This is a genomic window from Kitasatospora sp. NPDC056731 (genome assembly GCF_040687675.1).
GTDB lineage: Bacteria > Actinomycetota > Actinomycetes > Streptomycetales > Streptomycetaceae > Kitasatospora.
Window position 1 is genome coordinate 112,727 of the sequence record NZ_JBFBNR010000003.1, and the last position, 57,671, is coordinate 170,397.

The 57,671-nt window shown below is 72.3% G+C and carries 49 protein-coding genes and 3 tRNA genes (1 of these 52 cut by a window edge); 20 read left to right on the plus strand and 32 right to left on the minus strand.

Annotated elements, in window-relative coordinates; translation table 11 throughout:
* Window positions 1–47 precede the first annotated feature (47 nt).
* The 3 genes from AB0R04_RS04640 to AB0R04_RS04650 form a co-directional block, all read right to left on the minus strand.
* Window positions 48–707 carry a DUF5819 family protein gene (locus AB0R04_RS04640; protein ID WP_363368186.1) on the minus strand — a complete coding sequence of 220 codons (660 nt, stop codon included), beginning with the start codon at window positions 705–707 and terminating at the stop codon, window positions 48–50.
* 147 nt (window positions 708–854) lie between these two features.
* Window positions 855–1,181, minus strand: coding sequence for a rhodanese-like domain-containing protein (locus tag AB0R04_RS04645; protein ID WP_167745891.1), 327 nt, complete (start codon window positions 1,179–1,181; stop codon window positions 855–857).
* Between the two features lie 237 nt (window positions 1,182–1,418).
* Window positions 1,419–2,210 carry a hypothetical protein gene (locus AB0R04_RS04650; RefSeq protein ID WP_363368188.1) on the minus strand — a complete coding sequence of 264 codons (792 nt, stop codon included), beginning with the start codon at window positions 2,208–2,210 and terminating at the stop codon, window positions 1,419–1,421.
* Between the two features lie 355 nt (window positions 2,211–2,565).
* Here AB0R04_RS04650 and AB0R04_RS04655 point away from each other — a divergent pair, with 355 nt between their 5' ends.
* Window positions 2,566–5,409, plus strand: coding sequence for a SpoIIE family protein phosphatase (locus tag AB0R04_RS04655; protein ID WP_363368190.1), 2,844 nt, complete (start codon window positions 2,566–2,568; stop codon window positions 5,407–5,409).
* Between the two features lie 37 nt (window positions 5,410–5,446).
* Here AB0R04_RS04655 and AB0R04_RS04660 read toward each other — a convergent pair whose 3' ends face one another.
* Together AB0R04_RS04660 and AB0R04_RS04665 are read right to left on the minus strand one after the other, a co-directional pair.
* Entirely contained in the window at window positions 5,447–6,244 is a 798-nt protein-coding gene (locus AB0R04_RS04660; protein ID WP_363368192.1) for a hypothetical protein, read from the minus strand.
* Window positions 6,245–6,416: 172 nt separating this feature from the next.
* Window positions 6,417–8,186: a phosphatidylglycerol lysyltransferase domain-containing protein gene (locus AB0R04_RS04665; protein ID WP_363368378.1), complete on the minus strand. Its 1,770-nt coding sequence runs from the start codon at window positions 8,184–8,186 to the stop codon at window positions 6,417–6,419.
* A 401-nt stretch (window positions 8,187–8,587) separates the two neighbouring features.
* On the opposite strand from AB0R04_RS04665, the gene AB0R04_RS04670 reads away from it, so the two are divergent.
* Together AB0R04_RS04670 and AB0R04_RS04675 are read left to right on the plus strand one after the other, a co-directional pair.
* On the plus strand, window positions 8,588–9,238 hold the full coding sequence (locus AB0R04_RS04670) for a response regulator transcription factor (protein WP_244293637.1): 651 nt from the start codon (window positions 8,588–8,590) through the stop codon (window positions 9,236–9,238).
* Entirely contained in the window at window positions 9,235–10,383 is a 1,149-nt protein-coding gene (locus AB0R04_RS04675) for a histidine kinase (protein WP_363368194.1), read from the plus strand. The genes AB0R04_RS04670 and AB0R04_RS04675 overlap by 4 nt, the downstream gene beginning before the upstream one ends.
* Window positions 10,384–10,434: 51 nt before the next feature.
* Here AB0R04_RS04675 and AB0R04_RS04680 read toward each other — a convergent pair.
* Window positions 10,435–10,518: transfer RNA gene (locus AB0R04_RS04680), tRNA-Leu, on the minus strand.
* A gap of 418 nt (window positions 10,519–10,936) precedes the next feature.
* Here AB0R04_RS04680 and AB0R04_RS04685 point away from each other — a divergent pair.
* The 6 genes from AB0R04_RS04685 (at window position 10,937) to pknB (ending at window position 19,467) form a co-directional block, all read left to right on the plus strand.
* Window positions 10,937–11,809, plus strand: coding sequence for a DUF3662 and FHA domain-containing protein (locus AB0R04_RS04685; RefSeq protein ID WP_363368196.1), 873 nt, complete (start codon window positions 10,937–10,939; stop codon window positions 11,807–11,809).
* 46 nt (window positions 11,810–11,855) lie between these two features.
* Window positions 11,856–12,398 carry an FHA domain-containing protein gene (locus AB0R04_RS04690; RefSeq protein WP_063348444.1) on the plus strand — a complete coding sequence of 181 codons (543 nt, stop codon included), beginning with the start codon at window positions 11,856–11,858 and terminating at the stop codon, window positions 12,396–12,398.
* A gap of 53 nt (window positions 12,399–12,451) precedes the next feature.
* Window positions 12,452–14,077 carry a protein phosphatase 2C domain-containing protein gene (locus AB0R04_RS04695; protein WP_063348445.1) on the plus strand — a complete coding sequence of 542 codons (1,626 nt, stop codon included), beginning with the start codon at window positions 12,452–12,454 and terminating at the stop codon, window positions 14,075–14,077.
* 160 nt (window positions 14,078–14,237) lie between these two features.
* The gene (locus tag AB0R04_RS04700) at window positions 14,238–15,614 is read left to right on the plus strand and encodes an FtsW/RodA/SpoVE family cell cycle protein (RefSeq protein WP_063351252.1); all 1,377 of its coding nucleotides are present in this window, start codon (window positions 14,238–14,240) and stop codon (window positions 15,612–15,614) included.
* The gene (locus tag AB0R04_RS04705) at window positions 15,611–17,068 is read left to right on the plus strand and encodes a penicillin-binding transpeptidase domain-containing protein (protein WP_363368199.1); all 1,458 of its coding nucleotides are present in this window, start codon (window positions 15,611–15,613) and stop codon (window positions 17,066–17,068) included. The genes AB0R04_RS04700 and AB0R04_RS04705 overlap by 4 nt, the downstream gene beginning before the upstream one ends.
* Before the next feature lie 260 nt (window positions 17,069–17,328).
* The gene (pknB, locus tag AB0R04_RS04710) at window positions 17,329–19,467 is read left to right on the plus strand and encodes a Stk1 family PASTA domain-containing Ser/Thr kinase (RefSeq protein WP_363368201.1); all 2,139 of its coding nucleotides are present in this window, start codon (window positions 17,329–17,331) and stop codon (window positions 19,465–19,467) included.
* 156 nt (window positions 19,468–19,623) lie between these two features.
* On the opposite strand, the gene AB0R04_RS04715 is transcribed toward pknB, so the two are convergent.
* From AB0R04_RS04715 to AB0R04_RS04735, 5 genes are all read right to left on the minus strand, one after another.
* Window positions 19,624–20,427, minus strand: a complete 804-nt coding sequence (locus AB0R04_RS04715; RefSeq protein WP_363368203.1) for a class E sortase — start codon at window positions 20,425–20,427, stop codon at window positions 19,624–19,626.
* Between the two features lie 37 nt (window positions 20,428–20,464).
* On the minus strand, window positions 20,465–21,610 hold the full coding sequence (locus AB0R04_RS04720) for a class E sortase (RefSeq protein ID WP_363368380.1): 1,146 nt from the start codon (window positions 21,608–21,610) through the stop codon (window positions 20,465–20,467).
* A complete protein-coding gene (locus AB0R04_RS04725; RefSeq protein WP_063348449.1) occupies window positions 21,607–22,278 on the minus strand; it encodes an aminodeoxychorismate/anthranilate synthase component II in 672 nt (223 codons plus the stop codon). Before AB0R04_RS04725 ends, AB0R04_RS04720 begins: the two co-directional genes overlap by 4 nt.
* 63 nt (window positions 22,279–22,341) lie before the next feature.
* A complete protein-coding gene (locus tag AB0R04_RS04730) occupies window positions 22,342–22,521 on the minus strand; it encodes a hypothetical protein (protein WP_363368205.1) in 180 nt (59 codons plus the stop codon).
* A gap of 69 nt (window positions 22,522–22,590) precedes the next feature.
* Window positions 22,591–23,349 carry a DUF881 domain-containing protein gene (locus tag AB0R04_RS04735; protein WP_363368382.1) on the minus strand — a complete coding sequence of 253 codons (759 nt, stop codon included), beginning with the start codon at window positions 23,347–23,349 and terminating at the stop codon, window positions 22,591–22,593.
* A gap of 175 nt (window positions 23,350–23,524) precedes the next feature.
* Between AB0R04_RS04735 and crgA the strand changes: the two genes are divergently transcribed.
* Window positions 23,525–23,773: a cell division protein CrgA gene (gene crgA / locus AB0R04_RS04740; RefSeq protein WP_063348451.1), complete on the plus strand. Its 249-nt coding sequence runs from the start codon at window positions 23,525–23,527 to the stop codon at window positions 23,771–23,773.
* Window positions 23,774–24,107: 334 nt separating this feature from the next.
* Here crgA and AB0R04_RS04745 read toward each other — a convergent pair whose 3' ends face one another.
* The gene (locus tag AB0R04_RS04745; protein WP_063348452.1) at window positions 24,108–24,953 is read right to left on the minus strand and encodes a rhomboid family intramembrane serine protease; all 846 of its coding nucleotides are present in this window, start codon (window positions 24,951–24,953) and stop codon (window positions 24,108–24,110) included.
* Between the two features lie 194 nt (window positions 24,954–25,147).
* Here AB0R04_RS04745 and AB0R04_RS04750 point away from each other — a divergent pair, with 194 nt between their 5' ends.
* A complete protein-coding gene (locus AB0R04_RS04750; RefSeq protein ID WP_363368207.1) occupies window positions 25,148–25,906 on the plus strand; it encodes a DUF5324 family protein in 759 nt (252 codons plus the stop codon).
* 111 nt (window positions 25,907–26,017) lie between these two features.
* On the opposite strand, the gene AB0R04_RS04755 is transcribed toward AB0R04_RS04750, so the two are convergent.
* The 13 genes from AB0R04_RS04755 to dnaA all read right to left on the minus strand — a co-directional run bounded on the left by AB0R04_RS04755 (window position 26,018) and on the right by dnaA (window position 41,605).
* Window positions 26,018–26,090 (minus strand) — tRNA-Ala (locus AB0R04_RS04755).
* A gap of 210 nt (window positions 26,091–26,300) precedes the next feature.
* Entirely contained in the window at window positions 26,301–26,429 is a 129-nt protein-coding gene (locus AB0R04_RS04760; protein WP_014137031.1) for a DLW-39 family protein, read from the minus strand.
* A 246-nt stretch (window positions 26,430–26,675) separates the two neighbouring features.
* On the minus strand, window positions 26,676–27,041 hold the full coding sequence (locus AB0R04_RS04765) for a DUF6191 domain-containing protein (protein ID WP_363368209.1): 366 nt from the start codon (window positions 27,039–27,041) through the stop codon (window positions 26,676–26,678).
* A gap of 121 nt (window positions 27,042–27,162) precedes the next feature.
* Window positions 27,163–27,239: transfer RNA gene (locus tag AB0R04_RS04770), tRNA-Ile, on the minus strand.
* 16 nt (window positions 27,240–27,255) lie between these two features.
* Entirely contained in the window at window positions 27,256–28,650 is a 1,395-nt protein-coding gene (locus tag AB0R04_RS04775) for a cyclopropane-fatty-acyl-phospholipid synthase family protein (protein WP_363368211.1), read from the minus strand.
* Between the two features lie 260 nt (window positions 28,651–28,910).
* On the minus strand, window positions 28,911–29,654 hold the full coding sequence (locus AB0R04_RS04780) for a DUF3566 domain-containing protein (RefSeq protein WP_363368213.1): 744 nt from the start codon (window positions 29,652–29,654) through the stop codon (window positions 28,911–28,913).
* A gap of 151 nt (window positions 29,655–29,805) precedes the next feature.
* Window positions 29,806–32,418 (minus strand): DNA gyrase subunit A, encoded by a 2,613-nt coding sequence (gene gyrA / locus AB0R04_RS04785; protein ID WP_063348457.1) that lies wholly within the window; start codon window positions 32,416–32,418, stop codon window positions 29,806–29,808.
* A 59-nt stretch (window positions 32,419–32,477) separates the two neighbouring features.
* Window positions 32,478–34,493 carry a DNA topoisomerase (ATP-hydrolyzing) subunit B gene (gene gyrB, locus AB0R04_RS04790; RefSeq protein WP_363368215.1) on the minus strand — a complete coding sequence of 672 codons (2,016 nt, stop codon included), beginning with the start codon at window positions 34,491–34,493 and terminating at the stop codon, window positions 32,478–32,480.
* A 268-nt stretch (window positions 34,494–34,761) separates the two neighbouring features.
* A complete protein-coding gene (locus AB0R04_RS04795) occupies window positions 34,762–35,301 on the minus strand; it encodes a DciA family protein (RefSeq protein ID WP_063348459.1) in 540 nt (179 codons plus the stop codon).
* 106 nt (window positions 35,302–35,407) lie between these two features.
* Window positions 35,408–36,541 (minus strand): DNA replication/repair protein RecF, encoded by a 1,134-nt coding sequence (gene recF, locus AB0R04_RS04800; RefSeq protein WP_363368217.1) that lies wholly within the window; start codon window positions 36,539–36,541, stop codon window positions 35,408–35,410.
* Window positions 36,542–36,578: 37 nt separating this feature from the next.
* The gene (gnd, locus tag AB0R04_RS04805; protein ID WP_363368219.1) at window positions 36,579–37,454 is read right to left on the minus strand and encodes a phosphogluconate dehydrogenase (NAD(+)-dependent, decarboxylating); all 876 of its coding nucleotides are present in this window, start codon (window positions 37,452–37,454) and stop codon (window positions 36,579–36,581) included.
* Window positions 37,455–37,636: 182 nt separating this feature from the next.
* Window positions 37,637–38,767: a DNA polymerase III subunit beta gene (gene dnaN, locus AB0R04_RS04810; protein ID WP_063348462.1), complete on the minus strand. Its 1,131-nt coding sequence runs from the start codon at window positions 38,765–38,767 to the stop codon at window positions 37,637–37,639.
* A 963-nt stretch (window positions 38,768–39,730) separates the two neighbouring features.
* Window positions 39,731–41,605 (minus strand): chromosomal replication initiator protein DnaA, encoded by a 1,875-nt coding sequence (gene dnaA, locus AB0R04_RS04815; RefSeq protein WP_363368221.1) that lies wholly within the window; start codon window positions 41,603–41,605, stop codon window positions 39,731–39,733.
* A gap of 470 nt (window positions 41,606–42,075) precedes the next feature.
* On the opposite strand from dnaA, the gene rpmH reads away from it, so the two are divergent.
* From rpmH to AB0R04_RS04860, 9 genes are all read left to right on the plus strand, one after another.
* Window positions 42,076–42,213: a 50S ribosomal protein L34 gene (gene rpmH, locus AB0R04_RS04820; RefSeq protein ID WP_030392420.1), complete on the plus strand. Its 138-nt coding sequence runs from the start codon at window positions 42,076–42,078 to the stop codon at window positions 42,211–42,213.
* 20 nt (window positions 42,214–42,233) lie between these two features.
* On the plus strand, window positions 42,234–42,662 hold the full coding sequence (gene rnpA, locus AB0R04_RS04825) for a ribonuclease P protein component (RefSeq protein ID WP_063348464.1): 429 nt from the start codon (window positions 42,234–42,236) through the stop codon (window positions 42,660–42,662).
* The gene (gene yidD / locus AB0R04_RS04830; RefSeq protein ID WP_063348465.1) at window positions 42,659–43,030 is read left to right on the plus strand and encodes a membrane protein insertion efficiency factor YidD; all 372 of its coding nucleotides are present in this window, start codon (window positions 42,659–42,661) and stop codon (window positions 43,028–43,030) included. Before rnpA ends, yidD begins: the two co-directional genes overlap by 4 nt.
* Window positions 43,027–44,199, plus strand: coding sequence for a membrane protein insertase YidC (gene yidC / locus AB0R04_RS04835; RefSeq protein ID WP_363368224.1), 1,173 nt, complete (start codon window positions 43,027–43,029; stop codon window positions 44,197–44,199). Before yidD ends, yidC begins: the two co-directional genes overlap by 4 nt.
* A gap of 82 nt (window positions 44,200–44,281) precedes the next feature.
* The gene (locus AB0R04_RS04840; protein WP_063348467.1) at window positions 44,282–44,812 is read left to right on the plus strand and encodes a R3H domain-containing nucleic acid-binding protein; all 531 of its coding nucleotides are present in this window, start codon (window positions 44,282–44,284) and stop codon (window positions 44,810–44,812) included.
* A 178-nt stretch (window positions 44,813–44,990) separates the two neighbouring features.
* Window positions 44,991–45,815, plus strand: coding sequence for a 16S rRNA (guanine(527)-N(7))-methyltransferase RsmG (gene rsmG, locus AB0R04_RS04845; RefSeq protein WP_363368226.1), 825 nt, complete (start codon window positions 44,991–44,993; stop codon window positions 45,813–45,815).
* Window positions 45,816–46,098: 283 nt separating this feature from the next.
* The gene (locus tag AB0R04_RS04850) at window positions 46,099–47,052 is read left to right on the plus strand and encodes a ParA family protein (RefSeq protein ID WP_363368384.1); all 954 of its coding nucleotides are present in this window, start codon (window positions 46,099–46,101) and stop codon (window positions 47,050–47,052) included.
* Window positions 47,049–48,113 carry a ParB/RepB/Spo0J family partition protein gene (locus AB0R04_RS04855; RefSeq protein WP_063348468.1) on the plus strand — a complete coding sequence of 355 codons (1,065 nt, stop codon included), beginning with the start codon at window positions 47,049–47,051 and terminating at the stop codon, window positions 48,111–48,113. Before AB0R04_RS04850 ends, AB0R04_RS04855 begins: the two co-directional genes overlap by 4 nt.
* A 119-nt stretch (window positions 48,114–48,232) precedes the next feature.
* On the plus strand, window positions 48,233–48,850 hold the full coding sequence (locus AB0R04_RS04860; RefSeq protein ID WP_063348469.1) for a GNAT family N-acetyltransferase: 618 nt from the start codon (window positions 48,233–48,235) through the stop codon (window positions 48,848–48,850).
* 92 nt (window positions 48,851–48,942) lie between these two features.
* Here the strand turns inward: AB0R04_RS04860 and trxA are convergent, their stop codons facing one another.
* The 7 genes from trxA to AB0R04_RS04895 form a co-directional block, all read right to left on the minus strand.
* The gene (trxA, locus tag AB0R04_RS04865; protein WP_363368229.1) at window positions 48,943–49,269 is read right to left on the minus strand and encodes a thioredoxin; all 327 of its coding nucleotides are present in this window, start codon (window positions 49,267–49,269) and stop codon (window positions 48,943–48,945) included.
* Between the two features lie 143 nt (window positions 49,270–49,412).
* Complete coding sequence (gene trxB / locus AB0R04_RS04870; protein ID WP_363368230.1) at window positions 49,413–50,381, minus strand: thioredoxin-disulfide reductase; 969 nt, start codon at window positions 50,379–50,381, stop codon at window positions 49,413–49,415.
* A 202-nt stretch (window positions 50,382–50,583) separates the two neighbouring features.
* The gene (locus AB0R04_RS04875; RefSeq protein WP_363368232.1) at window positions 50,584–51,549 is read right to left on the minus strand and encodes a hypothetical protein; all 966 of its coding nucleotides are present in this window, start codon (window positions 51,547–51,549) and stop codon (window positions 50,584–50,586) included.
* Entirely contained in the window at window positions 51,546–52,268 is a 723-nt protein-coding gene (gene sigM / locus AB0R04_RS04880) for an RNA polymerase sigma factor SigM (protein ID WP_363368234.1), read from the minus strand. Before sigM ends, AB0R04_RS04875 begins: the two co-directional genes overlap by 4 nt.
* A 57-nt stretch (window positions 52,269–52,325) precedes the next feature.
* Window positions 52,326–54,326 (minus strand): serine/threonine protein kinase, encoded by a 2,001-nt coding sequence (locus AB0R04_RS04885; protein WP_363368236.1) that lies wholly within the window; start codon window positions 54,324–54,326, stop codon window positions 52,326–52,328.
* Between the two features lie 307 nt (window positions 54,327–54,633).
* A complete protein-coding gene (gene murJ / locus AB0R04_RS04890; RefSeq protein ID WP_363368237.1) occupies window positions 54,634–57,135 on the minus strand; it encodes a murein biosynthesis integral membrane protein MurJ in 2,502 nt (833 codons plus the stop codon).
* Between the two features lie 57 nt (window positions 57,136–57,192).
* On the minus strand, window positions 57,193–57,671 hold the 3' portion of the coding sequence (locus AB0R04_RS04895; protein WP_363368239.1) for a DUF6049 family protein. Its footprint extends 2,101 nt past the window's final position; only the last 479 of its 2,580 coding nucleotides appear in the window; its start codon lies beyond the right edge, outside the window; its stop codon occupies window positions 57,193–57,195.

A 57,671-nucleotide genomic window follows, 5' to 3' on the forward strand; every position in this document is an offset into this window, starting at 1 on the left:
CGAGAACTCGGACGCCACGTCGGGCGAGAGTTCGGGCGACACCTCGCTCACCCGAGCTCCCGGTAGTCCTCGTCGTCCACCGGCCACCAGGGCAGCTCCCGCACCTTCGGCGCCGGTGGCGCGGCCTCGCCGCTCCAGGACGGCGGCGGGACGGTCACCGCGGTGGCCCGGAACTCGATCTCCAGGATCCGCTCGCCGTCCACCTCCCGTCCGATCCGTTGCAGCGCGATCCGCTTGAGGTACTGCTCGGCGAGCCTGCCACGGGTGTTGGTCAGCGCCTCGTCCTGCGGGTTGTGCGAGCCGTCGTAGAAGTCCCAGGCCCGGCGCAGCACGTTCTGGTCGACGTGGCTGGGGGCGGGGTTGTGCCGGATCGCGGCGAGGTCCTGCGCGGTCAGCCCGGTCCAGTCGCGGGTGCGGGTGGTGCCGTCGGCGGCGGCCGTGCGCACCCGGGCGTCCAGGCTGACGTTCTGCTGCAGCGGATTCGGCGCGAACAGCCGCCAGTTCTGCTCGAACTCCGGGTACACCAGGCCGTCGACCTCGTCCCGGTACTGCCGGGACAGCGAGTTGGCCGGCGCGACGTGCAGGAACACCGCCGCGAGGAAGAGCCCGGTGCCGACCACCAGCACCGCCGCGGTCAGGCCGAGCACGAGCTGCGCGGGCGTCGACCAGACCCGTCCGGCGGCCGGGCGGTCCGTCGTCTCCGTCATGGCCTCCCCGGCCCGGTCGGCGCGCCGCCCGGGTCCCGTCCCGGCGCGGTCGCGCGCCCATCCTGCCCTACCGGGCGAACACGACGGTGCCGGACGGGGCCACCGGACCACCGGGCCACGGGGCTACGAGGCCACAGACCTGCAGACCTACAGGACGAAGGCGTCCTGGTCGGTGCTGCTCACCATCGGACGGCCCGCGCCCTCCCAGGCGTACATGCCGCCGTCCACGTTCACCGCGTCCCGGCCCTGCTGCACCAGGTACTGGACGACCTGCGCGGAGCGGCCGCCGACCCGGCAGAGCACGTACAGCTTCCCGTCCGGCAGTTCGCCGATCCGGGCGATGACCTCGCCGAGCGGGATGTGCAGCGCGCCGTCCACGTGGCCGGCGTCCCACTCGTCCTGCTCGCGCACGTCCAGCAGGGCTGCGTCGGCGGGCACTGCGGCGGCGGTGGTGGAGGGGATCTGCGCGAACATCGTGTGGCTCTCCTGGGGCTGGGTCGGGTCGGTACCATTGTCGCCCACCGGCTGCCGGTGGCCGTCGCCCGCCGCGGCCGGGGCGCCTAGGGCGTGTTTCATCATTCGCGGCGGATCAGCGCGCGGCGGTGGGCGCCCGGCTGGGCGTGCCGGCGAAGCGTCCTCGTACTGGGCCGTACTTGGACGTTTCGCCGGTGCGGTCAGGCGGGATGCCCGGCGTCGCGCGCCCGGCGAGAATTATGAAACACGCCCTAGCAGCCGCTCCAGTTCGGCCTGCTGGGCGGCGGCCTTGGCGAGCAGTTCCTCGGCGAGCTGTTCCAGCAGCCGGTCCGGGTCCTGCGGGGCCAGCGCGAGCAGCTGACCCATCGGGGTCTGTTCCAGCCGGACCTGCTCGGTGGCGGTCTCGGTGATCTTGCCGGTCAGCCACTCCAGCCGGCGGCGCAGCCACTCCAGCCGGTCGGGGGAGTCGGCGCCGGGCGCGGCCTCGGGCGCGGTGGACCACTCCGCGGACAGGCCCTCCAGCGCGGCGGCGTCGCCGACCGCGTAGGCCTCGTTCACCCGGGCCAGGAACGCGGCCCGGCGCTGCTGCTCGGCCGGGTCGGTGCTGAGGTCGGGGTGGGCCCGGCGGACCAGCTCGCGGTAGATCCGCTGGGCGTCCCGCCCGGGGCGCACCCGGGCCGGCGCGGCGGGCGGCGGCGGGGCCGCCTCCTGCTCCCGGACGGAGTCGAACAGCGCGTCGAGGTCGGGCAGTTCGTCGACCTGCCGGCGGGCCTCGGCGGCCCGGCGGAGGTCCTCGGGGTGCCCGGTCCTGGCCGCGACCGCCTCGGCGACCAGCGCCTCCAGCTCGTCCAGCCGGGCGTAGAGCGGGCCCAGCAGCTGATGGTGGATCAGCGCGAAGTTGTCGATCTCGACCCGCAGCGTCTGCACGTCGACGTCCATGCTGAGCCAGGCGAGTTCGGCGGCGGCGACCCGCTCCTCCAACTCCTGCTGCTGCGGGTCCGTCCAGCGGACGGGGCTCTGCGCGGTCACTTCTCGCCTCTGTCTCGTCCGGCCGGCTGCGTCCTGCGGAGCCGCCTCGCGGGGTGGCCCGGCCTGCCACCCTACCCTCGCGCGCGAAAGCCCCGTCCGGGTGAACGGGGAGTGCGAACCGGCGCGCGCCGCACGGCACGCAACCGATCCTGAGGAATCTCCCCGTTTCGCTATCACGCCCGGGCCGGTCCGTGCTTCGCTAGGGCGTGTCTGATGATTCGCGTCGGATCAGCGCGCGGCGTCGGGCACCCGGCGGACTCGTTCAGACACGCCCTCAAGCCCGGCACGATCCACAGGACACGCCCCGGGTTTCCGCACAGCGTGCCTTCCTCCGGAGAGACGGCCGCCTCCAGGCGTGGCGGCCAGGCGGGAGCAGACCGAATCCATGGTGGCCGAGTCCAACTCCACACCGCGTCCGGCGGACGCCGAGGCCGTACCGGGTGACCACCCGACCGGCGTGGCCGCCCTGGTCCGGCTCGCCCTCGTCCTGGTCGACCGGGCCGGACGGATCGCCCAGTGGAGCCGGGCCGCCGAGGAACTGTTCGGGCACCGCGCCGAGGTCGCCCACGACCGGCCGGCCAGCGGACTGCTGCCCGCCGTGGAGCCGCTCGCCGCCCCCGGCCAGACCGCCGGGTCCGCCGTGCGCCGCCGCTGCGACGCCCTGGACACCCTGGCCGCGCTGACCGCCGACGGGCGCCCCTGGGCCGGCCAGCTGGCCGTCATCGACCGCGAGGAGCACCTGCGCGACGTGCTCTGGTGGGCCTGGCCGCTGCCCGACCCGTTCGGCGGCCTGCTCGCCCTCGCCGCCGACGCCCGACCGCTGCGCACCGCCGGCCCCCGGCTCGCACTCGGCGAGCGGCTGCTGCCGTTCGCCGCCGCCCCGCCCGCCCGGGGCGGCTTCCACCGGCTGGGCGCGGCCCTGACCCCGCCCGGTCGGCTGCGCGCCGGTCTGCTGTCGGCTGACCGGCTGGCCGGGCTGCTGCCGGCCGGTTCGGCCGCCCGCCGGGCGCTGCTGCTCAACGTGCTGGACCAGGCCGGTCTGCCCGCCCTGCGGCTGGACCCGGCCACCGTGCTGCCGGTCCTGCCCGCCGACCCGCAGACCGCCGCCGCGCACGCCGCCGCCGGACTCGGCCGGCGCTACCCGACCGCCCAGCAGCGCGCCGCCCGGGTCGGCCCGCCGCCGCAGCCCGAGCAGTCCGCGCCCCCGGCCCGGACGGTCCGGGGGCGGACGCCCGGCCCGCTGCCGGCCCAGCGCGAGACCGCCGAGCGGTCCGCGGCCGCCCAGCCGTCCGGCGCCGTCGGCGCCCCGGCAGGCGTCCCACCGACCACCCCAGCCCCGACCACCCCGACGACGACCACCCCGGCCCCGGCGGTCCCGCCCCCGACCGCCCCGTCCCCGACCGGAGGAGGAGCCGCCATCGAGCCGGCCGCCGCCGAACCGCCCGCCAACGGCCGTCCGCCCCGCCGCAGCGACCAGACCCCCACCGGCGCCGAGGGCGCCCCGTCCGGGCGGCTGAGCCCGTTCCTGACCAACGGGCAGGCCGGCGAGCAGCTGGCACTGCTGAACGAGGTCGGCGGCAAGGTCGGCACCACCCTGGACCTCGGCTTCACCGCGCACGAGCTCTGCCAGGTGCTGGTCCCCCGGGTCGCCGACTTCGCCTGCGTGGACCTGGTGGACGGGCTGATCTCCGACTCCGAGCTGCCGGCCGCCCGCCCGGACGACGACACCATGCTCCGCCGGGTCGCCCTGGTCTACAACGAGACCGGCGGCGCCTGGGACCACGTGCTGTCCGAGGGCTCGCTGGTCAGCATGCCGCGCCGCACCCCGCCGGGGATGGCCCTGCAGCTGAACCAGCCGGTCCTGGTCCCGGTGATCAGCGCGGACGTCGCGGTCGACTACGCGATCGCGCTCGGCGGGGCCCGGCTGGCCCAGGTGGTCTCCGGCCGCTCGATGCTGGTGGTGCCGCTGTCCGCCCGGGGCACCGTGCTGGGCATCCTCAAGCTGCTCCGGCTGCCGGACCGCGCACCCTTCGACGAGAGCGACGCCGCCACCCTCAAGGAGCTGGCCGTCCGCGCCGCGCTCTCCCTGGACAACGCCCGGCTGCACCGCGCCGAGGCCAGGGTGGCCACCACCCTCCAGCGCTCGATGATCCCGACCCGCCCGCCGCAGATCCCCGGCGTCCAGATCGCCCACCGCTACCTGCCGGGCGACCCGAAGGCCGAGGTCGGCGGCGACTGGTTCGACGCGATCCAGCTGCCCGGCAGCCGGGTCGCCCTGGTGGTCGGCGACGTGATGGGCCACGGCCTGCACTCGGCGGCCGCGATGGGCCGCTTCCGGACGGCCATGCAGACCCTCGCCGCGCTCGACCTGCCGCCCGGCCAGCTGCTGCGGCACCTGGACAACCTGGCCCACAAGCTCGGCGACGACCACCTCGCCACCTGCCTGTACGCGGTCTACGACCCGATCAACCGGACCTGCGAGCTGGCCAGCGCCGGCCACGTCCCGCCGGTGCTGGTGCACCCGGACGGCTCCGGTGAGCTGCTGGAGATCCCGGCCGGCGCTCCGATCGGGGTCGGCGGGGTGCCGTTCGTCGCCAAGACCATCGACGTCTCGGACGGCTCGATGCTGGTGCTGTGCACCGACGGTCTGGTCGAAGTCCGGGGCGGCGACATAGGAGCGGGCCTGGCCGCGCTCTGCGGCAATCTGATCGACCCGCGGCAGAGCCCCGAGCAGGCCTGCGACGTGGTGCTCAAGCGGCTGCACTCGGACGACCGGAAGGACGACGTCGCCCTGCTGGTGGCCCGCTTCGACGGGGTCGCCCCGTCCGAGGTGGCCACCTGGGACCTCAGGGTGGACCACCGCGAGGTGCGCCGGGCCCGCTCGCTGGTCCGCGAGCAGCTGGCCGGCTGGCACCTGGAGGCGCTCAGCGACATCACCGAGCTGCTGGTCAGCGAGCTGGTCACGAACGCCGTCCGGGTGGCCCGGGACCGCGTCCGGCTCCAGCTGATCCGGGTGGACAAGCTGCTGGTCGAGGTCAGCGACGACAACCACAACCTGCCGTCGCTGGAGCCGGCCGAGCAGTTGGGCGAGACCGGCCGCGGCCTCACCCTGGTGACCAAGCTCGCCGAGCGCTGGGGCACCGCCCGCAAGGCGGTCGGCAAGGTGGTCTGGTTCGAACTCCCCCTGCCGCACGCCTGACGGCCGGCTGCCCGACGGCCGTCAGACGGCGGGTGGGTCAGGGGACGAGCGCGCCCGCCGGGCGCCGCCGGGCCTCCACCGCGACCTCCCGCGACGCGGTCGCGGCCACCGAGGTGGCGGCCCCGACCCCGGCCAGCACCCGCGGCCAGAAGTCCCCGAACACCTCGACCGAGACGGCGAGCAGCAGCGCGGTGATCACCGCGACCACGTGCTCCAGACCGGCCAGGTTCGGCAGCACGACCGCCTCGCCGACCATCATGACCACCACCAGGCCGGCGGTGAACCAGGCCCGGCAGCGGAACGCGATGCAGATCGCCAGCGCCACCACCGCGGCCGACGGCCCGGTGTCCCGCACGTAGGCGACCCACTTCGGGAAGCCGAACACGTGATCCGGACCGAGGGCCACGCCGATCCGGGCGAACAGCGTGCCCGCCAGGGTGCAGGTGTAGGCCACCACCAGGGTCATCCGCCGGCCGAGCACGATCTCGGCGACGCCGAAGACCACGAACACCTGGGCCAGCGCGCCCCAGACCGGCAGGTCCAGCGCCGGCACGTACAGCGAGAGCGGGGTCCGCAGCAGCGAGACGTCCAGCGGCAGCGCCGCCTTCACCACCCCGATGCGGTTGACGAAGTGCTCACCGCCCGGCAGGTGCTGGGTGATGCTGAACAGGAGGATCAGAAACGTCGCCGCCGTGGCCATCGGAACGGCGGCGAACTTCTTGCGCACCACCGCGTCCCGCACCGTCGCGTACAACGTCCCCCACTCGGCGGCAGCAGCCGATCTGGCCAGCGCCAGCGACCCCTCCCGCACGCCCCCCGCGTGGGTCCTGTCCATCACAACCGTTACTCCCGAATCCCCGAACTTTCTGAGCTACTCCAACATTAGAAGCCTCTTAACAAATCCACATCGGCATAGATGCGGATCAGGGTCATCCTCTGGGGGGAGGGATATCCCTGACGTCACCCCCTATCCGACCGCCCGGTCCCCTCCGCCCCCCGGCGGAGGGCTACCCCTTCCCGTCCCGCGCCGCGACCGGGAGCCGGGGCGCCACCACGGCGGCCCCGGAGTGCCGGCGGCGGAACAGGGCGGGCAGGCTCGGCGCGACGATGAAGCCCTCGGCCCGCGCGCTGGCGATGCCGATCCGCGGGATCTCGCTGCTCTTCTCGAACAGCAGGTAGCGGGGCTCCCAGATCGGCCGGTACTTGGCGTTCGCGCGGTACAGCGACTCGATCTGCCACCAGCGCGAGAAGAAGCCCAGGACGGAACGCCACAACCGCAGCACCGGGCCGGCGCCGAGCCGCGAACCGCGCTCGAAGACCGAACGGAACATCGCGAAGTTCAGCGACACCCGCTTCAGCCCGACCTCCTCGGCACGCTGCAGCAACTCGATGACCATGAACTCCATCAGGCCGTTCTCGGTGTCCCGGGCCCGGCGCATCAGGTCCAGCGAGAGCCCGTCCGGGCCCCACGGGACGAAGCTCAGCAGCGCCTTGAGCTCGCCGTCGCCGTCGTGGCACTCCAGCATCACGCAGCGGCCGTCGCCCGGGTCGCCGAGCCGTCCGAGCGCCATCGAGAAGCCGCGCTCGGTCGCCCCGTCGCGCCACTGGTCGGCCTTGGCCACCAGTTCGGCCATCTCGCACTCGGGGATGTCCTCGTGCCGGCGGATCCGCGTCGTGTACCCGGCCCGCTTGACCCGGTTGTACGCCTGGCGGACCACCCGCATCGCCCGGCCGTCCAGCGAGAACTCGTCCAGCTCGACGATCGCCTCGTCGCCCAGCTCCAGCGCGTCCAGCCCGTGCCGGGCGTAGATCACCCCGGCCTCCTCGGAGGCGCCCATCACGGCCGGCGCCCAGGCGTGCTCGCGGGCCTCGGCCAGCCAGGTGTCGATCGCGCCCGGCCAGGCCTCCGGGTCGCCGATCGGGTCGCCCGAGGCCAGCGAGACCCCGCCGATCACCCGGTAGGTCACCGCCGCCTTGCCGCTGGGGGAGAAGATCACCGCCTTGTCCCGGCGCAGCGCGAAGTAGCCGAGCGAGTCCCGCTCGCCCTGCTTGTCCAGCAGCGAGCGCAGCTTCGCCTCGTCCTCGGGGTTCAGCAGCTCCTTGCCGCGCGGGCTGCGGAAGGCCACGTAGAGCACCAGCAGGAAGAGCACCGCGCCCATCGCGTTGATCGCCGCGTTGACCCAGGTCGGCGAGGAGATCACCGAGCGCAGGTGCTCCGAGGGGTTGATCGTGATCATCCGGCCGACGGAGTAGCGGAAGAGGTCCCAGAAGCCCGCGCCGCCGAGCCCGTTGGTCGCCCAGACCAGCAGCGCGCCGACGACCCCGCCGAACAGCAGCCCGCCGACGAAGGTGGCCGCCGCCGTCTTCGGGTTGGAGCGGTCGCCCTTGGACGTGAAGTCCTTCCGCCCGATGACCAGCGCCAGGACGAACAGGCAGGTCAGCACGGTGGAGATGTAGTTGAGCGGGTGGGCCTTGAACCGCTCGCCGGGCATCACCATGGCCAGCAGGTACAGCACCGCGAACATGCTGGCCAGGGCCGCGTTGAAGATCCAGGCGGCCCGCTTGCGCCGCCGCATCGCGATGGCCAGGAAGACCGCCAGCACCGCGCTGGCCAGACCCGAGGTCATCAGGTACGGGGTGAAGTACTCACCCTCGTTGTGCTCGTTGACCTGGTTCCCCCACGGCACCAGCAGCACCGTCGCCACGTTCAGCAGCGCCAGCAGCCGGAGGTACCACACGGAGACGGCGGCGGCCCGCGGGCGCCAGCGGTCGAGCACGCCGACGGGCCGGGGCCCGGTGGACGTGGCGGAAGGCTCCGACTTCACAGTGGACGACACAGCTCAATTCCAAACGATCAGATGGTGGGGCGCATCCGCACACGGCCCGGCGACGGGTGCCCGCAGGGGCCCGACGGACTGACCGGCGGCCCTCACCTCGACCGGGCGCCCACTGAATGGAGCAGGCCGACAAAGGGCAGCCAACTCCATGGTTCCCCACCCGGCCTGAGAATTGCGTGAACCGGGTAGCGGATTCCCACCCCCGCCATGTGGCGGGGGTAAGGACCGCCATCCGTTCGGCGCCCCACCCCGGCTACCCCTACCCTCGAAACGACCCGCGCGGACCGCCCGACCCCGGCCGCCAGAACCGAGGAGGCACCATCACCGACACCCGCGTGCTGATCGTGGACGACGAGATCCTGGTCCGCTCCGGCCTGGGCCTCATCGTCGGCTCCGCCCCCGACCTGGAGGTCGTCGGCGACTGCTCCGGCGGCCAGGCCGAGGAGCACGTCCAGCGCCTGCGCCCGCACGTGGTGCTCCTCGACATCCGGATGCCGGACCTCGACGGCATCTCGGTGCTGCGCCGGCTGCGCGCCCTGCCGGACCCGCCCGCCGTGGCGATGCTCACCACCTTCGACAGCGACGAGTACATCGGCACCGCGCTGCGGGCCGGCGCCTCCGGCTTCCTGCTCAAGGACACCGCCCCCGAGCAGCTGGTCCACGCCGTCCGGGTGCTCGCGGCCGGCGGCAACATCCTGTCCCCGACCGTCACCCGCACCGTGATCGGCGGCTACGTGGACGGCGGCGGCCCGGACGCCGAGGCCACCTCGCTCGCCCGCACCCTCACCGGCCGGGAGCTCGACGTGCTGGCCCTGCTCGGCGAGGGACTGTCCAACGCCGAGATCGCCGACCGGCTCTTCCTCGGCACCGGCACCGTCAAGGACCACATCAGCGCGATCCTCGGCAAGCTCGGCGCGGCCAACCGGGTCCAGGCGGCGGTGCTCGCCCACCGGGCCGGGCTGGTCCGGCCGAAACCCGGCGACGGGGCATGACGGCCACCGAACAGCTGCCGTCCAGACGGCTCCCGGCCTGGTGCACCGCCCCCTGGCTGATGCTGCTGCTGCCCGCCCTCTACTCCCTCCTGGACGCCGCCCTGGTGGCCCGGAACTCCCCGTGGTGGCAGATCGCGCTCTCCACGCTGGCCGCCGTCGCCCTGCTCTGGCGCCGCCGCTTCCCGGTGGCGGCGCTGCTGCTCACCATGCCCGGCAGCTACGTCGACGACATCTGGCTGGCCCCGATCACCGCCGTCTACACGGTGGCCTCCGAACGCCCCCGCCCGCGGATCGTCATCCCCTGCGCGACCCTGTTCACGCTGGTCGAGTTCTTCCACTGGCCGCTGTCCGAGCAGACCCTCGAACTCAGCCGGGACACCGCGCTCTACGCCATCCAGTCGGTGATGCTGGCCGCCGGCCCGGCCGCCACCGGGCTGCTCGCCCGCACCCGGCGGGAGCTGGCCGCCCGGCTCGACGAGCTGACCCGCGGCCAGGAGCGGGAGAGCCGGCTGCTCGCCGAACGGGTGCTGATCAGCGAGCGCGGCCGACTCGCCCGGGAGATGCACGACGTGGTCTCGCACCAGGTCAGCCTGATCAGCATCCAGGCCGGTGCGCTCCAGGTGAGCACCGCCGACCCGGCCGCCGCGACCACCGCCCGCACCATCCGCGAACTGGCCGTCCGCACCCTCGACGAGCTGCGCCAGATGGTCGGGGTGCTGCGCAGCACCGCCGGCCCGCGCCCGGACGCCCCGCTCGCCCCGCAGCCCCGGCTGGCCGACCTGCCCCGGCTGATCGCGGAGAGCGGGCTGGCCGCCGACACCGAACTGAACCCCGGTGACCGCCCGTGGCCGGAGGCGGTCGAGCGGGCCGCCTACCGCACCGTCCAGGAGGCGCTCACCAACATCACCAAGTACGCCCCGGAGGCGGCGGTGCACGTGAAGGTCCGGGCGAAGGGGCGCCGGCTGCGGGTCGAGGTGCGCAACGACGCGCCCCCGGTCCACCCGGACGAGATCCTGCCGGGCGGCGGCCACGGCCTGGTCGGCCTGCGCGAGCGCGCGCAGCTGCTGGGCGGCTCGCTCAGCGCCGGCCCCACCCAGGACGGCGGCTTCGAGGTCCGCGCCGAGCTGCCCGCCACCCGTTCCTGACCGGGACAACGAGAAAGCCCCGCAGATCCGTAGATCTGCGGGGCTTCGCTGTGCGCGAGGGGGGAGTTGAACCCCCACGCCCTTTCGGGCACTGGAACCTGAATCCAGCGCGTCTGCCTATTCCGCCACCCGCGCATGGGTGTCGTCTTCGTTGCCGACCGATCTTCCGAACCGCTCGGTACCATGTGGTCTTCGCGCTTCTTTGGACCGGCCTCCCTGGTGGGCGGCCCTTCCGACGTGGAAAACAGTAGCACGACCCGGGGGGCCGCTCCGAATCCGTTCTTCGGCGGGACGAAGCGCATCCGAACGGATGCACGACGAACGGGCGAGCGAGTGACGGGAGCCCACCCGGGCGGGCACACCTGGCGTGCCGTACCCGGTATGCGTCACCCTGTGTGTCCGAGCCCACCCCCGGGCACCACGCTGTCCGGGAACCGTACGGAAGGGCCCGGCGTGGATACGATCAGTACGGAAGTACCGCAAGTAGGCACGACCGACTCCCGGCGGGATCCGGTCGGCAGGCAGGCGAACGAACCCTGGAAGGGGGTGTCCCATGGGAGTGCTGAAGAAGTTCGAACAGCGACTTGAGGGTCTCGTCAACGGCACCTTCGCCAAGGTGTTCAAGTCCGAGGTCCAGCCCGTGGAGATCGCCGGTGCGCTGCAGCGCGAGTGCGACAACAACGCGAGCATCTGGAACCGCGACCGCACCGTCGTGCCGAACGACTTCATCGTCGAGCTGAGCCCGCACGACCACGAGCGGCTCAGCCCCTACTCCGGGCAGCTGGGCGCCGAGCTGGCCGGCATGGTCCGCGAGTACGCGGAGGCCCAGCGGTACAGCTTCATGGGCCCGCTCCAGGTGAACCTGGAGAAGGCCGACGATCTGGACACCGGCCTGTACCGGGTGCGCAGCCGCACCCTGGCGGCCGAGGAGCCCCAGCAGTACGCCCCGCAGCAGCAACAACAGCAGCAGCCCGGATACGACCGCCAGCCGGCCGCCCCGGCCCCCGGCGCACCATGGCAGCAGACCGGCGCCGGCCAGTACGGCGCGCCCCCGCCGCCGGCCGCGCCCCCGGCGATGCCCCAGGGCCCGCCCGCGACGTCCGGCGGCAACGTCCGCGCCTTCCCCGGCGCCGGCCACGGCGCCTCGCTCCGCCGCTGGATCGAGGTGAACGGCGCCCGCCACCAGATCACCGGCGCGGCCTGCGTGCTCGGCCGCTCGACCGAGGCGGACGTGCGGATCGACGACCCCGGGGTCTCCCGCAAGCACGCCGAGATCCGCCCCGGCACCCCTTCGATGGTCCTCGACCTGGGATCCACCAACGGCATCGTGGTGGACGGACAGCACACCCAGCGCGCTACGCTCCGCGACGGCTCCCGCATCGTCGTGGGCTCCACCACCATCGTCTACCGACAGGTCGAAGGGTAGTGTCCGAGTTGTTCGCGCGCCTCGCTCACCGACAGGCGGGCCGGCCATGTCAGAACTGACCCTCACGGTCATGCGGCTGGGCTTCCTGGCCGTGCTGTGGCTGTTCGTCATCGTCGCGATCCAGGTGATCCGCAGCGACCTGTTCGGGACCAAGGTGAACCCCCGCTCCTCCCGTCGCGGCGCCAACGCCGCTCCGGGCGGCGCCGCCGCCGCTCCGGCCGCCGGGCGCACCGCGCAGGCCCCGGCCGCCGGCCCCGCGGCGGGCCAGACCCAGGGCGGCGGCCGCCGCCGCGGCGCCCCGACCCAGCTCGTGGTGGTGCAGGGCTCGCTGGCCGGGACCACCGTCGCGCTCCAGGGCCAGACCATCACCCTGGGCCGCGCGCACGACTCCACCATCGTGCTGGACGACGACTACGCGTCCTCCCGGCATGCCAGGATCTATCCGGATCAGACTGGGCAGTGGACGGTCGAGGATCTAGGCTCCACCAACGGCACCTATCTGGACCGGCAGCGCCTGACCGCGCCCACTCCGCTCCAGCCGGGCATGCCGATCCGTATCGGCAGGACCGTCATCGAACTGCGGAAGTAGTAGCGCATGAGGGACAGCATCCCGTCCATGACCCAGAGGGGGGCACAGGTCGCATGACCCTGGTGCTGCGCTTCGCCGCCGGCTCCCACAAGGGACTGATCCGGGAGGGGAACGAGGACTCCGGCTACGCCGGGCCGCGGCTGCTGGCCGTGGCCGACGGCATGGGCGGCGCCGCGGCCGGCGAGGTCGCGTCCTCCGAGGTGCTCGGCTCGATCGTCCGACTGGACGAGGACGTGCCGGGCGCCGACCTGCTGACCCTGCTGGGCGACGCCGTCCAGGGCGCCAACGACCGGCTCCGGCAGATGGTCGAGGAGGACCCGCAGCTGGAGGGCATGGGCTGCACGCTGACCGCGATGCTCTGGACCGGCCAGCGGATGGGCATGGTGCACGTCGGCGACTCCCGCGCCTACCTGCTGCGCGACGGCTCGCTGGTGCAGATCACCCAGGACCACACCTGGGTGCAGCGCCTGGTCGACGAGGGCCGGATCACGCCGGAGGAGGCCGAGACCCACCCGCAGCGCTCGCTGCTGATGCGGGCGCTCGACGGCCGCGGCCAGGTCGAGCCCGACCTGTCGATCCGCGAGGTCCGCGCCGGCGACCGCTACCTGATCTGCTCCGACGGCCTCTCCGGCCCGGTCAGCCACCAGACCCTCCAGGACACCCTCGGCAGCTACTACTCACCCGAGCAGACCGTGCAGGAACTGATCCAGCTCGCGCTGCGCGGCGGCGGTCCGGACAACATCACCTGCATCGTGGCGGACGTCATCGACGTCGGTGCCACGGACACCACGAGCGGCCAGTACAACGACGTCCCGGTGGTGGTCGGCGCGGTCGCCGACACCCCGCCGTCCTCGGCCGCCGCGGACCGCTCGATCGCCGACACCCCGGCCGGCCGCGCCGCCGGCCTCGGCCGCACCCCGCAGGGCGCCTTCGGCCCCGCCGAGGGCTACGACGCCGGCTACGGCGCCGCCCAGGGCGGCTTCGGCCCCGCGGAGGGCTACGAGGGCGAGTACGGCTACGGCTCCGGCGAGCCCTCGGTGTACGGCGCCGAGGAGTTCGACGAGGAGCCGCCCGCGAAGCGCAAGCGCAAGGGCCTCACCGTCTCGGTGGCCGTCCTGGTCACCCTCGGCCTGCTCGGCGGCGCCGGGTTCTTCGGCTACCAGTGGACCCAGGACCAGTACTACGTCGCCAAGCAGGGCGACCACGTCGCGGTCTACCAGGGCATCAACCAGAACCTGGCCGGCCTGAGCCTGTCCTCGGTGCACACCGCGTACAAGGACGTCGAGCTCAAGTACCTGCCGCAGGACCAGGCCGAGCACCTGAACAAGACCATCTCGGCCGACAGCCTGGGCGCCGCCACCGCGACCGTCCAGGAGCTCGACGGCTGGGTCAAACTCTGCAAGAAGGTCGCCGACGCCCGGACCAACCCGGGCGCCCAGGGCACCCAGGCGGCGCAGGCCACCCACGCCGCGTTCCTGGCCGTCACGCCCACCCCGGGCGAGAAGACCCGCCCCCCGGTGGCCCCCACCACTCCGACCCCGGCCACCCCGACCCCGACCGCCCCGAGCCCGACCGCACCGGCGCCGAACGCCGCCGCGCCGAACACCGGCCCGTCGGGCGACCTCTCCGGGCTGACCGAGGAGGAGCGCAGCCGGGCCGACTCCTGCCCGAAGCAGTGACCTCCGTGATCCGACATAGGCCCGCCCCGAGCGGGGCAGCCGGCCGTCAGGGAGCGGTCACCACGTGAGCACCTACGACCTGAGCGACGACACCGGCCGGGCCGGCAGGCGCCGGACGGCCACCGACCGCGCCGCCTCCCGGCGCCGGGCCAACACCACCATCTCCCTCCAGGGCGCGCCGAACCGGCGCAACACCGAGCTGGCCCTGCTGGCCTTCGCCGTCGTGCTGCCGATCCTCGCGTACGCCAACGTGGGCCTCGCGATGGACTCCGCGCTGCCGAGCGGCATGGTCGGCTACGGGCTCGGCATGGGCGCGCTGGCGCTGGTCGCGCACCTGCTGGTGCGCCGCTTCGCGCCGTACGCGGACCCGCTGATGCTGCCGATCGCCACCCTGCTGAACGGTCTCGGCGTGGTGATGATCTGGCGGCTCGACAAGGCCGGCAAGCTGCTGAGCGCCAACTTCCCGGCGGCCCGCAACCAGCTGATGTGGTCGGCCCTCGGGATCGGGCTGTTCATCGGCGTGATGGTGTTCCTGAAGGACCACCGGGTGCTCCAGCGCTACACCTACATCTCGATGGTGGCGGCGCTGGTCCTGCTCGCCGCGCCGGCCTTCTTCCCGGCCCGGGCGGAGGACTTCGGCGCCAAGATCTGGATCCGGATGGGCGGCTTCTCCATCCAGCCCGGCGAGTTCGCCAAGATCATCCTGACGGTGTTCTTCGCCGGCTACCTGATGGTCAAGCGCGACGCCCTCGCCCTGGCCAGCCGCCGCTTCATGGGCCTGTACCTGCCGCGCGGGCGCGACCTCGGCCCGATCGTCGTGATCTGGCTGCTCAGCCTGCTGATCCTGGTCTTCGAGAACGACCTCGGCACGTCCTTCCTGTTCTTCGGCCTGTTCGTGGTGATGCTCTACGTCGCCACCGAGCGGACCAGCTGGATCCTGTTCGGCCTGCTGATGTCGATCGGCGGCGCGGTCGCGGTCGCCATGACCACCAGCCACGTCAAGGTCCGCATCGACGCCTGGCTCGACCCGATGGCCGCCTTCGGAGCACACCCGCCGAAGGGCGCCACCGAGCAGATCGGCCAGTCGCTGATGGCGCTCGGCTCCGGCGGGGTGACCGGCTCGGGCCTCGGCCAGGGCCGCTCCTGGCTGATCAACTTCGCCGCGAAGAGCGACTTCATCCTGGGCTCGTTCGGCGAGGAGCTCGGGCTGACCGGCCTGATGGCGATCTTCCTGCTGTACGCCCTGCTGGTGCAGCGCGGCCTGCGCACCGCCCTCGCCGCCCGCGACCCGTTCGGCAAGCTGTTCGCCGTCGGGCTCTCGTCGGCGATGGCGCTGCAGGTCTTCGTCGTGGCCGGCGGCGTCACCGGGCTGATCCCGCTCACCGGTATGACCATGCCGTTCCTCGCCCAGGGCGGGTCGTCCGTGGTCGCCAACTGGGCGCTGGTCGCGATCCTGCTGAAGATCAGCGACAGCGCCCGCCGACCCGGGGTCGAAGCGACCCCGGCCACCGAGGGCCAGGGAGGACCCGTCCGATGAACAAGCCGATCCGCCGGGTCTCGATCTTCTGCCTCGTCCTGATCCTGGCCCTGATGGTGCGCACCAACTGGGTGCAGGGCGTCCAGGCCGACGCCTGGGCCACCAACAAGAACAACAAGCGCCAGCAGTACGACCGGTACGCCCACCCGCGCGGCAACATCATCGTCGGCGGCCAGCCGGTCACGAAGTCCGACTTCGTCAACGGCCTGCGCTACAAGTACAAGCGCTCCTGGGTCGACGGCCCGATGTACGCCCCGGTCACCGGCTACTCCTCCCAGGTCTTCGGCTCCAGCCAGCTGGAGAACCTGGAGGACGGCATCCTCTCCGGCACCGACGACCGGCTGTTCTTCCGCAACACCCTGGACATGCTGACCGGCGAGCAGCAGCGCGGCGGCGACGTCGTCACCACGATCAACGCCAAGGCCCAGAAGGCCGCCTGGGACGGCCTCGGGGACAAGAAGGGCGCCGCCGTCGCGATCGACCCGAAGACCGGCGCGATCCTGGCGCTGGTCTCCACCCCGTCCTACGACCCGGGCACCATCGCCGGCAGCGAGAGCGGCGACTCCAAGGCCTGGACGGACCTCAACGCCGACCCCAACAAGCCGATGCTCAACCGGGCGCTGAAGGAGACCTATCCGCCCGGCTCCACGTTCAAGCTGGTCACCGCGACCGCCGCGTTCGAGAACGGCCTGTACCAGAACATCGACGACCAGACCGCGACGCCGGACCCGTACACCCTGCCGGGCACCCAGACGGTGCTCAACAACGAGTCGCCGCTCGAGAAGTGCGGGAACGCCACGGTCAAGTCGGGGATGGACCAGTCCTGCAACACGGTCTACGCCAAGATGGGCGCGGACCTCGGCAAGGACAAGATGCGGGCGCAGGCCGAGAAGTTCGGCTTCAACAGCACCATCGACACCCCGGTCCGTTCCGAGAAGAGCATCTTCCCGAACAGCGCGAGCCTGGACGGCACCGCGCAGGACTCGATCGGCCAGCACGACACCCGCGCCACCCCGCTGCAGATGGCCATGGTGTCCGCCGCGATCGCCAACAACGGCAGCCTGATGCAGCCGTACCTGGTCGACCAGGAGCGCTCGGCCTCGCTGACCACCATCTCCAAGCACACCGAGAAGCAGTTCTCCCAGGCGATGAGCCCGGCCACCGCGCAGAAGATGCAGGACCTGATGGTCTCGGTGGTGGACAACGGCACCGGCAAGAACGCCAAGATCCCCGGCCTCCAGGTCGGCGGCAAGACCGGTACCGCGCAGCACGGCGAGGACAACGCCGGGCTGCCGTTCGCCTGGTTCACCTCGTGGGCCAAGACCACCGACGGCCAGTCCGTGGCGGTCGCGGTCGTGGTCGAGGACGGCTCCAACAACCGCGACGGCATCAGCGGCGGCCGGCTGGCCGCCCCGATCGCCAAGGCGGTGATGCAGGCCGTCCTCGGCAAGTGAGGAGGAGGCCCGGCCGTGAGTGGAAAGTCACGATCGACACCCCCGTCCGGATACCGGTCTGATATCGGCCGACGGCCGACTCCGGTCCGATGCGGTGCGAGCGGTAGCGTATCCGCCAGCAGCGGGTGTGCCCGTTGCCGCCCGCGAGACGGCGCACGGCCCGGCCGGAGAACCGGTCGAGACCCGCTCGGCGTCACCCTGAGCGTGCGGGGACACCTACGTCACAACCTCGCCGGCAGGTGAGGGAGAGGGTCGGAACTATGGAAGAGCCTCGTCGCCTAGGCGGCAGGTACGAGCTCGGCGGCGTCCTCGGACGCGGCGGCATGGCCGAGGTGTACCTCGCCCATGACACCCGGCTCGGCCGTTCCGTCGCAGTGAAGACGCTCCGGGCCGACATGGCCCGGGATCCGTCGTTCCAGGCCCGCTTCCGCCGCGAGGCGCAGTCCGCGGCGTCCCTGAACCACCCCGCGATCGTCGCCGTGTACGACACCGGCGAGGACTACATCGACAACATCTCCATCCCGTACATCGTGATGGAGTACGTCGAGGGGTCCACCCTGCGCGAGCTGCTGCACTCCGGCCGACGGCTGCTGCCCGAGCGCGCGCTGGAGATGACCATCGGCATCCTGCAGGCGCTGGAGTACTCGCACCGCGCCGGCATCGTGCACCGTGACATCAAGCCGGCCAACGTGATGCTGACCCGGCAGGGCAACGTCAAGGTCATGGACTTCGGCATCGCCCGCGCGATGGGCGACGCCGGGATGACCATGACCCAGACCTCGGCCGTCATCGGCACCGCCCAGTACCTCTCCCCCGAGCAGGCCAAGGGCGAGCAGGTCGACGCCCGCTCCGACCTCTACTCCACCGGCTGCCTGCTGTACGAACTGCTGACCGTCCGCCCGCCGTTCGTCGGCGACTCCCCGGTCGCGGTGGCCTACCAGCACGTCCGGGAGGAGGCGCAGCCGCCGTCCGTCTTCGACCCCGAGGTCCGCCCCGAGATCGACGCGATCGTGCTGAAGGCGCTCGCCAAGGAGCGCGACTACCGCTACCAGAGCGCCGACGAGATGCGCGACGACATCGAGCGCTTCCTCGACGGCCTGCCGGTGGCCGCCGCCCAGCAGGCCGCCGCGTACGGCATGGGCGCCGGGTACGGCTACGACCAGAACGGCTACCCGCAGCAGCACGACCCGTACGGCCAGACCAACGTGCTGCCGCAGCAGCCCGGCGGCGGCCCGACCACCATGCTGCCGCAGGCCGGCGGGCAGCCCGGCTACGGCCCGCAGGGCGGCTACCAGGACGACGGCTACGGCCAGGCCTACGCCGACGGCCCGGCGGGCGGCGGCCACGACGACGGCTACGGCCGGGACGGCGGCCGGCGCGGCGAGCAGCCGCCGAAGAAGAGCAACACCTCCTGGATCGTGCTGGCGGTCGCCGCCGTGCTGGTCCTGGTCGGCACCTTCTTCGTGGCCCAGGCCATGTTCAACGGCAACGGCGGCGGCACCACGGAGACCCCGAAGGTCGCCGTGCCGAACCTGGTCGGCAAGAGCCTGGCGGACGCCAAGACGGCCGCGGCCGCGGCTGGTCCCAAGCTCGTGGTGGCCGAGGGCGACAAGCTCGCCTGCCCGGACGCCAACATCAAGAAGGACCAGGTCTGCACCCAGAACCCGGCCGTCGGCGGCCAGGTCGCGGAGAACAGCACCATCACCGTGCAGCTCTCCTCTGGTCCGGCCAAGGCCCCGCTGCCGAACGTGGTCGGCAAGACCAAGGACCAGGCGACCAAGGCGCTCGGCGACGCCGGCTTCACCAACGTCACCACCGAGTACAAGGACGACGACACCGCTCCGCAGGAGAACGTCACCGCCCAGGACCCGGCGGCGGGCACCGCCGGCGACCCGACCGCGCCGGTCAAGCTGACCGTCTCGCAGGGCAAGTCGAAGGTGTCCGTGCCGAACGTGGTCGGCGCGCAGAAGGAGGTGGCGCAGGCCCAGCTGGAGGGCCTGGGTTTCCAGGTCGACGCCTCGAAGACGGTGCAGACCACCGACCAGAGCAAGGCGAACACCGTCGCCGCGCAGTCGGTCCCGGCCAACACCAAGGCCCCGGCCAACACGAAGATCACGCTGACGATCTTCAAGATGCAGGACAAGCCCCAGGTCCCGCCGCTGCAGAACGTCAAGCTGTCGGAGGCCATCTCGCAGCTGAGCAAGCTCGGGCTGCTCTACACGGTGGTGTCCGGTCCGTCGGACCCGAACGCCATTGTCGTGAGCACCAACCCGATCGCCGGCACCCAGGTGGACCCGAACACCCAGGTGATGCTCATCACGAAGCCGGCCGATCCGCCCAAAGGGGGTGACCCCCTCTCCCCCTCACCCTCCAGCACCAAAGGGGGGAGCAACAACTAAGCCCTGGTTCCCCTGGATCTGAGGCTTGGTGGGAGTTGTCCGGCCGTACGCCCGAGGGCCCGTCGCAGCGGTTGCGACGGGCCCTCGGGCGTTCTCGGTGCAGGGCGTTCTCAGTGCCGGGCCGCAAGGGCCGGGCCGCAGCAGCGGCCGACGGGCTCAGGGCTGGCGCAGTTCCGGCGGCGGGGTGCGCTTGGCGTCCACGTCGTCCACCCGCACCAGGCTCCCCCAGACCGCCATCCGGTAGCGCGAGGTGTACACCGGCGTGCAGGTGGTCAGCGTGATGTACCGGCCGGGGCCGGTGTAGCCGGAGCCGACCGGGACGGGCGCGACGATGCCGGTGTCGTACTTGGACGTCTCCGGCAGGGTGCTGTCGACCCGGTAGACGTACCACTTGTCCTTGGTCTCGACGACGACCGCGGCGCCCTTGTGCACCGCGTCCAGGTCGTGGAACTTGGCTCCGTGGCCGTCCCGGTGGGCGGCCAGCGCGAAGTTGCCGGCCTGGTCCCAGGGCATCGCGGCGCGGTAGGGCTGCTCGTACACCCCCGCCACGCCCTCGGCCAGGGTGTCGCTGTCGGTGCCCATCCGGATCAGCACCTGGTAGTCCCGGCCCATCGCCGGGACGTGCAGGAAGCCGACCGCGTCCCCGGCCGCGAACGGCGCGGCGGGGGCGGGCGTCCCGCCGGGGGGCGCCGAGGGGGTGCCGGTCGGGCTCGCGGCCCAGGTGTCGCGCAGCCGGTCGGAGGCCGCGGCCGCCGAGCGGTCCGCCTCGACGTTGGTCCACCACAGCGAGTAGGCCACGAACAGGCCGAGCACCAGTCCCAGGGTGATCAGCAGCTCGCCGAAGACGCCGAGTGCGGCCAGCGCCCGACTGCGGCCGCGCCGGGCGGGCGCGGGGCCGGCCTCGGGCGGCGGGAAGGCCTCCTCCCGCGGCTCGGCCGACTGCGCGGTCTCGTCCGTCATCTCCGGTGCTCCCCCTTCGTGCCGGGTGCCCGGGCGGTCACCCGCCCGTGATCGCGGCCGGCTTGCCTTGGCTGCGCGGCCGTTCCTCGGTCATCTTGCCAAAGACGATGAGGCGGAACTTGGAGGTGAACTCCGGGGTGCAGGTGGTCAGCGTGATGTACCGGCCGGCGCCCGCGTAACCGGCGCCGTTGGGGACGGGCTTGATCACGCTCACGTTGTTGGGGGAGGTCTCCGGGATGCTGCTGGTGACCTCGTAGGTGTAGTACGAGGTGGCGGTCTCCACCACGATCTTGTCGCCCTTGCCGAGCTGGTTGATGTACCGGAACGGCTCGCCGTGGGTGTTGCGGTGCGCGGCCAGCGCGAAGTTGCCCGCCTTGTCGGCCGGCATCCCGGTGCCGGTGTAGTGGCCGACCAGGCCCTTGTCGAGCACCGCCGGCTTGGAGGTGCCCTCGGCGATCGGGAACTTCAGCCCCAGCTTGGGCAGGTAGATGATGGCGAAGCCCTTGCCGGGCTCGAACGACTCCGGCTTGGCCGGGTCCGGAGCCGGCTGCCCGGGCTTCGGCGGCGCCAGGGCGGCGTCGAACTGCTGCTCCAGCCGGTTGCGGGCGCCGTCGGCGGCCGCGTCGGCCTGCACGTTGGTCCACCAGAGCTGGTACGAGACGAAGAGCAGCATCACCACGCCGAGCGTGATGCACAGCTCCCCGACGAGCCGCGCGGCCACCACGACCGCGGACTCCCTGGGGCGCGCCTTCGCCCCGGCGCCCCGGCCGCTCGCCCGGCGCCGCCCGACGCCCGCGCGCACGGAGGTCCGGCCCTGGGCGGCCCTGCGGCGCTCGGCCCGGCCGCCGGTGGGCGGGGCCGGTTCCACGGCCGGCCCGCCGATGTCGAGGGGCAGGCGCAGCTGGAGCGTCTGGTCGGGCAGCCACGGGTACTCGGGCCCGGACGCGGCGGGCTGCTCGGCCTGCTCGTACACGCCCCAGGCGTCCTCGGCGGCGCCCTGTCCGGGCTGCGCCGGGTACGACTGCGGGTACGCCGCCGCGCCACCGTGGTGCTGCCCGTCGCCGTACCGGCCGCCGCCGTACGGGCCGCCGCCGTGCTGCGCGCCGCCGTACGGCTGTCCGTCCCCCGGGCCCGCCGCCGGCTGGTAACGCCCCTCCGGACGCAGCGCGGTCACGCCGCTCAGCCCCGGCCGATCACCGGGGCGAGCCCGGCCGACCGGTCCACGGCCTGCGGGTAGCCGCACTCCGCCAGCCAGTTGGCGAGCATCCGGTGGCCGCCCTCGGTGAGCACCGACTCGGGGTGGAACTGCACGCCCTCGACGGGCAGTTCGCGGTGCCGCAGACCCATGATCACGCCGCTGTCGGTGCGCGCGGTGACCACCAGCTCGTCCGGCACGGTGGCCGGCTCGACCGCCAGCGAGTGGTACCGGGTGGCGGTCAGCGGCGAGGGCAGTCCCTCGAACACCCCGCCGTCCTCGTGCTCGACCGGCGAGGTCTTGCCGTGCAGCAGTTCCGGTGCCCGGTCGACCACCGCGCCGTACGCGACCGCGATCGACTGCAGGCCCAGGCAGACGCCGAACACCGGCAGCCCGATCCCCGCGCAGTGGTGCACCATCCCGATGCAGACCCCGGCCTCCTCCGGCGCCCCGGGCCCGGGGGAGAGCAGCACCCCGTCGAAGCCCTGGTCGTCCTCGCCGCCGGACCGGCGGACGGCGTGTTCGACGGTCACCTCGTCGTTGCGCACCACCTCGCAGGTGGCACCGAGCTGGTACAGGTACTGGACCAGGTTGAAGACGAAGCTGTCGTAGTTGTCCACGACCAGGATGCGGGGCGCGGTCGGCTGGGTGGTCATTCTCGCGTGGTCTCCGTGGGATGCGGGGCGGGGTCGGCAGGGTGGAGGAGCAGGGCCGCCGGTTCAGCCGGCCGCGGCACCTTCGCCGCCGTCCACTGTGACGTCACCGAAGGGGAGCAACGGTTCCGCCCACGGGAAGACGTAGGTGAAGAGGAGATAGACGATCCCCACGATGAGGAGCAGCGAGACGACGGCGCGGACCAGGGTGTTTCCCGGGAGGTGACGCCAGATCCAGCCGTACATGGTGCTCCCTCGACGTAGCGGACTGGGGTCAAGAGTAGACCCGGGATCAACGACCGCGAGGCCGGTCCGCTACTGCTGCCCGCCCGCCGACCGCAGCTCGGTGGTCCCGGAGTATCCGGGGAGGGTCAGGTCACCGCTCTCCTGGACCTTCCAGCCGAGCCCGTACGCCTGGACGTACTGGAGGTAGTTGCGGATCGTCGGGTCGCCGTCCACGGCGGCCTTCAGCGCATCGGTGCGGCCGACCGCCCGGACCACGTACGGCGGCGAGTAGACCCGGCCCTGCAACAGCAGGGTGTTGCCGACGCAGCGGACGGCGCTGGTGGAGATCAGCCGCTGGTCCATCACCTGCACCCCTTCGGCGCCGCCCCGCCACAGCGCGTTGACCACGGCCTGGATGTCCTGCTGGTGGATGACCAGGTCGTTGACGCCCGGCTCGGGGACGCCCGGGATGCGGGCGGTGGCGTTCGGCGGGGCGTCGTTGAGGGTGACGGTCAGGCCGCCGCCCTGCAGCGGCTCCAGGGCCGCGCCGAGCCGCAGGTCGTCCAGCCGGGCGGCGTCGGCGGGGTTGCCGCCCTGCTGCCCGGTGAGCTCCTGCGCGCGGGCCTGGAGCTCGGCCAACTGGGCCTGGGCCTGCTGGTTCTGCGAGCTGCGCTGGCGTATCACGTCGCCGAGGCTCAGCAGCGAGTTGTCGGTCCGCAGGTCGGTGCCGCGGGCGGTCTGCGCGCTGATGTAGAACAGCAGTCCGGCGAGCGCGAAGACCGCACAGGTCAGGGCACGCCCGACAATTCGGGTGCCGGAGCGGCGGGTAGTGGTCGGCCGAGGGGGAATCGACAAATTAGGCACCGTACCCTTATCTCCTTAAGACCCACCGAGCCACTACGCTAACGGACGCCGGTGGCGCGTGCGGGAACGGTCCCGTGCGTTCCGCACCGCCCGTCGCCGGCAGACCGACCCCCGCTGCACCTCTGCGCGGTCTCACAGCGCATCGACAGGAGAGCTCCTCGTGCCGAAGTCTCGACTCCGCAAGAAGTCCGACTACACCCCGCCGACCACGGCCACGGTGAAGATCAGTTCGGGCCGTAGTTGGGTCGCACCGTTGATGCTGGCGCTGTTCCTGATCGGCCTGGTCTGGATCGTCACCTATTACGTGACCAGCGGCAGCTACCCGGTCGAGGGCTGGCGGAACTGGAACATCCTGGTCGGTTTCGGTTTCATCGCCGCGGGGTTCGGCGTCTCCACCCAGTGGAAGTAGCTTCCCGCTCCTCCTGAGGCTCCGGTCGAGCCACCTCCGCCGCTTCGGGCCACTGGTACCGGGCGGCGGTCAGGCATGCCCGGACACGGGCGGGAAACCGGTCGGTTATCCCCATCATCAGATGGTCACGCTTATCCACATGGTTATCCACACTGGGGAAAAGTCTCCCCAGCCTGTGGATAACTTTTCGACCGCGGGCTTTCCACGGCTGTGCACAACTTCCCGGAAACGGGAAAACCGCACAGCAGGACACGCGTAGAACAGCAGTCCACACCCCGGGGGCCACACAGCCTGTGCACAACCCCGCACCCGCTGTGGACAAACACCCGCGGCGTCACGCGCCGTAGCGGGCCATCCCGATCATCAGCATCGCCGCCACCACGGCCAGCGACCCCGCCAACGCCAGCCCCTGGACCAGGCCACGGCGCTCGCGCGGGGCGTACATCAGGCCGGCCGCCGTCAGCGCGCCCACCACCAGGCCGCCGATGTGCGCCCGCCAGTCGATGTCCGTCCGCGAGAAGGTGACGACCAGGTTGAAGACCAGGAACGCCATCACCGGAGCGAGCGGGCCCCGGTTCCGCAGCTGCATCACCACCGTGGCGCCGATCAGCCCGAAGATCGCGCCCGAGGCCCCCACCGACCGCAGCGAGTTGCCGTCGATCAGGAAGGCCAGGGCGCTGCCCCCCAGGCCGGAGAGCAGGTAGAGGGCCAGGAACCGCAGCCGGCCGAGCGCCGCCTCCAGCGTGGGGCCAAGCCAGTACAGGACCAGCATGTTCATCCCGATGTGCCACCACTGCAGGTGCAGGAACACCGAGGTCAGCAGCCGGTACCACTGGGCGGGGCCGTCGGCGACGCCGTCCGGACCACCCAGGACGGCCCGCCCGACGCTGTACAGCTCCCAGACCTGGCCCAGCCGCGGCGTGAGCACGTAGGCGGCCAGCACGAAGACCACCACGTTGATGCCGATCAGCACCCTGGTGACCAGCCCGCCGTCCTGAGCGATCGCCCCGCCGAACCGGGTGGTCGCCCGCCGCGTCCCGGCGTGCCCGCCGCCGACGCACTCCGGGCACTGGAAGCCCACCGAGGCGGCCACCATGCACTGCGGGCAGATCGCCCGCTCACAGCGGGTGCAGGAGACGCCGGTGGCCGTCTGCGGGTGCCGGTAGCAGCCGGTCAGCATCAGGTTCTTCCCCTCCCGTACGGGACCGCCGGAATCGCCAGCCTACTGCGGCGGATCCGACATCGGGCCCTCTCCCCGGCCGCTCCCACAGTCCGCGTACGGCCCACTCCGACATGCCGGTGGACAAATCAGCATGCATGATCAGCATTCAGGTGGATATGTGCATAAAGGACGCCACCCAGGAGGAGAGACTCGTGACCTTTTCGGACTCGGCTCGTGAGACGGCCACCAAGACCCGGGACACCGCCGCGCACCTCGCGGACGGCGCCAAGCAGCGCCTGGGCCCGGCCCTGGACACCCTCGGGCCGAAAGCCGCCCAGGCCGCCCAGAGCCTCCACGTCCAGTACGACCGGCACATCGCCCCGCAGTTCGGTCATGCCTTCGCCAGCCTGCCCCCCGAAACCCAGCAGCACGTCCTGAAGGCCTTCCACCGCGCCCAGGAGGCCGCCCTGGCGGCCCGGCTCTCCGCCGCCCGCGCAGCCGACCAGGCCCGCTCCACGGTCGGTCCCAGGGTCGTCCAGGCCGTCGAGGAGGCCCGCGCCGCCGTCACCCCGGTCGCCCAGGAGGCCCAGACCCGGGGCGCCGCCGCGCTGACCGCGCTGCACGGCAACGTCACCTCGGCCGAGATCAGCCACCTCGCCGCCCGCAACGCCCGGAGGAAGCGGTGCAACGGCCTGGCCACCGGCCTCGCCGTGGCCGGTGCGCTGGCGATCGGCGGCGGGATCGTGGCCTGGCAGTGGTGGCGCCGGCACAGCAACCCGGAGTGGCTGGTCGAACCCCCGACCGACCGGGCCGACCAACCCGCCGGTGCGCACGCCGCCGGCGCGACGGCCCCCGGGCCGGTCGACGCCGCCACCCCGGCGGACACGGCCACCGAGCCCGCTCCGCCGCCCGGCCGGCCCGACGACGACGGCGACCACCCCAAGCCGCACGACCCGCGCGGACCGCACTGACCCGTCGCCCGGCCCTCTGGGCGTGCACCCCCAGAGGGCGCGGAAACGCCGATCGGCCGCTGACCGGGATTCAGGTCAGCGGCCGATCGGCGTCACGACTGCGATGAGCTGTGGAGCATAGGAGATTCGAACTCCTGACATCTGCCTTGCAAAGGCAGCGCTCTACCAACTGAGCTAATGCCCCTCGACGGCACCGCAGGTGCCGACGGGCACTAGCGTACCGGGTTCCGGCGCCGTTCCCGGCGCCCTCCCCCCGGGCCGACCGGACCTGCCGCCGAGGCGGCGTCCGGACGGTGCCTGGGATCCGGCCGATCCGGTCGGGTGACCGGGCCGGCCGGCCCTGGAGGCGCGGTCAAGCGCCTCCGAAGATCGTTGATCGTCGGATCGTCCGGGCTCAGCGACCGGCCGGAACCGGGTCGGTGGCCTCGGTCCACAGGTCCTGCTCGGCGCGGTCCGCCTGGACCTGACGGTAGACAAAGAAGCCGCCGAGGGCGACCAGGGCGACCAGGAGAAGCTTCTTCACCGCGGGACCTCGTCCTTCTTGCGTTGGCGGACTCAAGAGCCGGTGCTCCGGCCGGACTGACCGGGCCGACGAGTCCAGATGTGTTTCGATCGCGAACGGGCTGCCGGGTGCCAGACTGCCCTTGCGGCCGATGATACACACCGGTGTCCCAATCGTGACCAGCCACCGCTGCGGCCAACCCGGCGGTCCGGGCGGAGGATTGACGCCGCACCTCCTGCCGTACGGCCGGCCCTCCCCGGCCGGGCCCTACGGCGTGCCCGGCGGGGCGCTGGACGGATGGTCCGACGAGCGGTCGGGCCGCCGGTTCGACGGCGTCACCACCACGGCCTTCCCGCCCGCCAGGTCGACCCTGGTCCGAGGCGGCGCCCCCTCGCCCTCCTCGTCGCGCAGCATCAGGGTCGTGCCGCGTTCGTCCAGCTCGTGCTGCTTGCCGGCGGCGAACTGCGCGTGCAGCTGCTCGAAACCGGTGGCCGAGATCTGCCCCTCCCGGCCGGTCCCCCGCCACGGCACCCAGCGCGACCGGCGCGCCCGCAGCGCGAGCTGGTCGACCGCCGCGAGCACCACCAGGGCGCAGATCAGTCCGGGGATGCTCATCGCCCAGAAGATCGCCATGTCGTCACCATCCCTCCACACGTTCCCTCCCGGGAGAACAGCCCGGCGGGGCGCGCGGTTCCCGGAACGGCGGGGGAAAACGCCGAAGGGCCCGGAGTGCATCACTCCGGGCCCTTCGCGGTGGTGGGCCTAACAGGACTTGAACCTGTGGCCTCTTCCTTATCAGGGAAGCGCTCTAACCGTCTGAGCTATAGGCCCTTGCCGCACTGAAAGATTAGCGGACCGATGGCCGATCTCCCAAATCCGGGCCGGCGGGGTTCCCGGCGGGCACCCCGTCGACCAGCGGCGGCGCTCCGGCGGCCGGGCGCAGCAGCCATTCCTCGCGGGTCGCCGGGAGGCCGGCCGCGCCCTCCTCGGTGCTGCGGACGGCGAGGATCTGGTTGATCCCGATCCGGTTCTCCTCGAAGGCGAGCGCGCTGGCGGCCATGTACAGCCGCCAGACCCGGGCCCGGCCGCGGCCGACCAGCCGGACCGCCTCGCTCCAGTGCGCCTCCAGGTTGGCCACCCATTCGCGCAGGGTCAGCCCGTAGTGCTCGCGCAGCGACTCGACGTCCCGGACCTCGAAGCCGGCCTCCTCCAGCCGGGCCACGGTGGAACCGACGGGGGAGAGCTCGCCGTCGGGGAAGACGTAGCGGTCGATGAAGGGGCTGGTGCGGTGCGGCTCACCGGGGTGGTCGGGGCGGCGGGCGATCTGGTGGTTGAGCAGCCGGCCACCGGGCACCAGCAGCCGGTGCAGGCCCTCGGCGTAGACCCGGTACTGCTCGGAGCCGACGTGCTCGGCCATCCCGACGCTGGAGATCGCGTCGAACGGGCCGTCGACGATCTCCCGGTAGTCCTGGAGCCGGACCTCCACCCGCCCGGCCAGGCCGGCCTCCTCGACCCGCCGGCGGGCCAGCGCGACCTGCTCCCGCGAGATGGAGACGCCGACCGCGGTGACGCCGTAGCGCTCGGCCGCGTGCAGCAGCAGCGAGCCCCAGCCGCAGCCGACGTCCAGCAGGCGCATCCCGGGCCGTAGGCCGAGCTTGCGGCAGATCAGGTCGAGCTTGGCCTCCTGGGCGGCCTCCAGGCTCTTGGCCTCCGGGGTCCAGTAGGCGCACGAGTAGACCATGGAGGAGCCCAGAACGAGCCCGTAGAAGTCGTTTCCGACGTCGTAGTGGTGGCTGATGGCCGCGCGGTCCCGGCTGCGGCTGTGCAGCCGCCCGCGGGCCTTGCGGACCTCTTCCGGGGGCGGCGTGGGCTCGGGGCCGAGCGCCCCGGCCCGCAGCGCGGCCGCGAGGACGCGGCGCCCGTTGGCGCCGAGCACGTCCCGCGGGCCGAGGTCGAGGCGGCGGATCTCCGGCCGCTCGACGAACCGGGCGACGGCCGAGAGCACCTCGTAGAGGTCGGTGCCGGGGGCGATCTCCAGGTCCCCCGCGACATACGCCCGGGCCAGGCCCAGTTCGCCCGGCTGCCAGAGCAGCCGGCGCAGCGCCCGGCGGTTGCGCAGGACGACCGTGGGGGCTCCCGGCGGCCCGGCGACGCTGCCGTCCCAGGCCTGGACCCGCAGCGGTACCGGAACCCCCAACAGCCCGTCCAGGGCCTCGACCAGTTGACCTGCGAGCTTCGCCACCGCGCGCCTCCGTCCAGCCGTCCTGCGGAACGTCTCCTGACCCGGCCGGGCGGGCCAGGGGCGGCCTGCGGCACTCCCAGGCGTGGACCGGGCGCCACCCAGCTAATCCCACCGCGGCCGGCCCGCTCCCGGGCGGCACGCCGCGGGCGGCCGGCTGTCACCCGAAATGCCGACGGGCCCCGCAGGCTGCAACAGCCTGCGGGGCCCGTCCATTCCGTCCGTGGACGACGAACTGACCAGGGGTCAGGATCCGACCGGGGTCAGTCCTCCTCGGCCAGGGTCAGCTCGACGCCGCCGGTGAAGCCGGCCGCCGCGTTGTAGATGAACGCCGAGAGCGTCGACAGCGCCGTCAGCAGGACGACGTCGACCACGGCGATCAGCGAGGTGAAGGTCATCACCTTGCCGAAGCCCACGTAGTCCATCAGGTTGAGGCCGCCGGCGCTGTCCGAGCCGGTGACGTCCTTGAGGGTCTTGGTCAGCGAGTCGAAGACGCCGAGCGAGTCCAGCGTCATCCACAGCACCGCCGCGGCCACGATGATGATGATCCCGACCGCCAGCGACAGCAGGAAGCTGACCTTCATCACCGACCACGGGTCGACCTTGGTCACCCGCAGCCGGGCCTTGCGGGTCCGGCCGAGGCCGACACCGGCGGCCGCCGCGGGGGCGGCCGGGGCGGCCGGCCGGCGCGCCGCGCCCGGGACGGGCGTGCCGCCGGGCGGGGTGTTGCCGCTGGTCCGGGTGCCCCGGGCCGGGGTCGGCTGCCCCTTGGCATAGGTGGTCGGCTGCGAGAATCCGCTCGCGCCCGGCGCCGGAGCGCCCGGCGGCGGGGGCGTCTGCCCGCCGTAGGTCGCGCCGCCCTGCCCCGCCCCGCCGACCGGTGGCATCAGCGAGGTGGACGCGGCCGAGTGCTCGGCCGGCGGCTGCGGCGCGCCGTACCCACCCCCGCCCTGCGCGCCCGGACGGCCGCCGGAGGGCCCTCCCGCAGCACCCGTGGCTCCACTCACCTGGTCCTCCCGCACTTCCCACCAGGACGGCGGCACCGTCCTGCTTCGTCACTCGTCATCCAGCGCCCGGCGGGATTGCCCGGAACTGGTGGGCGGCCGGTGCCGCCACGCCCCTCTATCAGGACGCGACGGCACCGGCCCGTGGTTCGGTTCAGACCTCGGCGTCGCCGCCGGCCGTCGTCTCCGCACCCTCAGCCGTTTCGGTGGACGCGGTGTCCGCGACCTCGTCCTCCACCGTCTCCTCGTCCTCGGCTTCCGCGTTGCGGGCCATGCCCACGACCGCGTCGCGCTTACCGAGGTTGATCAGTTGGACGCCCATGGTGTCACGTCCGGTTTCACGAACTTCGGAAACCCTTGTGCGGATCACCCCACCCGACAGGGTGATCGCCATGATCTCGTCGGTGTCGTCGACCACGAGCGCGCCGACCAGGGAGCCCCGGCCCTCGACGATCTTCGCCGCCTTGGTGCCGTAGCCGCCACGCCCCTGGACACGGTACTCGTCCACGGCCGTGCGCTTGGCGTACCCGCCGTCGGTCGCGGTGAACACGTACGTTCCCGGGCGGACGACGTTCATCGAGAGCATTTCGTCGTCCTCGCGGAAGGCCATGCCCTTGACGCCGGAGGTGGCGCGGCCGGTGGGCCGCAGCGCGTCGTCGGTCGCGGTGAAGCGGATCGACTGGGCCTTCTTGGAGACCAGCAGCAGGTCGTCCTCGGCGGAGACCAGCTCGGCGCCGATCAGCTCGTCGTCCCGGCCCTCCTCGTCCTGGCGCAGGTTGATCGCGATCAGGCCGCCGGAGCGCGGGGAGTCGTAGTCCTTCAGCGCGGACTTCTTCACCAGGCCGGCCCGGGTGGCGAGGACCAGGTAGGGCTTGTCCTCGTAGGTGCGCACGGCCATCACCTGGGCGATGTGCTCATCCGGCTGGAAGGCCAGCAGGTTGGCCACGTGCTGGCCGCGGGCGTCGCGCCCGGCGTCCGGGAGCTCGTAGCCCTTGGCGCGGTAGACCCGGCCCTTGTTGGTGAAGAACAGGATCCAGTTGTGCGTCGTCGTCACGAAGAAGTGGTCGACGATGTCGTCCTGCTTGAGCTGCGCTCCGCGCACGCCCTTGCCGCCGCGCTTCTGCGAGCGGTAGAGGTCGGAACGGGTCCGCTTGACGTAGCCGCCACGGGTGATCGTGACGACGATGTCCTCCTCGGCGATGAGGTCCTCGATCGAGAGGTCGCCGTCGGACGGGATGAGGGTGGAGCGCCGCTCGTCGCCGTACTTCTCGACGATCGCGGTGAGCTCCTCGGAGATGATCTCCCGCTGGCGGGTCGGCGAGGCCAGGATCGCGTTGTACTCGTCGATCTTGCGCTGCAGCTCGTCGTGCTCGTCCATGATCCGCTGGCGCTCCAGGGCGGCCAGGCGGCGCAGCTGCATCTCCAGGATGGCGTTGGCCTGGAGCTCGTCGATGGAGAGCAGCCCCATCAGGCCGGTGCGGGCCGCGTCGGCGCTCGCCGAGGCCCGGATCAGCGCGATGACCTCGTCGATCATGTCCAGGGCGCGCAGCAGGGCGCGCAGGATGTGGGCGCGCTCCTCGGCCTTGCGCAGCCGGAAGGTGGTGCGCCGGACGATGACCTCGACCTGGTGGTTGACCCAGTGCCGGATGAAGGCGTCCAGCGACAGCGTGCGCGGCACGCCGTCGACCAGGGCCAGCATGTTGGCGCCGAAGTTGGTCTGCAGCTCGGTGTGCTTGTAGAGGTTGTTCAGCACGACCTTGGCGACGGCGTCGCGCTTGAGCACGACCACCAGGCGGGTGCCGGTGCGGGACGAGGACTCATCGCGGACGTCGGCGATGCCTGCGACCCTGCCGTCCTTGACCAGGTCGGCGATCTTCAGCGCGAGGTTGTCCGGGTTGACCTGGTACGGCAGCTCGGTGATCACCAGGCACTGGCGGCCCTGGATCTCCTCGACCTCGACCACGGCGCGCATGGTGATCGAGCCGCGGCCGGTGCGGTAGGCGTCGTCGATCCCGCGGTGGCCGACGATCAGCGCGCCGGTGGGGAAGTCGGGGCCCTTGATCCGCTCGATCAGGGCTTCGAGCAGCTCCTCGTTGGAGGCGTCCGGGTGCTCCAGCGCCCAGAGCGCGCCGGAGGCGACCTCGCGCAGGTTGTGCGGCGGGATGTTGGTGGCCATGCCGACCGCGATGCCGGTGGCACCGTTGACCAGCAGGTTGGGGATGCGCGCGGGCAGGACGGTCGGCTCCTGCGAGCGGCCGTCGTAGTTGGACGCGAAGTCGACGGTGCCCTCGTCGATGTCGCGCATCATCTCCATGGCGAGCGGCATCATCTTGCACTCGGTGTAGCGCATGGCCGCGGCCGGGTCGTTGCCCGGGGAGCCGAAGTTGCCGTTGCCGTCCACCAGCGGCATCCGCAGCGACCACGGCTGGGCCAGGCGCACGACGGTGTCGTAGATGGAGGTGTCGCCGTGCGGGTGGTAGTTGCCCATGACGTCGCCGACGACGCGGGCGCACTTGTAGTAGCCCTTCTCGGGGCGGTACCCGCCGTCGTACATCGCGTAGAGCACGCGTCGGTGCACCGGCTTGAGGCCGTCGCGGACCTCGGGGAGCGCCCGGCTGACGATCACGCTCATCGCGTAGTCGAGGTACGAGCGCTGCATCTCGGTCTCGAGCTCGACCGGCTCGATCCGCATGGTCACCTGGGCGGTGGCCTCGGCGGCTGTGGGGGTCTCGGGCTGTTCGCCTTCGGGACGGTTGTCGTCGACCACTGGTGGTCAGTTTCCTTTCACGCGGACTGGTACGTGGTTTCGCTGCCGGTCGGGCGGCGTCACACGTCCAGGAAGCGGACGTCCTTGGCGTTGCGCTGGATGAAGGAGCGGCGTGCCTCGACGTCCTCGCCCATCAGCACGGAGAACAGCTCGTCGGCGCGAGCGGCGTCCTCCAGGGTGACCTGGAGCAGCAGCCGGTGCTCGGCGTCCATGGTGGTGATCCGGAGCTCCTCGGCGTTCATCTCGCCGAGGCCCTTGAAGCGCTGGATCGCGTCGTCCTTGGGCAGCCGGCGCCCGGCCTCGACCCCGGCCGCGATGACCGCGTCGCGCTCGCGGTCCGAGTAGGCGTACTCGAAGTCGTCCTTGCCCCACTTGATCTTGTACAGCGGCGGCATGGCGAGGTAGACGTACCCGGACTCGACCAGCGGCCGCATGAAGCGGAACAGCAGGGTGAGCAGCAGGGTGCGGATGTGCTGCCCGTCGACGTCGGCGTCCGCCATCAGGACGATCTTGTGATAGCGGAGCTTGGAGTCGTCGTAGTCCTCCTGGATGCCGCAGCCGAAGGCCGAGATCAGCGCCTGGACCTCGGTGTTCTGCAGCACCTTGTCGATCCGGGCCTTCTCGACGTTCAGGATCTTGCCGCGGATCGGCAGGATGGCCTGGGTGCGCGGGTCGCGGCCCTGCTTGGCCGAGCCGCCGGCGGAGTCACCCTCGACGATGAAGATCTCGCACTCGGCCGGGTCCTTGGACTGGCAGTCGGAGAGCTTGCCCGGCAGCGAGGCGGACTCCAGCAGGCCCTTGCGGCGGGTGAGGTCGCGGGCCTTGCGGGCGGCGACGCGCGCGGTGGCGGCCTGGATGGACTTGCGGATGATGTCCGAGGCCTCGGTGGGGTTGCGGTCCAACCAGTCGTTGAGGTGCTCGTGGACGACCTTCTGGACGAAGGTCTTCGCCTCGGTGTTGCCGAGCTTGTCCTTGGTCTGGCCCTCGAACTGCGGCTCGCCGAGCTTGACCGAGATGATCGCGGTCAGGCCCTCGCGGATGTCCTCGCCGGAGAGGTTGTCGTCCTTCTCCCGGAGCAGCTTCTTGTCCCGCGCGTAGCGGTTGACCAGGCCGGTCAGCGCCGCGCGGAAGCCCTCCTCGTGGGTACCGCCGCCGTGCGTGTGGATGGTGTTGGCGAAGCTGTAGACCCCCTCGGTGTAGGAGGAGTTCCACTGCATCGCGATCTCCACCGAGATCGCCCGGTCCTTGTCCTCCGCCTCGAAGTCGATCACCGAGGGGTGGATCACCTCGCCCTTGCGGGAGTTGAGGTGGGCGACGAAGTCGGCGATGCCGCCGTCGTACTTGTACGTGACGGTGAGCGGCTTGCCCTCCTCGTCCACGTGCTCGGGGCGCTCGTCGGTGAGCGAGATGGAGAGGCCCTTGTTGAGGAAGGCCATCTCCTGGAAGCGCCGGGACAGCGTCTCGAAGGAGTAGACCGTGGTCTCGAAGATCTCCGGGTCGGCCCAGAAGGTGACGGTCGTGCCGGTCTGCTCGGAGCCCTCGTGCGTGGCCAGCGGCGCGGTCGGCGCACCGGCCTTGTAGTCCTGGGTGAAGCGCGAGCCGTCGCGGTGGATCTCCACCGACAGGCGGGTGGACAGCGCGTTCACGACCGAGACGCCGACACCGTGCAGACCGCCGGAGACGGCGTAGCCGCCGCCGCCGAACTTGCCGCCGGCGTGCAGGACGGTGAGCACGACCTCGACGGCCGGCTTCTCCTGGCCGGGGACGATGTCGACCGGGATGCCACGGCCGTTGTCCACCACCCGGACCCCGCCGTCGGCGAGGAGCGCGACGTCGATGGTGTCGGCGTACCCGGCCATCGCCTCGTCGACGGAGTTGTCCACCACTTCCTGCACCAGGTGGTGCAGGCCCCGCTCGCCGGTGGAACCGATGTACATGCCGGGGCGCTTGCGGACGGCGTCGAGGCCTTCCAGCACCTGGATGTTGCTACCGGTGTAGGAAGCCTGCTCGGTCTGGTCTGGGGTCTGGCTGGGGTTGCCGGAATCGGCCACGAAGCGCCCTCTCTGGCACAGCACGGGCCGCATTCCCGCCCCGTGTGGGCGGGCGTGCGACCACGGCGTTTAGACTCGGTTGCCACTAGCAACAGTGTTTGGCTCTCAGTCTACCGGTACGACTGACAGAGATGGGCGTTTGGCAGCCCTTGAAGGCAGATATGCCGCCCTGAATCCCCTCTGGACATGTCCCGATACTCGCCCGGGGGGCCCAGAGCGCCTGGAAGGGCTGTCAGGGGTTCCGGAAGATCGTGGTCCGCTCCACGCCCTCGACGGCGGGCCGGCAACCCGGTCAGCCCCAGGTGTCGCCCGGCCCCTTGCTCCCCGGAGCGCGCAGCCGGCCGTAGCCGCGGGCGGGCGCCGCCGGGCCCAGCACCTTGATGGTGCGGACCGTGCCGTGGCCCAGCTCGTGGTTCAGGCGAGCCACCAACTGCCTTGCCAGCCAGCGTAGTTGGGTGGCCCATGCGGTGGAGTCGCACTGCACGGTGAGCACCGCCGCGGCGTCGTCGTAGGAGGAGGGGTGGCAGTGCGCGGCGATGTCCGGGCCGACGATCTGGGGCCAACGGCCCATCACCCCGCCGACCGCGGCCGAGGACTCCCAGCCCCGTTCGGTCAGCAGCCGGTTCAGCGCCGCCCCCAGCGGGACCGGGTCGCGGCCGTCCGACCGGGCTCCGCTGCGCAGGCCGTGCCGCTTCGCCTCACGCTTCTCCCGGACCTGCTCGCCGCGCTGCCGCGCCTGGGCCCGGGCCGCCCGCAGCGCCGAGCGGGCGAGGTCGGCGCCGGTCGGCGCCGCGTCGCCCGGCTGGGGGGAGTGCTCCGCCGGCTCGCTCACGGCGATCTCCTTTCCCCAGCCTGTGGACAACGGTCGCGAACGCGCGCCGGTGAGCCGTCCAGCCTACGGGAGTGCCCGGACGGCGGTTGCGAAGGTGCGGGGGAAGTCAGGCGTCGATCCGGCGGACGGCGCCGTCGGCGACCGCGAACCGGGCGCCGGCCAGCGCCTTCGGCACGTCCTCGGCGACCGCCGCGGTGACCAGCACCTGCTCGCCGTCGGCCACCAGTTCGGCCAGCCGGTCCCGGCGGGCCGCGTCCAACTCGGCGAACACGTCGTCCAGGATCAGCACCGGCTCGCCGCCGTCGGCGCGCAGCAGCTCGTACGAGGCCAGCCGCAGCGCCAGCGCGAACGACCAGGACTCGCCGTGGCTCGCGTAGCCCTTGGCGGGCAGCGGGCCGAGGCTGAGCACCAGCTCGTCGCGGTGCGGGCCGACCAGGGTGATGCCGCGGTCCACCTCCTGCTTGCGGACCGTCTGCAGCGCGTTCAGCAACTGCTCCTCGGCCTGCTCGCGGCTGGTCGGCAGCCCGCCCTCGAAGGAGCTGCGGTACTCCAGGACGGTGTCGCCGCCGCCCGGGGCCAGCTGCCCGTACGCGGCCGCCACCAACGGCTGGAGGGAAGCCACCAGCTGGATCCGGAAGGCCGTCAACTCGGCTCCGGCCCTTGCCAGATGGCCGTCCCAGACCTCCAGGGTGGAGAGGTCGGCGCCCTTGCCGCCACCGGCCCGGCGGGCCATCGCGGCGGTCTTCAGCAGGGCGTTGCGCTGCTTGAGGACCCGCTCGTAGTCCTGCCGGACCCCGGCCAGCCGGGGGGCCCGGGCGGTCAGCAGCTCGTCCAGGAAACGGCGGCGCTCACCCGGGTCGCCCTTGACCAGACTGAGGTCCTCGGGGGCGAACAGGACGGTCCGCAGCAGGCCCAGCACGTCGCGCGGGCGGACGTTGTCGGAGCGGTTGATCCGGGCCCGGTTGGCCTTGCCCGGGGTCAGCTCCAGCTCGACCAGGGTGGTGCGGCCGCGGTCCACCACCGAGGTGCGGACCACCGCCCGCTCGGTGCCCAGCCGGATCAGCGGGGCGTCGGTGGCGACCCGGTGGCTGCCCAGTGTGGCGACGTAGCCGATCGCCTCGACCAGATTGGTCTTGCCCTGGCCGTTGGGCCCGACGAAGGCCGTCACGCCCGGGTCGAGGGGAACCTCGACCCGGGCGTACGACCGGAAGTCGGCGAGCGACAGATGCGCGACGTGCATGGCTGTGGACTGCGCTCGCCTTCTGGGGAGGTGCGGGTTACTTGGACTCGACCGCGTGGCCGCCGAACTGGTTGCGCAGCGCGGCGATCATCTTCATCTGCGGCGAGTCGTCCTGGCGGGAGGCGAAGCGGGCGAACAGCGAGGCGGTGATCGCCGGCAGCGGCACCGCATGGTCGATCGCGGCCTCGACGGTCCAGCGGCCCTCACCGGAGTCGGCGGCCCAGCCGCGCAGCTTCGCCAGGTGCTCGTCGTCGTCCAGCGCGCGGACGGCCAGGTCCAGCAGCCAGGAGCGGATGACGGTGCCCTCCTGCCAGCTGCGGAAGACCTCGCGCACGTCGGTGACCTCGGGGGCGGCCTCCAGCAGCTCCCAGCCCTCGGCGAAGGCCTGCATCATCGCGTACTCGATGCCGTTGTGGACCATCTTGGCGAAGTGGCCGGCGCCCACGGCGCCCGCGTGCACCGAGCCGAAGTCGCCCTCGGGCTTGAGCGAGTCGAACACCGGCTGGACGCGGGCCACGTGCTCGGCGTCGCCGCCGTACATCAGGGCGTAGCCGTTCTCCAGGCCCCAGACACCGCCGGAGACGCCGCAGTCGACGAAGCCGATGCCCTTGGCGGCCAGCGCCTCGGCGTGCTTGATGTCGTCGGTCCAGCGGGAGTTGCCGCCGTCGACCACCACGTCGCCGGGGGAGAGCAGCTCGGCGAGCTCGTCGACGGTCGCCTGGGTGGCGGCGCCAGCCGGGACCATCACCCAGATCACCCGCGGGCCCTGCAGCTTGGAGACGAGCTCCTGGAGGCTCTCGACGTCGGAGATGTCCGGGTTGCGGTCGTAGCCGATGACGGTGTGGCCGGCGCGGCGGATCCGCTCGCGCATGTTGCCGCCCATCTTGCCGAGACCGATGAGGCCGAGCTCCATGACCAAGTCCTTACCTGTGGTGACGTGCCTGCCGGCGGCGCCGTTGCCGCACGCCCCGAGCCTACGCGCTGCGGCGGTGGCGGCTCCCTGTGGTCGGGCCGACCGGGGGAGGACGCCCACAGGCTGTGCACAGCCGATGTGCACAGCCTGTGGGTGACGGCCTGCGGGCAGCGGCCGCGAGGTCAGCCGGAGAGGCGGACCGGCATGATCAGGTACTGGTACGCCTTGTCCTCCTCGGCGTCCACCGAGGCCTTGCCGCTGAGCAGCGCGGGCTTGGTCGGGGTGGTGAAGCTCAGCTGGGCGTAGGCGGAGTCGATGGCCTTGAGGCCCTCCTCCAGGTAGCCCGGGTTGAAGGCGATCGAGATGTCGTCGCCCTCCAGGTCGGCGTCGATCCGCTCGGTGGCCTGGGCGTCGTCACCCGAGCCCGCCTCCAGGGTCAGCACGCCCTGCTCGAAGCTGAGCCGGACCGGGGTGTTGCGCTCGGCGACCAGCGAGACGCGCTTGAGCGCCTCCAGGAAGGGCTGGGTCTGGATCGCGGCGACGGCGCTGAACTCCGTCGGGAACAGGCTGCGGAACTTGGGGAACTCGCCCTCCAGCAGCCGCGTGGTCGTCCGGCGGCCGGCGCCCTCGAAGCCGATCAGGCCCTCGCCCGCGCCGCCCGAGGAGAGCGCGATCGAGACGGTGTCGCCGCTGCCCAGGGACTTGGCGATGTCCTGCAGCGTCTTGGCGGGCACCAGGGCGACGGCCGAGATGTCCGACTGCTCGGGCTTCCACAGCAGGTCGCGGACCGCGAAGCGGTAGCGGTCGGTGGCGGCCAGGGTGATCCGGTCGCCCTCGATCTCGACCCGGACACCGGTGAGCACCGGGAGGGTGTCGTCACGGCCGGCGGCCACCGCGGCCTGGCTGACCGCGGAGGCGAACACGTCGCCCGAGACGGTGCCCGTGGCGGTCGGCATCTGGGGCAGCGCCGGGTACTCGTCCACTGGGAGGGTGGGGAGGGTGAAGCGGGAACTGCCGCAGACCACGCTGACCCGCTGGCCGTCGGTGGAGATCTCCACCGGCCGGTTCGGCAGGTTGCGCGAGATGTCGTTCAGCAGCCGACCGGAGACCAGGACGGTGCCGGCCTCCTCGATGTCGGCCTCCAGCTCGACCCGGGCCGAGACCTCGTAGTCGAAGCCGGACAGCGCCAGGCTGCCGTCCTGTGCCGTCAGCAGCAGGCCGGCCAGCACCGGCACCGGCGGCCGTGCCGGGAGGCTGCGGGCAGCCCAGGCCACCGCCTCCGCGAGGACGTCACGCTCCACCCGGAACTTCACCGGTAACCGCCTCCTGGATCGAGCGCTCCCGCTCGCACTCTGGTTCGTCTGATCTTGATCGTCGGTCGGACTGTCCACCGAGCTCTGCCACTCCGCTTCCGGTCGCCGAGGACAGTCTGACGTACTCCGCCGACAGACGGGGCAGACGGGCGGAAGCAAGCCGAACAGATGTCGGGGCGCGGTTGTCCACAGATTCGGGGCCCACCCACTTTCAAGCGAGTCGATGGGTCTAAATGTGTAGTGGTAGTAGTAGGGCCTGTGGAAACCGTGGATAACCTCGTTTCCGCAGGTCAGACCCACTTTTTTGTCCACAGCGGGTGTGGACGGCGGCTGTGGACGAACACGCCGTGCTGTGGACAGCGGAGCGTTACCCACAGGGCACGCTGGGTATCCACAGGTTATCCCCAGGGCTGTCCCCAGATTCCGGCCCGGTTATCCACGGGCGCCGGTCAACTTTACGTGACGCCTTTCACACCAGGGCATGAACGCCGCCCCACGCTTGTCGAACTGTGGATCATGCTGTGGACAACCTGGGGATAACCACCCCTCCCCTGGGGACAACCGGTGGACAACCCGGATGGCCCATTGGCGGCCCGTCAATTGTCCACAGCCTGTGGATAACGGTTGTGCACAAGTCCACAGGCACCTGACCTGCGCGGAAGAGCGTAGCGGCGACACGCCTGTGGACGAATTCTGGATAACTTCGGACGCCCCGGCCTGTGGACTACGGGGAAGGTGCCTGGCCTGTGGACAACTGCCCTGCGCGGCCCCGGTTTTCGAATCACCGGTCACATGTTCGGCGCGGGCTGTGGACTGGCGCAACGTCCGTCGACGGCATCTCTGCCCAGCCGGCGCCCGAGGCACACCTGCGGATGTGCGAAAAGGGCGCCAGGATCGCTCCTGACGCCCTTTCCGGACACCTCGACGCCGGACTCGGCGCCGGACCCACCACCGGCCCTGCGGCTAGCTCTTGATGCGGTTGGTCAGCTCGGTGACCTGGTTGTAGATCGACCGGCGCTCGGCCATCAGCGAGCGGATCTTGCGGTCCGCGTGCATCACCGTGGTGTGGTCGCGGCCGCCGAACTGCGCGCCGATCTTCGGCAGCGAGAGGTCGGTCAGCTCCCGGCAGAGGTACATGGCGATCTGACGGGCCGTCACCAGGACGCGGCTGCGCGAGGATCCGCAGAGGTCGTCCACACTCAGCCCGAAGTACGCGGCGGTCTGCTGCATGATGACCTGCGCGGTGATCTCCGGCCCGGCGTCCTCGTCCCCGCCCGGGATCAGGTCCTTGAGGACGATCCCGGCCAACTCCAGGTCCACCGGCGCCCGGTTGAGGTTGGCGAAGGCGGTGACCCGGATCAGGGCGCCTTCCAACTCCCGGATGTTGCGGGTGATCCGGGACGCGATGAACTCCAACACGTCGGCCGGGGCGTTGAGTTGCTCCTGGATCGCCTTCTTGCGAAGGATCGCGATCCGGGTCTCCAGCTCCGGCGGGGTGACGTCGGTGATCAGGCCCCACTCGAAGCGGTTGCGCAGCCGGTCCTCCAGCGTGGTCAGCAGCTTGGGCGGCCGGTCCGAGGAGAGGACGATCTGCTTGTTCGCGTTGTGCAGGGTGTTGAAGGTGTGGAAGAACTCCTCCTGCGTGGACTCCTTGCTCGCGAGGAACTGGATGTCGTCCACGAGCAGGATGTCCATGTCCCGGTAGCGCCGGCGGAAGGTGTCCGCCTTGCCGTCCCGGATCGAGTTGATGAACTCGTTGGTGAACTCCTCCGAGGACACGTAGCGCACCCGGGTGCCCGGGAAGAGACTGCGCGAGTAGTGCCCGATGGCGTGCAGCAGGTGGGTCTTGCCCAGCCCGGACTCGCCGTAGATGAAGAGCGGGTTGTACGCCTTGGCCGGAGCCTCGGCGACCGCCACCGCCGCCGCGTGCGCGAAGCGGTTGCTGGCGCCGATGACGAAGGTGTCGAAGAGGTACTTGGGGTTCAGCCGGGCGGCCGGCTCGTCCTTGCGGGAGCCGCCGGCCGGCGGGGCGCCGGGCGGGGCGGGCACGCCGGGGACGGCCGGGCGCTCGGTGGCGCGTTCCGGCGCGTTCTTGTCCGCAGGACGGCCGCCGGCCGGGCGTGAGCCGGGGGCGCGGCGGCCGGCGCCGGCGCGGGGCTGCTCGTTCGGGCCGGGGCCGTAGGCGCCGCCGAACAGGTCGCCCTGGGTGGTCGAGGGTGGGCCGGGCATCGGGCGCGGCGCCGGCCGGGACGGCTCGTCGGCCTCGCGGTAGCCGGGGGGCCGCTCCGGGTAGCCGCCCTGCTCCTGGTACCCGTTCTGCTCGGGGTAGCCGCCGCCCTGCTCCGGGTACCCGCCCTGCTCGGGGTAGCCCGGCCAGGCCGGTCCGGCCGCCGGACCGCCGTACGGCGCGGGGCGCTGCTCGTAGCCGCCGGTGTCGTAGCGGGGCCGGTCGTAGTCCTGCTCGTACGGCTGCTGGTAGTCCTGACCGCCGTAGCCGCCGGCATCCTCCTCGGTCGGGCCGGGGTACGGCTCGGCCGGGGCCTGGGCGGCGGGTGCGGGGGTGGTCGGGACGGCGTTGGCGTCGACCATCACGGCGATCCGCACCGGACGGCTGAGCTCGCGGCTGAGGGCCTCGGTGAGCTGCGGCAGCAGCCGGCCCTCCAGCACCTGCTTGGCCCGCTCGTTGGGGGTCGCCAGCAGGGCGGTGTCGTGCATCATCCACATCGGCTGGGTGCGCTGCACCCACTGCTTGTCCATCTCCCCGACGTCCGGGTCGCTGACCAGCCGCTCGACGACTCTCGCCCAGACCGGGACGAGGTCGCTGTTGACATCAGCCACTGGTGCACGCTTTCTCGGTTCCCCGCGGCTCCAGCAGGGGGTGGTGGATCAGGAGACTGTGGATCGGCGGGTCCGTCTCCGGCGGACCGACCCCACGAGGAAGAACACGAAGAACAAACCAGACAAGTCCTGCAACGGTAGTCAGCGAACAGGGCCGGATCAAGTCGTTGTCCACAGGCTGTGGGCAAAGGGGGCTCCGGACGCCTCCGGGGGGCCGCTCGAAAAAGCCGGTTTGACCCTCGTGCCCCGTCCCGCGTACCGTAACCAGGTCGAGTTGTCGATGGCCGCTGCCGCATGTCCGCGGGTCCACCCGCTCCATAAGGCGCGCAGCACGGGCGCCGTGGATTGCCCTGAACCCCAGCCGAACTGGGGCGATGGGCCGGATTTCCGAACCAGGGGAGATCACGCGGACGCACGGTGACGGCCAAGCGATTCCCCGTCATCCTACGATTCACCTCAGGAGCCCCCGAGTGAGCAAGCGCACCTTCCAGCCGAACAACCGTCGTCGCGCGAAGACCCACGGCTTCCGGCTGCGTATGCGTACCCGCGCCGGCCGCGCCATCCTGGCTGCCCGCCGTGGCAAGGGCCGCACCAGCCTGTCCGCCTGATCCACGACAGAGAGTCTGTTGTGCTGCCCTCCGAGAATCGGCTGCGGCGGCGCCAGGACTTCGCGACCGCAGTGAAACGCGGTCGCCGGGCCGGCCGGCCCCTTCTGGTCGTCCATCTCAGCAGAGAAGACGACCCCAAGGGGCAGACCGACCGGACCAGCGACTCCCGCCCGCACGTCGCCGAGGGGACTCCTTCGGCGCGTGCGGGTTTCGTCGTGAGCAAGGCCGTCGGCCCGGCGGTCGTTCGCAACCTGGTCAAGCGCCGGTTGCGGCACCTCGTTCGTGATCGTCTCTCCAGGCTGCCCGCCGGTAGCCTGATAGTGGTGCGTGCGCTGCCCCAGGCCGCGACCGCCTCGTACCAGGACCTCGAACGTGACCTGGACGCGGCGCTGAAACGGTTGCTGAAGGTGGAGCCCGCCACGACGGCGCCGACGGGAGCAGGACGATGAAGTTCCTGCTGATGGGTCTGATCAGGGTCTACCAGTGGACCATCAGCCCACTGCTCGGTCCGGTCTGCCGTTACTACCCCTCCTGCTCGCACTACGGCTACGAGGCCGTGAAGGTGCACGGGGCGGTCAAGGGCGGCGGACTGACCGTGTGGCGCATCCTGCGCTGCAATCCGTGGACGCCCGGCGGGGTCGATCACGTTCCGCCGCGCAAGCATCCGGTGTGGCACCGGCGGCTGCGAGACTGGCTGAGCAGCCGGTCCGCCACCGGACAGCCGGTGACCACGACCCCCGCCGGTCCGGACCCCGAGGGCCCGGCGACCATTGGCCCCGAGGGGCCAATCCACATGTCCAAGGAGCCTGACCGGTGACCTTCTCCTTCCTGAATCCCCTGTACACAGCGGTGTCCTGGATCATCGTCCAGTTCCACTCGCTGTACAGCAACATCTTCGACCCGGACGGTGGCTGGGCCTGGGGTCTGGCCATCGCCTCGATGGTGGTCGTCATCCGGATCTGCCTGATCCCGCTCTTCGTGAAGCAGATCAAGGCGACCCGGGCCATGCAGGCGATCCAGCCGAAGATGAAGGCCATCCAGGAGCGCTACAAGAACGACAAGCAGCGCCAGTCCGAAGAGATGATGAAGCTGTACAAGGAGGCGGGTACCAACCCGTTCTCCAGCTGCCTTCCCATCATCGTGCAGGCGCCGTTCTTCACCGCCCTCTACGGCGTGCTCGCCAAGGTCGCCAAGAGCGAGCAGATCGGCGTCATCCACGGCGACCTGCTGCTGAGCGCCGGCAAGGCGCACATCTTCGGTGCCCCGCTCTCCGCGACCTTCGTCAGCAGCCACGAGACCAGCGTCAAGATCGTCACCGCGGTGATGATCATCATGATGTCGCTGTCGCAGTTCATCACCCAGCGCCAGCTGATGACCAAGAACGTCGACCTCACGGTCAAGACGCCGTTCATGCAGCAGCAGAAGATGCTGATGTACGTCTTCCCGGTGATGTTCGCCGTGATGGGCATCAACTTCCCCGTCGGTGTCCTGGTCTACTGGCTGACCACCAACGTCTGGTCGATGGGCCAGCAGCTGATCGTCATCCACAACAACCCGACCCCGGGCAGCAAGGCGTGGGACGAGCGGCAGGTCCGGCTGAAGAAGGCCGGCCGGCTGAACCCGGACGGTTCGGAGATCAAGGGCGCGCTCTGGGGCCTGCTGCCCCCGTCCAAGTCGACCCTCGACGCCGCCTCGGCGGCGGCCGCCGTGGTCGAGGAGTCGGCGCAGGCACGCCGCCAGCAGCCCCGCAAGCAGACCAAGGCGCAGCGCCAGCAGGGCGGTGCTCAGCACACCGCCGACCTGACCAAGGACACCGAGGCCCCGGCCGAGGAGCCCGCCGAGGAGCCCGCCGACACCGTCCCGGCCGACTCCGGCGCCAAGCCGGCGGCCGCCCAGCAGGGCCCGGCCAAGCCCGGCGCGGCCAAGCCGGGCACCGGTCGGCAGCAGCCCAAGCGTGGCGGCCAGCGGCCGAAGAAGAAGTCCTGACCGGCCCTGGACCCGTTGTGACAGCGCGCAGAGCTTCGTTCCCGGCCCACCAATCTGGGCCCATCTCCGAAGGAGTCCATCAGTGACGGAAGGCACCACCTCCGCCGTCGAGGCCGAGGCCGCCGCCAGCACCGACGAGAACGTCATCGCCCGACTGGAGCAGGAGGGCGACATCGCGGCGGACTACCTGGAGGGTCTGCTCGACATCGCCGACCTCGACGGTGACATCGACATGGACGTCGAGGGCGACCGCGCCCTGGTCTCCATCGTCGGTGAGGGCAACGACCGTGCGCTGCAGCGCCTGGTCGGCCAGGACGGCGAGGTGCTGGAGGCGCTGCAGGAGCTGACCCGGTTGGCTGTCCACCGGGAGACCGGGGAGCGCAGCCGCCTCATGCTGGACATTGCCGGCTTCCGGGCCCGCAAGCGCTCCGAGCTGGCCGCGCTCGGTGCCGAGGCCGCCGAGCAGGCGAAGAGCAGTGGCGAGCAGGTCAAGCTGCGGCCGATGACGCCCTTCGAGCGCAAGGTCGTCCACGACGCGGTCGCGGCCGCCGGTCTGCGTAGCGAGTCGGAGGGCGAGGAGCCCGAGCGGTGCGTGGTCGTGCTGCCGGTCTGAGGCCGGCGGTACGACGACCGGCCGCCTCGGCGGCCGGTGGGCTTCACCGGACGCGACCCCGTCCGCCTCGTGCGGGCGGGGTCGTCGTCCATTCGCGGGGCGTGGGCCCGGCGCGAGATGTTTCACGTGAAACTGTGCGGAGAGCGGGTCGGTGGATCCGGGGATCGGAGAGGTCGAGATGGACACGGAGAACGCGGCCGCTGGCCGGCCGGGGGCGGACGACGTGAATCCGGCCGCTGCGGGGCCGGCCGCCGAGGTGCCCGAGGTGCCCGAGGCCCCGGCCGTCGCCCGGGAGGTCTTCGGTGATCGTTTCGACGCCGCGGTCCGCTACACCGAGCTGCTGGCCACCGCGGGCGTGCGGCGCGGGCTGATCGGGCCGCGCGAGGTGCCCCGGCTCTGGGACCGGCACGTCCTCAACTGTGCGGTGCTCGCCGAGCTGCTGCCGGCCGGCTCCACCCTGTGCGACGTCGGCTCCGGTGCCGGCCTGCCGGGCATCCCGGTGGCGCTGGTCCGTCCGGACGTCTCGGTGACGCTGCTGGAGCCGCTGCTGCGGCGGACCACCTTCCTGGAGGAGGTCGTCCGGGAGCTGGGGCTGGAGAACGTCACGGTGCTGCGCGGCCGCGCCGAGGAGATGGTCGGCAAGCTCGCGGTGGACGTGGTGACCGCCCGGGCGGTGGCGCCGCTGGACCGGCTGGCCGGCTGGGGGATGCCGCTGCTCCGTCCGCACGGGCAGATGCTGGCGCTCAAGGGCGACAGTGCCGAGCAGGAGCTGGCCGACTCGCGGGCCGGGCTGACCAAGCTGGGCGCGGTCGAGTGGAGCGTGATCTCGGTCGGCGAGGGCACCCTGGAGACCTCGACCCGGGTGGTCCAGGTCAAGGCGGGGGAGAGCCCCGGCGGGGTGAAGGCCGCGACCCGGCGGGCGAAGGCGGCCCGGGCCGGACGGAACGCGGGCGGCGTCCGGACCGGCGAGCGCAGCCGGGGCGGGCGGCGCCGCACCCGCTGAGACGGGTGACGCCTGGCACGCTCGACGACGGGCGGGTGGTTCCTCCTGAGGGGGGAGCCACCCGCCCGTCGGCGTTCCGGTGGCCGTCGGGGTGACGGCCGGTCGACGGGAGGACACCGGAGTGTCGCAACGTCAGATTTCCGACATAGCGGGCATGGTGTTTCACGTGAAACGTCGCTCCTTGCTCTCGGGAATCCTCGGCCGCAGCCGGGCGGCGACTGTTGCCGCTCCGGTTTCACGTGAAACACTGACCCCCATGCAGGACTCGGAGACCATCGGCCAGATCGATGACACGCCCATCGCGAGGGCTGCCCAGGCTGCGGTTCAGGCGATCGGCCGAGCGGGTGAGGGTCTGCCCCGCCCCGCCGCCACCCGGGTGATCGTGGTCGCCAACCAGAAGGGCGGGGTCGGCAAGACCACCACCACCGTCAACCTGGCCGCCTCGCTCGCCATGCACGGACTGCGCGTCCTGGTCGTCGACCTCGACCCGCAGGGCAACGCCTCCACCGCCCTCGGCATCGACCACCACGCCGAGGTGCCGTCCGTCTACGACGTCCTGGTCGAGGGCAAGCCGCTCGCCGACGTGGTGCAGCCGGTGGTGGACGTCGAGGGGCTGTTCTGCGTCCCCGCGACCATCGACCTGGCCGGCGCCGAGATCGAGCTGGTGTCGCTGGTGGCCCGGGAGAGCCGGCTCCAGCGCGCCATCGCCGCCTACGAGCAGCCGCTGGACTACGTCCTGATCGACTGTCCGCCCTCGCTGGGCCTGCTGACGGTCAACGCCCTGGTGGCCGGGCGGGAGGTGCTGATCCCGATCCAGTGCGAGTACTACGCGCTGGAGGGCCTGGGCCAGCTGCTGCGCAACGTCGAGCTGGTGCGCGCGCACCTCAACCCCGCGCTGCACGTCTCGACCATCCTGCTCACCATGTACGACGCCCGGACCAGGCTGGCCGCCCAGGTCGCCGAGGAGGTCCGGACGCACTTCCCGCAGGAGGTGCTGAGCACCGCGATCCCGCGCTCGGTGCGCATCTCGGAGGCGCCCAGCTACGGTCAGACGGTCCTCACCTACGACCCGGGCTCGACCGGGGCGCTCTCCTACCTGGAGGCCGCCCGCGAGCTCGGGCTGCGCGCGGCGGGGACGGTCGGCGGCGGCCCGCTCCTGGGGCAGCAGCGGCACGGCAGCGGTACGGGGCACGGAGCCCCGGTGGCACAGCACGGTACGACGGAGGGTCATCGGTGAGTGGTCGCAGGGGTTTGGGACGAGGGCTGGAGGCGCTGATCCGCCCCGCCGTACCGGTGGACGGCGGGGCGGCGGCCGCGCCCGCACCGGCCCCGGTGGGGGCGATCGGCGCGGCGTCGCCGACCTCGGTACCGACGCTGCCGACCGGCCGCGGCACGGTGGCGGCCCGGGCGGCCGCGGAGAAGCAGGCCGAGCAGGCGCAGCCGGCGCCGGTGGCCGGTGCCTTCTTCGCCGAGCTGCCGCTGGACGCGATCGAGCCCAACCCGCGCCAGCCCCGTGAGGTCTTCGACGACGACAAGCTGGCCGAGCTGGTCGTCTCGATCAAGGAGGTCGGTCTGCTCCAGCCGATCGTGGTGCGCCAGGTCGCGCCCGATCGTTTCGAGCTGATCATGGGCGAGCGCCGCTGGCGCGCCTCCAAGGAGGCCGGGCTGAAGCAGATCCCGGCGATCGTCCGTGCCACCGAGGACGACAAGCTGCTGCTGGACGCCCTGCTGGAGAACCTGCACCGGGCCGAGCTGAACCCGCTGGAGGAGGCGGCCGCCTACGACCAGCTGCTGCGGGACTTCTCCTGCACCCACGACGAGCTGGCCGACCGGATCGGCCGCTCGCGCTCGCACGTCTCCAACACGCTGCGGCTGCTGAAGCTCTCGCCCACCGTGCAGAGCCGGGTCGCCGCCGGGGTGCTGACCGCCGGCCACGCCCGGGCGTTGCTCGGGGTGCCGGACGCCGAGCGGCGGGAGCTGCTGGCCAAGCGGATCGTCGCGGAGGGCCTCTCGGTGCGGACCACCGAGGAGATCGTCGCGCTGATGGGCGAGGAGGAGGACCGGAAGCCGAAGCGCCAGGCGCCGAAGGCGGGCAAGCTGATCTCCCCGGCCTTCAACGATCTGGCGAGCCGGCTGTCGGACCGCTTCGACACCCGGGTCAAGGTCGAGGTGTCGCAGCGCGGCGGCAAGCTGGGCAAGGGCAAGGTGGTGCTGGAGTTCGGTTCGGTGGAGGACCTGAACCGGATCCTGGACAGCTTGGCCCCGGGCGAGGACGGTCTGCGGCTGTCGCAGGGCTGAGCCGGGGACGATACCCGATGGGTGCATGTTCCGCGTGAGCACTGTTTCACGTGAAACATGCACCCATCGGCGTCTGTGGGGGCATGCTCGACCGTGAAGTGGAGGAGGAGGTGCGGGGCATGGGACGCCGGATCGCTCCGCTGACCCTGGACAACCTCGCCGATCTGCCGACGACCTGCCGCTCCTGCGTGTTCTGGGAGCTGGATCCGGTCAGCGGGAAGGCGGCGGTGGAGTCCGGGAAGCCGGAGCTGGAGAAGGAGGGGTGGATCTCCGCGGTGCTGCTGGAGTGGGGTTCCTGCGGTCGGATCGTCTACGTGGACGACCAGCCGGCCGGCTTCGTGCTGTACGCGCCGCCCGCCTACGTCCCCCGGTCGCAGTCCTTCCCGACCAGTCCGGTCTCGCCGGACGCCGTCCAGCTGATGGTCAGCCGGGTGGTTCCGGGCTACCAGCGACAGGGGCTCGGCCGGGTGCTGGTGCAGACCGTGGCCAAGGACCTGCTCGGGCGCGGGGTGCGGGCGATCGAGGCCTTCGGCTCGGCCGGTCCTGAGCCGGTCGGCTGCGTGCTGCCGGCCGACCACCTGCTCGCGGTCGGCTTCAAGACCGTCCGGTCGCACCACCGCTACCCGCGGCTGCGGCTGGAGGCGCGCACCACGCTGTCCTGGCGGGGTGATGTGGAGGTGGCGCTGGAGCGGCTGCTCGGCGGGGCGCGCAAGGAGCCGGCGCTGCGGCCGTTCTGAGGCGGGAGGCGCGTGGAAACGACGACGGCGGGGCTCCCCGGTGTGGGGAGCCCCGCCGCCGTACGGTCGACGACCGGTCGACCGGACAGGGCCTAGATGAAGCCGTCCAGCTCGCGCAGCAGCGCGGCCTTCGGACGGGCACCGGTGATGGACTTCACCGGCTCGCCGCCCTTGTAGAGGATCAGGGTCGGGATCGAGATGACGCCGTACTGGGCGGCGGTCGCCTGGTTGGCGTCCACGTCCAGCTTGGCGATGGTCAGCTTGTCGCTGTGCTCGGAAGCGATCTCGTCCAGGATCGGGGCGACCTGGCGGCACGGGCCGCACCAGGTGGCCCAGAAGTCGACCAGCACGGGCTTGTCGCTGTCCAGGACGTCGGACTTGAACGTCGCGTCGGTGACGGTGGTGGTGGCGCCGGCCACGGGAACTCCTCGGGTTCGGACGGAGGGGGCTGCTGCCAGGTGAACAACGGGCGGGCCCGTTCTGTTTCGCCCTGGCCGGGGCGGGGGTGTTTCACGTGAAACGGGTGTCACACCCCCGCGGGGGTCGGTCGGTGGCGAGGGGGTCAGACCGCCACGGCGACGGTGGCCTTGGCCTCCAGGTCGTCCAGGGCGGCGAGGTAGCGCTCGGCGTCCAGCGCGGCGGAGCAGCCGGTGCCGGAGGCCGTGATGGCCTGGCGGTAGGTGTGGTCCACGACGTCGCCGGCGCCGAACACGCCCGGGATGTTGGTCCGGGTCGAGGGCGCCTCGACCTTGAGGTAGCCCTCCGCGTCGAGGTCCAGCTGGCCCTTGAACAGGTCGGTGCGCGGGTCGTGGCCGATCGCGATGAACAGGCCGGTGACGGCCAGCTCGCGGGTCTCGCCGGTGGTGGTGTCGCGCAGGGTGACGCCGCTCAGCTTCGGGTCGCCGTGGATGGCCTCGACCGCGCTGTCCCACTCGAAGCGGATCTTCTCGTCGGCGAAGGCGCGCTCCTGCATCGCCTTGGAGGCGCGCAGGCTGTCCCGGCGGTGGATGATCGTGACGCTCTTGGCGAAGCGGGAGAGGAAGGTCGCCTCCTCCAGGGCGGTGTCGCCGCCGCCGACCACGGCGATGTCCTGGTCGCGGAAGAAGAAGCCGTCACAGGTGGCGCACCAGGAGACACCGCGACCGGAGAGCTTGTCCTCGTTCGGCAGGCCCAGCTTGCGGTGCTGGGAGCCGGTGGTGACGATCACGGCGCGCGCCCGGTGCACGTTGCCCTCGGAGTCGGTGACGGTCTTGATGTCACCGGTGAGGTCGACCGAGACGATGTCGTCCGGGATCAGCTCGGCGCCGAAGCGCTCGGCCTGCGCCCGCATGTTGTCCATCAGCTCGGGGCCCATGATGCCGTCCCGGAAACCCGGGAAGTTCTCGACCTCGGTGGTGTTCATCAGGGCGCCGCCGGCGGTGACGGCCCCCTCGAAGACCAGCGGCTTGAGGGAGGCCCGCGCCGTGTAGAGCGCGGCCGTGTAGCCGGCCGGGCCGGAACCGATGATGATCACGTTACGGACGTCGCTCACTGCATCTCCTGGTTCGCATCGCGACCCGCGCTAGGTGCGGGGAGGGCGGTTCTGCTCCGCCGCCCGGGACAACGACTGACCAGTGTCTCGCATTCCCAGGCGGATCAGTACCAGGCGACCGCACTGTGGGAGCGGCGCGGCGCCCTGCTCGTCGATCGCATGGGAACGGAGCCCGGATCCCCGAGGCGCCCGCCCCGGGACGTCAACGGGTGGGCACGGTGCGCTGCAGCACGACCGGGCCGCAGTCGGGGGAGCGCAGGTAGACGTCCGCGAACCCGGGCCGGCCGGGCGCCGGGTAGACCAGGACCTCGACCGGGGCGCCCGCGTAGCTGCCGTGGTCGGTGGCCAGCGGCACGCCCTCGGCGAGGGCCTGGCAGGACGGCGGGGAGGACGGCGGGGAGGCCTGGGTGGTGAGCTCCTGGCGGCCGTCGGCGGGCAGCGCGGCGGAGGGCTTGGCGGGCCCGGTCGGGCGCAGCCCGGGGGCGGTGCCCGACCGGGCCAGCAGCTGCTGGATCTGGGCGGCGAGCTGGTCGTCCTGGTAGGTCGGGCCGGCTCCCGCGGCGTGGTCGGCGCGGGGACTCTGCGCCGTGCCGGGGCTTGCGCCGGTGCCGAGGGAGGCGGAGGCGGGGGCGCCGGCGGACAGGGTTGGGTGCTGGTCGTCCTGGCCGGCCGGGTGCAGCAGCAGGGCTGCGCCGAGGGCGATCGCGGCCAGGGCGGCGGTCGCGCCGAGCAGCAGGCCGGCGCGCCGCCGCCGGGGGCGGGGGCGGCCCGGGCCGGTGGGTGCGGCGGGCCGGGAAGGGGGTGCGGCGGGCGCCGCGGCGGCCCGGGGGGCCGGGGCAGGGGTGGCGGCCCGGGAGGCCGCGAGGGGGGCGTTCTCGGCCTCCTCCTCCGTCGCTGCGGAGGCGGCGGCCGCGGCGAGGGCGGCGTCCAGCCGGGCGGCGACGTCGGCGGGCATCGGCGGGGCCTCGACGGCGCCGAGCAGTGCCTGGACCTCGCCGAGCGCGTCGGCGGTCTCGCGGCACTCGGCGCAGTCGTCCAGGTGCCGGCGCAGCGTCCGGGCGGCGTCGGCGGACTCGACCAGCCCCTCGGCGAGGTCGGCGAGCTCGTCGACGGAGGGGTGGGCCTCGGCGGGGCCGGTGGGGCCGGAGGAGGAGAGGTGGGCCGTCATCGCGTGCTCGCGTCTCCTTCCAGAACCGTCCGACCGGTGTTCGGGCCTGTCCCTGTGACGGTGCGGGTGCCCGTCGGGTTCCCCGGCGCGTTCCGCCGGGGTGACGGGGCCGTGCCGGGGGCGTTCGGTGTTTCACGTGAAACATCCGGCCCGCCACCGCCGCTCTCGCGCAGATGGCGGACCAGCGGGAGCAGTCGGGCCCGGCCCCGGGCGCAGCGGCTCTTCACCGTGCCCACCGGGACGCCCAGCAGCTCGGCGGCCTCGGCGACGGGGTAGCCCTGCATGTCGACCAGGACGAGTGCGGCCCGCTGCTCGGCGGGCAGTTCGGCGAGCGCCGCGGCCAGCTCGCGCTGCACCTCGGCCCGGACCACCGGGGAGTCGGCCGGTTCCGCGGCGCCGACCAGGGTGTCCAGGCGCCGTGGGTCCTCGTCGAGCGGGGTGGTGCGGCGGGTGGCGCTGCGCCGGGCGCGGTCCAGACAGGCGTTGACCACGATCCGGTGCAGCCAGGTGGTGACCGCCGAGCGGCCCTGGAAGCCGGGGGCGGCGCGGAAGGCGGAGACCAGGGCGTCCTGGAGGGCGTCGGCGGCCTCCTCGCGGTCGCCCAGGGTGCGCAGGGCGACCGCCCAGAGCCGGTCGCGGTGGCGGTTCACCAGGAGGCCGAAGGCGTCCGGGTCGCCGGCGACGTGCCGGGCGAGCAGCGCCGCGTCGTCCTCCGTCACCGTCACCCCTCGCCCCCCCTCGCCGTCGTCCTGGAGACCGGACCGCCGATCAGTCGGTCAGCCGGAGACCTTCACTTCGGCGACCTGCCCGCGGAACTTGCCGTCCGTATCCTTCGGCAGGCTGGTCAGCCAGATCAAGAGGTAGCGCGTGTTCGTCGGGGTGCTGAGAGCGAAGTCGACGGTGGTGCCGCTCTTCTTCCCCACGGCCGTGAAGGAGGTCAGCGGCGCCTTCTGCGGGTTGTCCGCGGCCTGACCGTTCGGGATCCGCAGCTCGGCCGTGGTGGTGCCGACGAACTGGACGCTCACCGAGTTGACGGCGTGCGGCGAGCCGAGATCGATCAGCAGGCCGGTGCCCTCCTTGTAGCCGCCCGGGACGAACTGGTCGTCGTAGCCGAAGGTCGGCCAGCTCGTGCTGGGGTCGCCGTCGATGGCCTTGGGGAGGGCCCAGGCGGATTCCGCCGAATCGCCCTTCGGGTTGTACGAGAGGGCGGCCTTGGGCGCGATCGGCGTCGGGTTGTGGGTGCTGGCCTGCGGGGTCGGTGCGTCGCTGGTGGCCGAGGTCTGCGGGGGGGTGGTCGGGCTGGTGTTGCGCAGGGTGTCCACGAACTGCCAGGAGGCGACGCCGATGGCGCCCAGGGCGACCGTCCAGGCCGTCGCCTTGATCACCCGGCGCAGCCGTCGCCGGGTGCGCCGGCTCGCGGTCGGCCGGGACGAGGCGGGCAGCGGGGCGACCGCCGGGTCGGCCACCCGGGTCGGGTTGGGCGCGGTCGGCAGCGCGTGGGTGTTGTGCCGGGGCGGGGCCGGGAAGGCGGGCAGCTCCGGTTCGGGCTGGCGGATCCGGGGCATCTGCGCGATCGCCCGGGTCAGCTCCTCCGGGGTGGTGATCGGCTCGGCGTGGTGCGGTGGGTGGTCGAACAGGGCCCGCGCGGCCAGCTCGGACAGGCCCTTGTGGACGCCCGCGCGGACCTGGTCCGGCGCGGCGTTCTGGAGGCCCTTGGGCAGGCCCTGGAGGTCGTAGCGGTCCTCCGGGTAGGGCCAGCGGTGGGTGAGCGCGGCGAACAGCAGGGCGCCGATCGCGCGGGTGTCGGTGCGCTCGGAGCCGTCGGTGCCGTCCTCGTCGGGCAGCCCGCGCAGGGCGGCGTCCACCGCGATGCCGTTGATCCGGTACTGGCCGCTGTCGGTGCGCAGCACGCAGCGCGGGGTGAGCCGCAGGTGGGCCTGGCCGCGCCGGTGGGCGGCGGCGACCGCGTCGGTCACCTGGCGGACCATCTGGTACGCCTCGTGCGGCTCCATCGGGCCGTCGGCGAGCAGCTTGGCGAGGTCGGAGGCGTGCGGCAGCCACTCCCGCACGACGTAGACCAGCTCGCCCTCCTGGACGGCGTCCAGGACCTGGACGAAGCGCGGGTCGCCGAGCAGGGCGGCGGACTTGGCGGCGGCGAGCACCTTGCGGGCGCGCTGGTGGCCGGAGGCCATCAGGTGGACGCCGACGGCCCGGCGCAGCTTCTCGTCGACCGCGCGCCAGCTGCTGAAGGTCTCGGTCTGGGAGATGCACTCCTCCAGCCGGTACCGGTGGCCGATCGTGTCGCCGCTGTGCCGCAGCGGGGCGGGGAGGGTGCGGGGCAGGGTGGCGGTGTCGCGCGGGTCGACGGTGGGCTGCGGGTCGGTGGGGCGGCGCTTGGCGGCCGCGGGCTCCGGGGCGGCGGGCTTGCGCCGGGCGGTGCCGCCGGCGGCCAGCTCGGCGGCGATCTCGTGGACCGAGAGCGGAGCGGTGATCTCCGAGGTCTCCTCGCCGCGGGGGGCGTCCTGGCCGGCGTCGGAGAGGTCGGAGGGCTCGGAGGGGTCGGCGGCGTCGGTGTCCGGGTCCGGGTCGGCGGCCATCGGGGTGTCCGGGGCGGCGCCCCGGTCCTCGGAGGCGTCCTGGGAGGAGGCGTCGGCGACGGCGCCCGACGGGGCTGCCTTCCCCGCCGTGAGCTCGTCGATCGCCGCGGCCAGTGCGGCCTCGTCCGCCGCCGCGTCAGCTGCTGACGTGTCGACGACCGCCTTGGTGCCATCAGCCACCGTGGTCCTGCCTCCCCTTGTGTCGCCCCGGCTTGAGAGAGTCGCTGGAGCCCGCGGGTTGGCGGCCACGTGCTCCAGGACAATTGTGCCCACTCTTCTCCACCGAGTACGACCGCTGAGGGGCGCGCTCGGTTGCGTGCTGGTGGAGAGATGTGGTGCAGATCCGACACCGGGCCGCCATCTCGCGGCCCGGGCGGAGCCGGGCGCGGGCGGCGGCCCGGCACCCGGCCGGACGGGCGGAGGAGCCGGTGGCTCCCGTCGACACCCGGTCAGGGCGTCCGCTCGTCCGGTCGGTCGGTGTGGTGGATCAGCGGCCCAGCCGGCCGCGCACCATGCCGAGCATGGCGTTGAGCTCCTCGATCCGCAGGCGCTTCGCGATGAGCACGAACACGGCCAGCTGGAGGCCGCCGCCCGCGACGAGGGACAGCACGCTGCCCAGCCAGCCGTCCAGCACCTGCTGGACCGCCAGGCTGACGCCGAGGCCGACCAGCGCGGCCGGCACGCCGGCGGTGGCCAGCCGGCTGTAGGTCTTGCCGATCCGCTTGCTGTCCAGCCCGCCGATCTTCTTCTTCAACTTCGGCAGTGCGACCGTCACCCCGACGGCGTAGGCCAGACCATAGCCGAAGGACATCCCGATCACGGCCCACTGGGCGGGCAGCGTGAACCAGCAGACCACCGAGAACCCGGCCTGGCAGACCGCGACCCAGACGGTGTTGGAGAACGGCGTCCGGGTGTCCTCGTAGGCGTAGAAGCCGCGCAGCATCACGTACTGGGCCGAGTACGGGATCAGCCCGAGCGCGAAGGCCGAGAGCATCAGGCCGACGTTGGAGGCGTTGTCCAGGGCCCGGTCACCGCCGCCGATCCCGTAGATCGAGCGGGCGATCGCCGGGCCGAGCGACAGGAACAGGAAGGCGCCCGGGACGACCGCCACCGCGGTGGTGCGCAGCCCGTACGACAGGTCGTCGCGGACGGCGCCGGCGTCCTCGTCGGCCGCCGCCCGGGAGAGCCGGGGGAGCACCGCGCTCATGATCGAGACGGTGATCACGGCCTGCGGGAGCTGCCAGATCAGCAGGGCGTTGGAGAACGCCGCGAGGCCGACGCCCTCGTGGCCGCCCTTCTCGGCGGCGCTGCCGGCGGCGGTGGCCAGCTGGGTGATGACCAGGAAGCCGGCCTGGTTGGCGAGCACGAAGAAGAAGGTCCACTTGGCCAGCCGGGCGGCCTTGCCCAGGCCGTGGCCGCGCCAGTCGAAGCGCGGCCGGTAGCGGAAGCCGGCCGACCGCAGGTACGGGATCATCGCCAGCGACTGGACGACCAGGCCGAGCAGGGTGCCGAGGCCGAGCAGCCGGACGCCCTCGGGCGAGATGCCCTCGGGCGTCACGTGCGTGCCGCTGTAGCCGCCGTACACCCAGATGTAGGCGCCGAAGGTGAAGATCACCACGATGTTGTTGAGGACCGGGGTCCACATCATCGCGCCGAACCGGCCGCGGGCGTTGAGGATCTGCCCCATCACCACGTGGACGCCCATGAAGAAGATGGTCGGCAGGCAGTACCGGGCCAGCGCGACCGTGGTCTCGGCGCGGTCCGCGTTCTCCATCATCGAGTGCGAGATCAGCTGCACCAGCAGCGGTGCCCCGAGCACCGCGAGGAACACCACGCCGCCGAGCCCGACCATCACCAGGGTGAGCAGCCGGTTGGCGTACGCGGTGCCGCCGTCCTCGTCGTTCTTCATGCTGCGCACCAGCTGCGGCACGAAGACGGCGTTCAGCGCGCCGCCGCCGATCAGGATGTACAGCAGGGTCGGCAGGGTGTAGGCGGCGTTGTACGAGTCGCCCATGGCGGCGACGCCGATGGCGGCGGTGATCACCATGGTCCGGACGAAGCCGGTGCCGCGGGAGACCAGCGTGCCGGCCGCCATGATCGCGCTGGAGTTCAGCAGGCTCGCGACCTTGCCGCCGCCGCCGGCCGCCGGGGCGGGCTCGGCCGCGGGCGCCGGCTGTGCGGCGCGCTCCTCGGCGACGAGGTCCGCCAGCGGCTCCACCGCCGGCGGCACCGCCACGGCGGCCACCTGCATGGTGGCCTCGTCCTCGGAGAGCGGCGGGTCGAACTCGATCGGGGGGACGAAGGGGCGGTGCCCGTCCGGGCCGGCGTACTGCTGCTGCCCCGGGTAGCCGCCCACCGGCGGGTACGGCGAGGCGGCAGCGGGGGGCGGGGGCGCGACCGGCGGTGCCATCGGGTGCACCGGGGCGGGCGGGGGCACCGGCGGCTGGGCCGCCGCCTGCTCCTGGTGGCCGCCGAACAGCGCGTCCACCCCGACGTACTCGGTGGTCTCGCTGTCCCAGGTCGAGTGCGCCGGGCCCGGCTCCCACTGCGGCCGGGGCTGCTCCTGGCCGCCCCACTGGCCGCCGCCGGCCGGGGCCGGGGCCTCCTGCCAGGCGGCCTGCACCGGGGTGTCCCAGCCGGGCTGCACGGGCGGCACCGGGGTGTCCCAGCCGGGCTGTACGGGCGGCACCGGGGCCGCGAACGGCGTCGGCGCCGAGTACTGCGCCGGCGGCACCGGCGTCGGGTAGCCGCCGCCCTGCGGCGGCAGCTGCGGCGGCACGTCGTACGCGGTGGCCGGCGGCTGAGGTGCCGCGGGCCGGTCGGCCCGCAGACCGTACGGGTCCTGGCCGGCCTGCGGGTTCCCGTACGCGTCGGCCGCGTACGGGTCCTGGGCGTAGGTGTCGGCCACGTACCAGTCGCCGGACGGCGACTCGGCGCCCGGCCGGTTCTCACCGCGGCCCGGCGGCCGCTCCTCGCTGCGCCCGGTCATGTCACCTCTTCGCTGTCGTGGGGGAGGCCGGCCCGGCGTTGCGGGGGGTCGGCGGTATCAAGGACCAACCTTCTCATCACTGGCGGTCCGATCCCGGCCATCCGCGTTGCTGCCGCGCGGTGTCTGCGCGGGGCCGGCCTCGGCGGATCCGCCGCCGGAGCCGTCTTCGGGGCCGCCGCCGGGGCCGTTCCCGGAGGGTTCGCCGGCATCGCCCCCGGCCTCGCCGTCGGGCTTCTCCCCGCCCGCGTCCCCGCCCGCGTCCTGCGCCCCGTCCCGGGCCTCGTCCGCCGCCGGGGCCGGTGCGCCGTCCGCCGCCGGGCCGTCGACCGGCTGGTCGCCGTCGGTGTGCGGCTGCCCGGCCCGCCGCTTGCGCTGGCGCACGAAGCGCAGCGCGGCCAGCAGCAGCAGGGCGGCGCCGGCCGCGAAGACGTACAGCACGCCGTTGGTCACCGAGGTGACGTCCACCCTGAACTGCTGCGGTGCGCCGTACTTCTGCGGGTTGGGGCCGGTGGTCCAGAGCTGGGCGGTCATGTTGA

Coding starts and splice junctions, on each gene's coding strand:
- AB0R04_RS04640 (WP_363368186.1), bottom strand. CDS start 707: ATGACGGAGACGACGGACCGCCCGGCCGCCGGACGGGTCTGGTCGACG.
- AB0R04_RS04645 (WP_167745891.1), bottom strand. CDS start 1,181: ATGTTCGCGCAGATCCCCTCCACCACCGCCGCCGCAGTGCCCGCCGAC.
- AB0R04_RS04660 (WP_363368192.1), bottom strand. CDS start 6,244: ATGGACAGGACCCACGCGGGGGGCGTGCGGGAGGGGTCGCTGGCGCTG.
- AB0R04_RS04675 (WP_363368194.1), top strand. CDS start 9,235: ATGACGGCCACCGAACAGCTGCCGTCCAGACGGCTCCCGGCCTGGTGC.
- AB0R04_RS04685 (WP_363368196.1), top strand. CDS start 10,937: ATGGGAGTGCTGAAGAAGTTCGAACAGCGACTTGAGGGTCTCGTCAAC.
- AB0R04_RS04690 (WP_063348444.1), top strand. CDS start 11,856: ATGTCAGAACTGACCCTCACGGTCATGCGGCTGGGCTTCCTGGCCGTG.
- AB0R04_RS04695 (WP_063348445.1), top strand. CDS start 12,452: ATGACCCTGGTGCTGCGCTTCGCCGCCGGCTCCCACAAGGGACTGATC.
- AB0R04_RS04705 (WP_363368199.1), top strand. CDS start 15,611: ATGAACAAGCCGATCCGCCGGGTCTCGATCTTCTGCCTCGTCCTGATC.
- pknB (WP_363368201.1), top strand. CDS start 17,329: ATGGAAGAGCCTCGTCGCCTAGGCGGCAGGTACGAGCTCGGCGGCGTC.
- AB0R04_RS04715 (WP_363368203.1), bottom strand. CDS start 20,427: ATGACGGACGAGACCGCGCAGTCGGCCGAGCCGCGGGAGGAGGCCTTC.
- AB0R04_RS04725 (WP_063348449.1), bottom strand. CDS start 22,278: ATGACCACCCAGCCGACCGCGCCCCGCATCCTGGTCGTGGACAACTAC.
- AB0R04_RS04730 (WP_363368205.1), bottom strand. CDS start 22,521: ATGTACGGCTGGATCTGGCGTCACCTCCCGGGAAACACCCTGGTCCGC.
- AB0R04_RS04745 (WP_063348452.1), bottom strand. CDS start 24,953: ATGCTGACCGGCTGCTACCGGCACCCGCAGACGGCCACCGGCGTCTCC.
- AB0R04_RS04765 (WP_363368209.1), bottom strand. CDS start 27,041: ATGGCGATCTTCTGGGCGATGAGCATCCCCGGACTGATCTGCGCCCTG.
- recF (WP_363368217.1), bottom strand. CDS start 36,541: ATGCACGTCGCGCATCTGTCGCTCGCCGACTTCCGGTCGTACGCCCGG.
- gnd (WP_363368219.1), bottom strand. CDS start 37,454: ATGGAGCTCGGCCTCATCGGTCTCGGCAAGATGGGCGGCAACATGCGC.
- yidD (WP_063348465.1), top strand. CDS start 42,659: ATGAAGTTCCTGCTGATGGGTCTGATCAGGGTCTACCAGTGGACCATC.
- rsmG (WP_363368226.1), top strand. CDS start 44,991: ATGGACACGGAGAACGCGGCCGCTGGCCGGCCGGGGGCGGACGACGTG.
- AB0R04_RS04860 (WP_063348469.1), top strand. CDS start 48,233: ATGGGACGCCGGATCGCTCCGCTGACCCTGGACAACCTCGCCGATCTG.
- AB0R04_RS04875 (WP_363368232.1), bottom strand. CDS start 51,549: ATGACGGCCCACCTCTCCTCCTCCGGCCCCACCGGCCCCGCCGAGGCC.
- murJ (WP_363368237.1), bottom strand. CDS start 57,135: ATGACCGGGCGCAGCGAGGAGCGGCCGCCGGGCCGCGGTGAGAACCGG.